This window comes from Novosphingobium sp., from assembly GCF_036820275.1.
In the GTDB taxonomy this organism is placed as follows: Bacteria; Pseudomonadota; Alphaproteobacteria; order Sphingomonadales; family Sphingomonadaceae; genus Novosphingobium.
The window spans coordinates 1-56,755 of sequence record NZ_DAISLT010000040.1; the positions used below are offsets into that span (position 1 = coordinate 1).

General features: G+C 61.5%; 56 protein-coding genes. 25 read left to right on the plus strand and 31 right to left on the minus strand.

From position 1 onward, the window contains the following. Positions 1-222 precede the first annotated feature (222 nt). Positions 223-1,035, plus strand: a complete 813-nt coding sequence (locus V7066_RS23070; protein WP_334185308.1) for a TetR/AcrR family transcriptional regulator — start codon at positions 223-225, stop codon at positions 1,033-1,035. Positions 1,036-1,078: 43 nt separating this feature from the next. After that, the gene (locus V7066_RS23075) at positions 1,079-2,125 is read left to right on the plus strand and encodes an NAD-dependent epimerase/dehydratase family protein (protein ID WP_334185309.1); all 1,047 of its coding nucleotides are present in this window, start codon (positions 1,079-1,081) and stop codon (positions 2,123-2,125) included. Here the strand turns inward: V7066_RS23075 and V7066_RS23080 are convergent. After that, the gene (locus V7066_RS23080) at positions 2,113-2,511 is read right to left on the minus strand and encodes a MerR family transcriptional regulator (protein WP_334185310.1); all 399 of its coding nucleotides are present in this window, start codon (positions 2,509-2,511) and stop codon (positions 2,113-2,115) included. The genes V7066_RS23075 and V7066_RS23080 overlap by 13 nt on opposite strands. 69 nt (positions 2,512-2,580) lie before the next feature. On the opposite strand from V7066_RS23080, the gene V7066_RS23085 reads away from it, so the two are divergent. Continuing rightward, a complete protein-coding gene (locus V7066_RS23085; protein ID WP_334185311.1) occupies positions 2,581-3,561 on the plus strand; it encodes an aldo/keto reductase in 981 nt (326 codons plus the stop codon). A gap of 118 nt (positions 3,562-3,679) precedes the next feature. On the opposite strand, the gene V7066_RS23090 is transcribed toward V7066_RS23085, so the two are convergent. Beyond that, on the minus strand, positions 3,680-4,192 hold the full coding sequence (locus V7066_RS23090) for a GNAT family N-acetyltransferase (RefSeq protein WP_334185312.1): 513 nt from the start codon (positions 4,190-4,192) through the stop codon (positions 3,680-3,682). A gap of 462 nt (positions 4,193-4,654) precedes the next feature. Here V7066_RS23090 and V7066_RS23095 point away from each other — a divergent pair, with 462 nt between their 5' ends. From V7066_RS23095 to V7066_RS23105, 3 genes are all read left to right on the plus strand, one after another. After that, positions 4,655-4,987, plus strand: coding sequence for a carboxymuconolactone decarboxylase family protein (locus tag V7066_RS23095; RefSeq protein ID WP_334185313.1), 333 nt, complete (start codon positions 4,655-4,657; stop codon positions 4,985-4,987). 58 nt (positions 4,988-5,045) lie between these two features. Further along, a complete protein-coding gene (locus V7066_RS23100; protein WP_334185314.1) occupies positions 5,046-6,626 on the plus strand; it encodes an aldehyde dehydrogenase (NADP(+)) in 1,581 nt (526 codons plus the stop codon). 83 nt (positions 6,627-6,709) lie between these two features. Then, positions 6,710-7,258, plus strand: coding sequence for a hypothetical protein (locus V7066_RS23105; RefSeq protein ID WP_334185315.1), 549 nt, complete (start codon positions 6,710-6,712; stop codon positions 7,256-7,258). Positions 7,259-7,556: 298 nt separating this feature from the next. Here V7066_RS23105 and V7066_RS23110 read toward each other — a convergent pair whose 3' ends face one another. From V7066_RS23110 to V7066_RS23125, 4 genes are all read right to left on the minus strand, one after another. Next, positions 7,557-8,462 carry an AraC family transcriptional regulator gene (locus V7066_RS23110; RefSeq protein ID WP_334185316.1) on the minus strand — a complete coding sequence of 302 codons (906 nt, stop codon included), beginning with the start codon at positions 8,460-8,462 and terminating at the stop codon, positions 7,557-7,559. Between the two features lie 44 nt (positions 8,463-8,506). After that, positions 8,507-9,685, minus strand: coding sequence for a sensor histidine kinase (locus V7066_RS23115; protein ID WP_334185317.1), 1,179 nt, complete (start codon positions 9,683-9,685; stop codon positions 8,507-8,509). A 193-nt stretch (positions 9,686-9,878) separates the two neighbouring features. Further along, the gene (locus V7066_RS23120) at positions 9,879-10,085 is read right to left on the minus strand and encodes a hypothetical protein (RefSeq protein ID WP_334185318.1); all 207 of its coding nucleotides are present in this window, start codon (positions 10,083-10,085) and stop codon (positions 9,879-9,881) included. 69 nt (positions 10,086-10,154) lie between these two features. Then, positions 10,155-10,790: a hypothetical protein gene (locus tag V7066_RS23125; protein WP_334185319.1), complete on the minus strand. Its 636-nt coding sequence runs from the start codon at positions 10,788-10,790 to the stop codon at positions 10,155-10,157. 1,281 nt (positions 10,791-12,071) lie between these two features. Between V7066_RS23125 and V7066_RS23130 the strand changes: the two genes are divergently transcribed. The 4 genes from V7066_RS23130 to V7066_RS23145 all read left to right on the plus strand — a co-directional run bounded on the left by V7066_RS23130 (position 12,072) and on the right by V7066_RS23145 (position 18,506). Continuing rightward, positions 12,072-12,644: an RNA polymerase sigma factor gene (locus tag V7066_RS23130; protein WP_334185320.1), complete on the plus strand. Its 573-nt coding sequence runs from the start codon at positions 12,072-12,074 to the stop codon at positions 12,642-12,644. After that, entirely contained in the window at positions 12,637-13,608 is a 972-nt protein-coding gene (locus tag V7066_RS23135) for a FecR family protein (RefSeq protein WP_334185321.1), read from the plus strand. The genes V7066_RS23130 and V7066_RS23135 overlap by 8 nt, the downstream gene beginning before the upstream one ends. Positions 13,609-13,716: 108 nt before the next feature. Then, positions 13,717-16,302, plus strand: coding sequence for a TonB-dependent receptor (locus tag V7066_RS23140; protein ID WP_334185322.1), 2,586 nt, complete (start codon positions 13,717-13,719; stop codon positions 16,300-16,302). Positions 16,303-16,478: 176 nt separating this feature from the next. Then, positions 16,479-18,506, plus strand: a complete 2,028-nt coding sequence (locus V7066_RS23145; protein ID WP_334185323.1) for an Atxe2 family lasso peptide isopeptidase — start codon at positions 16,479-16,481, stop codon at positions 18,504-18,506. Between the two features lie 53 nt (positions 18,507-18,559). On the opposite strand, the gene V7066_RS23150 is transcribed toward V7066_RS23145, so the two are convergent. From V7066_RS23150 to V7066_RS23185, 8 genes are all read right to left on the minus strand, one after another. Then, entirely contained in the window at positions 18,560-18,691 is a 132-nt protein-coding gene (locus V7066_RS23150; RefSeq protein ID WP_334185324.1) for a benenodin family lasso peptide, read from the minus strand. A 203-nt stretch (positions 18,692-18,894) separates the two neighbouring features. Then, the gene (locus tag V7066_RS23155) at positions 18,895-20,484 is read right to left on the minus strand and encodes an asparagine synthase-related protein (RefSeq protein WP_334185325.1); all 1,590 of its coding nucleotides are present in this window, start codon (positions 20,482-20,484) and stop codon (positions 18,895-18,897) included. A 194-nt stretch (positions 20,485-20,678) separates the two neighbouring features. Beyond that, complete coding sequence (locus tag V7066_RS23160; RefSeq protein ID WP_334185326.1) at positions 20,679-21,344, minus strand: lasso peptide biosynthesis B2 protein; 666 nt, start codon at positions 21,342-21,344, stop codon at positions 20,679-20,681. An 85-nt stretch (positions 21,345-21,429) separates the two neighbouring features. Continuing rightward, a complete protein-coding gene (locus V7066_RS23165; protein WP_334185327.1) occupies positions 21,430-21,552 on the minus strand; it encodes a benenodin family lasso peptide in 123 nt (40 codons plus the stop codon). 134 nt (positions 21,553-21,686) lie between these two features. Then, the gene (locus V7066_RS23170) at positions 21,687-22,292 is read right to left on the minus strand and encodes a GntR family transcriptional regulator (RefSeq protein WP_334185328.1); all 606 of its coding nucleotides are present in this window, start codon (positions 22,290-22,292) and stop codon (positions 21,687-21,689) included. A gap of 1 nt (position 22,293) precedes the next feature. Further along, complete coding sequence (locus tag V7066_RS23175; RefSeq protein ID WP_334185329.1) at positions 22,294-23,175, minus strand: phytanoyl-CoA dioxygenase family protein; 882 nt, start codon at positions 23,173-23,175, stop codon at positions 22,294-22,296. A 10-nt stretch (positions 23,176-23,185) separates the two neighbouring features. Next, positions 23,186-23,797 carry an acyl-homoserine-lactone synthase gene (locus V7066_RS23180; RefSeq protein ID WP_334185330.1) on the minus strand — a complete coding sequence of 204 codons (612 nt, stop codon included), beginning with the start codon at positions 23,795-23,797 and terminating at the stop codon, positions 23,186-23,188. 90 nt (positions 23,798-23,887) lie between these two features. After that, positions 23,888-24,619 carry a LuxR family transcriptional regulator gene (locus tag V7066_RS23185; RefSeq protein ID WP_334185331.1) on the minus strand — a complete coding sequence of 244 codons (732 nt, stop codon included), beginning with the start codon at positions 24,617-24,619 and terminating at the stop codon, positions 23,888-23,890. A gap of 272 nt (positions 24,620-24,891) precedes the next feature. Between V7066_RS23185 and V7066_RS28835 the strand changes: the two genes are divergently transcribed. Together V7066_RS28835 and V7066_RS28840 are read left to right on the plus strand one after the other, a co-directional pair. After that, positions 24,892-25,083, plus strand: a complete 192-nt coding sequence (locus V7066_RS28835) for a transcriptional regulator domain-containing protein (protein WP_442947364.1) — start codon at positions 24,892-24,894, stop codon at positions 25,081-25,083. Between the two features lie 346 nt (positions 25,084-25,429). Next, positions 25,430-25,663 (plus strand): DNA -binding domain-containing protein, encoded by a 234-nt coding sequence (locus V7066_RS28840; protein WP_442947365.1) that lies wholly within the window; start codon positions 25,430-25,432, stop codon positions 25,661-25,663. Here the strand turns inward: V7066_RS28840 and V7066_RS23190 are convergent. After that, the gene (locus tag V7066_RS23190; protein WP_334185332.1) at positions 25,612-25,953 is read right to left on the minus strand and encodes a hypothetical protein; all 342 of its coding nucleotides are present in this window, start codon (positions 25,951-25,953) and stop codon (positions 25,612-25,614) included. The two genes, V7066_RS28840 and V7066_RS23190, sit on opposite strands and share 52 nt — an antisense overlap. Before the next feature lie 11 nt (positions 25,954-25,964). Further along, positions 25,965-28,046, minus strand: a complete 2,082-nt coding sequence (locus V7066_RS23195) for a catalase (protein ID WP_334185333.1) — start codon at positions 28,044-28,046, stop codon at positions 25,965-25,967. A 391-nt stretch (positions 28,047-28,437) separates the two neighbouring features. Between V7066_RS23195 and V7066_RS23200 the strand changes: the two genes are divergently transcribed. Then, positions 28,438-28,680: a hypothetical protein gene (locus V7066_RS23200; RefSeq protein WP_334185334.1), complete on the plus strand. Its 243-nt coding sequence runs from the start codon at positions 28,438-28,440 to the stop codon at positions 28,678-28,680. Between the two features lie 86 nt (positions 28,681-28,766). On the opposite strand, the gene V7066_RS23205 is transcribed toward V7066_RS23200, so the two are convergent. Together V7066_RS23205 and V7066_RS23210 are read right to left on the minus strand one after the other, a co-directional pair. Beyond that, positions 28,767-31,289, minus strand: coding sequence for a PAS domain S-box protein (locus tag V7066_RS23205; RefSeq protein ID WP_442947366.1), 2,523 nt, complete (start codon positions 31,287-31,289; stop codon positions 28,767-28,769). A 108-nt stretch (positions 31,290-31,397) separates the two neighbouring features. Further along, positions 31,398-33,950 (minus strand): HWE histidine kinase domain-containing protein, encoded by a 2,553-nt coding sequence (locus V7066_RS23210; protein ID WP_334185335.1) that lies wholly within the window; start codon positions 33,948-33,950, stop codon positions 31,398-31,400. A 635-nt stretch (positions 33,951-34,585) separates the two neighbouring features. Here V7066_RS23210 and V7066_RS23215 point away from each other — a divergent pair. After that, positions 34,586-35,308, plus strand: a complete 723-nt coding sequence (locus V7066_RS23215; protein WP_334185336.1) for a Crp/Fnr family transcriptional regulator — start codon at positions 34,586-34,588, stop codon at positions 35,306-35,308. Positions 35,309-35,353: 45 nt separating this feature from the next. Here V7066_RS23215 and V7066_RS23220 read toward each other — a convergent pair whose 3' ends face one another. After that, a complete protein-coding gene (locus V7066_RS23220; RefSeq protein WP_334185337.1) occupies positions 35,354-35,605 on the minus strand; it encodes a hypothetical protein in 252 nt (83 codons plus the stop codon). 682 nt (positions 35,606-36,287) lie between these two features. Beyond that, positions 36,288-36,728, minus strand: coding sequence for a DUF6766 family protein (locus V7066_RS23225; RefSeq protein ID WP_334185338.1), 441 nt, complete (start codon positions 36,726-36,728; stop codon positions 36,288-36,290). Here V7066_RS23225 and V7066_RS23230 point away from each other — a divergent pair. Both V7066_RS23230 and V7066_RS23235 read left to right on the plus strand, forming a co-directional pair. Beyond that, complete coding sequence (locus V7066_RS23230) at positions 36,717-37,379, plus strand: exodeoxyribonuclease III (protein ID WP_334185358.1); 663 nt, start codon at positions 36,717-36,719, stop codon at positions 37,377-37,379. The two genes, V7066_RS23225 and V7066_RS23230, sit on opposite strands and share 12 nt — an antisense overlap. Beyond that, on the plus strand, positions 37,379-37,876 hold the full coding sequence (locus V7066_RS23235; protein ID WP_334185339.1) for a cupin domain-containing protein: 498 nt from the start codon (positions 37,379-37,381) through the stop codon (positions 37,874-37,876). The genes V7066_RS23230 and V7066_RS23235 overlap by 1 nt, the downstream gene beginning before the upstream one ends. Before the next feature lie 52 nt (positions 37,877-37,928). Here V7066_RS23235 and V7066_RS23240 read toward each other — a convergent pair whose 3' ends face one another. The 5 genes from V7066_RS23240 to V7066_RS23260 all read right to left on the minus strand — a co-directional run bounded on the left by V7066_RS23240 (position 37,929) and on the right by V7066_RS23260 (position 42,684). Continuing rightward, positions 37,929-39,233 (minus strand): PQQ-dependent sugar dehydrogenase, encoded by a 1,305-nt coding sequence (locus V7066_RS23240; RefSeq protein WP_334185340.1) that lies wholly within the window; start codon positions 39,231-39,233, stop codon positions 37,929-37,931. After that, positions 39,230-39,676, minus strand: a complete 447-nt coding sequence (locus tag V7066_RS23245; RefSeq protein WP_334185341.1) for a DUF2231 domain-containing protein — start codon at positions 39,674-39,676, stop codon at positions 39,230-39,232. The genes V7066_RS23240 and V7066_RS23245 overlap by 4 nt, the downstream gene beginning before the upstream one ends. A gap of 51 nt (positions 39,677-39,727) precedes the next feature. Continuing rightward, complete coding sequence (locus V7066_RS23250) at positions 39,728-41,173, minus strand: L,D-transpeptidase family protein (RefSeq protein ID WP_334185342.1); 1,446 nt, start codon at positions 41,171-41,173, stop codon at positions 39,728-39,730. Positions 41,174-41,252: 79 nt separating this feature from the next. Beyond that, a complete protein-coding gene (locus tag V7066_RS23255) occupies positions 41,253-41,918 on the minus strand; it encodes a murein L,D-transpeptidase catalytic domain family protein (RefSeq protein WP_334185359.1) in 666 nt (221 codons plus the stop codon). A gap of 340 nt (positions 41,919-42,258) precedes the next feature. Beyond that, a complete protein-coding gene (locus V7066_RS23260; protein WP_334185343.1) occupies positions 42,259-42,684 on the minus strand; it encodes an SRPBCC family protein in 426 nt (141 codons plus the stop codon). A gap of 154 nt (positions 42,685-42,838) precedes the next feature. Between V7066_RS23260 and V7066_RS23265 the strand changes: the two genes are divergently transcribed. The 8 genes from V7066_RS23265 (at position 42,839) to V7066_RS23300 (ending at position 50,255) form a co-directional block, all read left to right on the plus strand. Next, the gene (locus tag V7066_RS23265) at positions 42,839-43,537 is read left to right on the plus strand and encodes a glutathione S-transferase (protein WP_334185344.1); all 699 of its coding nucleotides are present in this window, start codon (positions 42,839-42,841) and stop codon (positions 43,535-43,537) included. Positions 43,538-43,669: 132 nt separating this feature from the next. Further along, positions 43,670-44,191, plus strand: coding sequence for a 2Fe-2S iron-sulfur cluster-binding protein (locus V7066_RS23270; RefSeq protein WP_334185345.1), 522 nt, complete (start codon positions 43,670-43,672; stop codon positions 44,189-44,191). After that, positions 44,188-45,177 carry an FAD binding domain-containing protein gene (locus V7066_RS23275; protein WP_334185346.1) on the plus strand — a complete coding sequence of 330 codons (990 nt, stop codon included), beginning with the start codon at positions 44,188-44,190 and terminating at the stop codon, positions 45,175-45,177. Before V7066_RS23270 ends, V7066_RS23275 begins: the two co-directional genes overlap by 4 nt. After that, complete coding sequence (locus V7066_RS23280) at positions 45,174-47,507, plus strand: xanthine dehydrogenase family protein molybdopterin-binding subunit (RefSeq protein WP_334185347.1); 2,334 nt, start codon at positions 45,174-45,176, stop codon at positions 47,505-47,507. Before V7066_RS23275 ends, V7066_RS23280 begins: the two co-directional genes overlap by 4 nt. Before the next feature lie 11 nt (positions 47,508-47,518). After that, positions 47,519-48,241 (plus strand): DUF899 family protein, encoded by a 723-nt coding sequence (locus tag V7066_RS23285; protein WP_334185348.1) that lies wholly within the window; start codon positions 47,519-47,521, stop codon positions 48,239-48,241. Between the two features lie 581 nt (positions 48,242-48,822). Beyond that, complete coding sequence (locus V7066_RS23290) at positions 48,823-48,990, plus strand: DUF1328 domain-containing protein (protein ID WP_147223179.1); 168 nt, start codon at positions 48,823-48,825, stop codon at positions 48,988-48,990. Between the two features lie 661 nt (positions 48,991-49,651). Next, positions 49,652-49,912 (plus strand): hypothetical protein, encoded by a 261-nt coding sequence (locus V7066_RS23295; RefSeq protein WP_334185349.1) that lies wholly within the window; start codon positions 49,652-49,654, stop codon positions 49,910-49,912. A gap of 49 nt (positions 49,913-49,961) precedes the next feature. After that, a complete protein-coding gene (locus V7066_RS23300) occupies positions 49,962-50,255 on the plus strand; it encodes a plasmid stabilization protein (RefSeq protein ID WP_334185350.1) in 294 nt (97 codons plus the stop codon). 408 nt (positions 50,256-50,663) lie between these two features. Here V7066_RS23300 and V7066_RS23305 read toward each other — a convergent pair whose 3' ends face one another. From V7066_RS23305 to V7066_RS28845, 6 genes are all read right to left on the minus strand, one after another. Beyond that, positions 50,664-51,209, minus strand: coding sequence for an RES family NAD+ phosphorylase (locus V7066_RS23305; RefSeq protein ID WP_334185351.1), 546 nt, complete (start codon positions 51,207-51,209; stop codon positions 50,664-50,666). Between the two features lie 21 nt (positions 51,210-51,230). Beyond that, positions 51,231-51,989: a hypothetical protein gene (locus tag V7066_RS23310; RefSeq protein ID WP_334185352.1), complete on the minus strand. Its 759-nt coding sequence runs from the start codon at positions 51,987-51,989 to the stop codon at positions 51,231-51,233. Between the two features lie 417 nt (positions 51,990-52,406). Beyond that, positions 52,407-52,778, minus strand: coding sequence for a pyridoxamine 5'-phosphate oxidase family protein (locus tag V7066_RS23315; protein ID WP_334185353.1), 372 nt, complete (start codon positions 52,776-52,778; stop codon positions 52,407-52,409). 189 nt (positions 52,779-52,967) lie between these two features. Beyond that, positions 52,968-53,204, minus strand: coding sequence for a cold shock domain-containing protein (locus tag V7066_RS23320; RefSeq protein WP_334185360.1), 237 nt, complete (start codon positions 53,202-53,204; stop codon positions 52,968-52,970). Positions 53,205-53,492: 288 nt separating this feature from the next. Further along, the gene (locus V7066_RS23325; RefSeq protein WP_334185354.1) at positions 53,493-53,807 is read right to left on the minus strand and encodes a DUF1488 family protein; all 315 of its coding nucleotides are present in this window, start codon (positions 53,805-53,807) and stop codon (positions 53,493-53,495) included. Positions 53,808-53,882: 75 nt separating this feature from the next. Beyond that, on the minus strand, positions 53,883-54,614 hold the full coding sequence (locus V7066_RS28845) for a hemerythrin domain-containing protein (RefSeq protein ID WP_442947367.1): 732 nt from the start codon (positions 54,612-54,614) through the stop codon (positions 53,883-53,885). A gap of 388 nt (positions 54,615-55,002) precedes the next feature. On the opposite strand from V7066_RS28845, the gene chrA reads away from it, so the two are divergent. Next, positions 55,003-56,322: a chromate efflux transporter gene (gene chrA, locus V7066_RS23335; RefSeq protein WP_334185356.1), complete on the plus strand. Its 1,320-nt coding sequence runs from the start codon at positions 55,003-55,005 to the stop codon at positions 56,320-56,322. Positions 56,323-56,755 lie beyond the last annotated feature (433 nt).

Sequence of the window (56,755 nt, forward strand, 5' to 3'; positions counted from 1 at the left end):
GCATCGACGGGCGCGCCAAATCTATTTGCGACTGACGCTGGCTCGATCCCGGCTACTCGCTACACGATTGTCGCGTCCGATCCCAAGGCCCCACTCCACCGTAGGTTGGCCGTTAGGAGAGCGTCCGGTTCAAAGTCGGGTTTTGAGGACAGCAGCCGCTCACATGGGTGTGGCTGCCGATCAATTTACGCCACTTTTCCGAAGCAGCAGGAATGTCGACCCATGCTGAAACTGGTCATCATCGGGGCGATCAGTGATCAAGCAGGTCCGCACCCGTTCCCTCCACCTGTCTCGGGTGAAAGATCTGAGCTGGGCATGCCGTACGATCGTTCTCCGTTTAAACGCTTCTGGTCATTTCGGGAACGAGAAGTTCACTGTTCGGGCCAAAGAGACAAGCTGTTCTCGCGTGCGGATCGACGGGTTGACGGCCGTCAGTCGTCCATTTATATCCATCCGGTCAGATATAAATGGACGACGCCAATGGGCCGCAAGAAGAGTATCGATCAGAACCGCATCCTTGATGCGGCCGAAGTCGTCGTTTCCAGGGTGGGGGCGGCGCGCCTGACGTTGGACGGCGTCGCTCAGGAGGCGGGGATCAGCAAGGGCAGCGTGATCTATGACTATGGCACCAAGCAGGCCCTGATAGAGGTCATGGTCGAACGCGCGGTCGTGCGTGACAATGCCTTCAACCAGGCAGCCGCAGAATCCTTCGAAGGCAGTGAAAATGCGACGCTGATGGGCAGGATATCCGCAGCGAGCCATCCTTTTCCCGACGAGTTCCGCGCGGTCGCGCTGAACATCTGCGCGGCACTGGCCCAGGACCGCTCGCTGCGCGCCGCCATCCAGAAGAACCAGACCGCCGTGATCGACCGTATTCGCGAGGAAGCGGGGCCGGCCAGAGGTCCGATGCTCGCCTATCTCGCGCTCGAAGGCCTCAAGTTGCTCGAAACCCTCGATTACCACCAATGGTCCGACGAAGAGCGCGAAGCGCTGCTCGACGATATCCGCTGGCTCGCATCCGGCCCTCCGGGCTGATCGTGCCGGGCCTTTGCCCGTAACCTACAAGGCAGAAAATCCCATGAACGACTATCAAGCCATCGGAGGCGAACGCGCCTCCGATCCAGAACTACTGTCTCCGCTCTTCCTGACCGGGGGCAGCGGCTATCTCGGGCGGAACCTGATCCGTCATTTCGTCGCCAAGGGCTTCGAGGTTGTCGCCCTCGTTCGCTCGCAGAAGTCCGCCGATGTGGTCCGCGCGCTTGGCGCAAGGCCCATTGTCGCGCAGCTTTCCAGTCCGGCCGTGGCCGAGGCCATGAAAGGGTGTCGCTCGCTGGTCCACGCTGCGGCCCATACGAGCCACGGTCCCGAGACGCCCGAGCATGTCCAGGTCAATGTCGAGGGAACCCGCGCCATATTTGCCATGGCCCGGCAGGCAGGTGTGCGGCGGGCGGCGCACGTCAGCACGGAATCGGTTCTTCTGGACGGCCGGGCTCTGGTCAACGTCGATGAGAACCGGGCGATGCCTTCGCGCTTTCCCGGCGCCTACTCGCGTACCAAGGCCGAGGCGGAGCGGATCGTACGCGCGCAGAGCGGCAATGGCTTCGAGGCTGTCATCGTACGGCCGCGCTTCGTCTGGGGGCGCGACGATACGACCGCCTTGCCGATCCTGACACAAGCCGCGCGTTCGGGGCAGATGGCATGGATCAACGGCGGTGAATACCTGACGTCAGCCACGCATGTCGCCAATGCCTGTCATGGCATCGAACTGGCGCTGCTGAAGGGCCGGGCGGGCGAGGCTTACTTCATCACCGATGGTGAACCCTCGACATTCCGCAGCTTTGTTTCCCGCTTGCTGGAAACGCAGGGGATCGTTCCCCCCGAAAAGGCGGTGCCATCCTGGCTGGTCGGCACCGTAGCCCGTGTGGGTGAGTTTGCGGCACGGCTTTCCGGGGGCCGGATCGGGCCTCCGGTCACCCGGCAGGATCTGGCGACGATGGCCGTGGAAGTGACCCTAGACATCACCAGGGCCAAACGCGATCTCGGATATGTCCCGGTAGTTTCAGTGGAAGAAGGCATGGCGGAACTGAAGCGCCTCGCTTCCGCCGGCGGAGATCAGCAGAAATAGGCGTTGGGCTGGGGGGCTGTGCCGGGCTGGCCTGCTTCCATCCATTCCAGCTTGCCCTTGAGGAACGCCAGTGCGGCATCGAGTTCGCGTTGGCGTTCCTCAAGCCTGACGATCTGCTTGCGCAGGACTTCCCCGGTCCGCTCCGGCGACCCGGCATCCCGGCGGTATTCCTCTGCGAGCGCGCCGATCTCTGCGAGCGAATAGCCGAGGGACTGTTGCAGCCGGATCATTTGCGCAGCGGTGACGTCGTCCGCGCTGAACACGTGATAGGGATTTGCTCCGCCTTTCCTTGCACTGCGCTCGGGCTTCAGGAGGCCTTTGGCGATGTAGAACCGCACTGTGTCGACCGAAAGTCCGGCCGTCTTGGCGAACTGCGAAATCAGCATGAAAGAGCCTTGACCATGGACCATACTCCACACTTATAGGTCCTGCCTGTCAATATCCGGAGTTGTTCAATGACTGGCATAAATCGTCTTCCTCAGATCGCATTCGGCAATGGCGGCCCAACCATCGGCATTCAGGGCCTGGGCTGCATGGGCATGAGTGAATTCTACGGCGATACCGATGAAACCGAATCCCGCGCCGCGCTGGAGTTCGCGCTCGAACTGGGTGTCACGATGTTCGACACTGCGGATGTCTACGGCATGGGCGAGAACGAGCGCTTCCTTGCGCCCTTCATTCAGGCGAACCGGGACCGGGCGGTGATCGCCACCAAGTTCGGCTATGCCCGGACGCCTGAGACCCCGGACGACTGGAGCCTCGACAATCGCCCCGAATTCATCCGCCAGGCAGCCGAGAACTCGCTACAGCGGCTCGGCATCGAGGTGATCGATCTCTATTACATGCATCGTCGCAGCACCGATGTGCCGCTCGCGGAATCGATCGGCGCGATGGCCGATCTCGTCGCCGAGGGCAAAGTGCGCGCTCTGGGCCTCTCTGCGGTCAGCGCAGAGGACCTGCGCGAAGCGCATGCTGTGCACCCGATCGCCGCGCTTCAGTCGGAGTGGTCGATCTTCACGCGCGATATCGAGGCCGAAATCGTGCCTGCCGCGGTGGATTTGGGCGTGACGGTCGTGCCCTATTCGCCGCTCGGGCGAGGGATGCTGACGGGCCAAGCCTTTGCCGAAAATCTCAGTGCCGGCGACGCACGATCCTATTTTCCGCGCTTCTCTGCCGAAAACCGGGAGGCAAACATGCGCCTCGTCGCCAAGATTGAAGAGATCGCTGCAGGGCAGGGCGCCACGTCGGCGCAAGTCGCGATCGCCTGGCTCTATGCCAAAGCCAGGGAGCTGGGCGCGGCGGTCTCGCCGATCCCCGGAACGCGCAATCGTTCGCGTCTTCAGCAGAATGTGGCCGCAGCCTCGATGAAGCTTGAGATCGCGGCTATGGCGGAACTGGAACCGCTCGCACGCAGTGTCGCAGGAATTGCCATCTGATCAAACGTCCGGCGAGCGTCCGGCGAGTTGGTCCTGCAGGACCGGCTCGCCGTTCGGCAATCGACGGAACTATGCAGACAGGCCCCTCTCGAGTTTGCGGTTTGAAGAGATGGTCGCCTCAGGAACCGGAACGCTCGTATTTTGCGACGTGGGCTTCCCGGTAAACGGCTGTCCCATATTGCTGGAAGCCGAGGCGGCCGGCAAGTTTTGTCGACGCTGCATTCGCAACATCGATGATGCAGACCGTACGGTTTGAGCCATGTTCATGGTCAAACCATCCGAGCAAAGCCGCCATCGCCTCCAATGCATAGCCCTTGCCATGCGACGCGCCCGCGAAGAGCCATGCGGCTTCAGGGCTGCCGTCGAAATCCGGGCCAAGCCCGCGCCGGAAATCGGCAAGGCCGACTTCACCGATGAAGGTGCCGCTTGCCCGTTCGAACACCGCAAACATGCCGTATCCGAGCAGGCTCCAGTGACCGGCGTAACGCAGGAGCCTGTGCCATGCCTCTTCGCGCGATGTCGGAAGCCCGCGAATGAATTCGTGTACTACAGGATCGCGGGCAAGCTCGAAAATGTGATCGAGGTCTTCGATCGAATGGGGGCGTAAAATCAGGCGTTCGGTCGCGAGCATCGAGAAATCCGTTGGAGTTTGTCTATCGGACGGCATGGAGCTGCCTTATTCCGTTCGGTAATTAGGCCATTATCGCGAGTGCCTACATGCACAACCGGGACGGCGAAGTTCATCTTCGCCGTCCCGATGATACATCAGATCATTCGCGCAGAAGGGAAACTTTGGCACGCCCTCTGGCCACCAGATCAAGTGGCCATTTGAATGTCCGCTTCCAGGCGCCGAAGGGCCGCTGTAGATGACTGTTATGGGCGCGTAGCTGTTGGACCAGTTCTGCTCGCTCCGTCGAGGAGCTCTGGTCGTGAAAGAACGGACAGGCAGGAGCAACCTGTGCCGAGGCGGCAAATCATTAAACCATCGTTTGCCTGTTAGACGCCGTTCCAGTGTCGATATTGGTGACGCAGCGGCGCGAACAGATACTCTCGCCAATCCGCTGCTCACCGATTGTGATGCGGAGTTACGAAAATGGCAGGCACGGAGATGAAGAGCCCTCGCGAAGCGGCCCGGGCATTCACACCCCAACTCACCGGCTATGTCGAAGACCCACTTTTCTCCAAGGTGTGGGAAGAGAAGGGGCTCAGCAAGCGCGATCGCAGTCTGGTCACGGTGGCTGCCCTTGTCGCACTGCACGCCGTCGAGGAGATGCCTGCCCATCTTCGCCGCGGAATCGAGAATGGCGTCACCAAGCAGGAATTCAGCGAACTGATCACGCACCTCGCGTTCTACGCGGGTTTTCCTGCAGCCATCTCCGCCTCGGTGCGCGCGGCCGAAACCCTCGGGCCGCTCGACGTCGCCTGAGACGAGCGATGACTTCCCTCTTTCATCATTGCGACACGCGAACCTTGTGGAGCTCAACATGCAAGTAACTGGCAAGATGCTGATCGGCCAATCGTCGGTGCGTGGCACCGCCGGGCAGATCCGTGCTTTCAACCCCGTCCTCAATGCCGAGATCGAACCGGTCTTCTACGGCGGCGGCGCTGGGGAGGTGGATCGCGCGTGCGGCCTGGCGGCTGAGGCCTTCCCCGCCTACCGCAACCTTTCGCCGGCTGCACGCGCAGCATTCATGCGCACCGCAGCGGACAATATCGAGGCGCTCGGCGATGTCCTCTACGACCGCCTGACTCTCGAGACGGGCCTGCCCAAAGCCCGGGCCGAGGGCGAGACGGCTCGCACAGTTGCGCAGTTTCGCATGTTCGCGGACCTCACGGAGGAGGGCCGCTGGCGGTGTGCGACTATCGATACCGCCGATGCGCAGCGCAAGCCCACCCCGCGTCTCGATCAGAGAATGCAGAAGATCGGGATCGGACCGGTGGCGGTCTTCGGCTCGAGCAACTTCCCGATGCTCTACTCGGTCGCTGGCGGCGACACCGCTTCTGCGCTTGCGGCCGGCTGCCCGGTCGTCGTCAAGGCTCACGGCTCGCACATGGGCGTTTCTGAGCTGGTAGGACGGGCAATCCAGAAAGCTGTCGCCCACCATGGTCTGCCCGAAGGCGTGTTCTCGCTCCTGATCGGTGCGGGCAACGAACTGGGCGAGGCTCTGGTCGACCATCATCTGATCCAGGCCGTGGGCTTCACCGGCTCGCAGGGCGGCGGCATGGCGCTGGTGCGCCGAGGCCTGGCCCGACCGCAGCCGATCCCGGTCTTTGCCGAGATGACGAGCATCAATCCGACCTTCCTGCTGCCGTCGGCCCAAGCGAGCCGTGCAGCGGAATTCGCGACGAGGTTCACTCAGCAGATGACGGCTGGCGTAGGGCAGATGTGCCTGAAGCCGGGCATGATCCTGGCTCTCGACGGCGCAAGTTACGACGTGCTGCGCAAGACGCTGAGCGCGGAAATCTCGAAGTCTCCAGCCGCGACCATGTTGAGCCCAGGCATTCTCGCCAATTACAACCGCGAGGTCGCCAACGAGATCAGCAGCGACAAGGTTAAGGTTCTGGTGGGGGGAAGTACCCCTTCGAAGCCCGGTGAGGGGCAGAGCCATATCCTCGAAATCGATGCGTCGGACCTGCTCGACGACATGGACCTCGCCTCGGAAATGTTTGGTCCCTCGGCAATGCTCGTGCGCTGCACCGATTTTCGCCAGATGCTGGAGTTTGCGGCGCGCATGAGCGGCCAGCTCACCGCAACCCTGCAGATCGACGAGCCGGACATGGATCTTGCTCGTGAGTTGATCCCGATCCTCGAGACGCGGACCAACCGGATCATTGCGAACAGCTTCTCGAACATGGTCGAGATCTCGCACGCGACCATTCATGGCGGTCCGTTCCCGGCCACCAGCGATCCCCGCTTCACTTCGGTAGGCACGACGGCGATCGACCGCTTCCTGCGCCCGATCTCGTACCAGAACCTGCCTGCAACCCTGCTCCCCGATCCCATCCAGGACGGCAACCCGCAAGGTCTGTGGCGCCTCGTGGACGGCAAACCGACCCGGGACTGATCCCTTGAGGCCGAACCCGGCCAACTCACAATTCATTACCCCCAGATCACTCCACCCAGCACCCTCTCAGAAAGGAAATACCCATGAAGGTTCTTACCGATACCATCCTGTCGAAGTCCGCATTCAGCGCCGATATCGATGTTCCGATCGAGAAGATCGATATCGCCGACTGGCTGTTCAACCTCGCCGAGGCCGAGTATCAGCGCTGCTGCCCGCCCGATCACATCGCGGCCGGATCGACCGTGACCGATGATGGTCGCCGCATGTCGATCAATGTCGAGATGATCGGCACCGGCCTTGTCGTCCAGCACTACGTCGCCGAGGAAGCAGGCCCGACGTACTGCCGCATGAACTCGATCTCCGACGTCTTCACCGCGAATGGCCGCACCCAGGTCAACGTGATCTGGGAACTGAAGGCAGAGGCGATCGAAGGTGGGCGCACCCGCTACACCAACAGCGTGACGGCCCATCCGACCGACGCCTTCATGGCCTTCATCGCCGAGCACGGCGTGAGCTACGAAGATGCAGCGGCTGCGCGGCAGTCTGCCGGCGGCGATCACAACAAACGCGAGACCCCGCTCTTCGCGGCAAGCATCGCGCGCAAGGCGCTTGGTCAGCCGAACCCGGCCTGATCTCCCCCATCGCTAGGGGGCGACGGGACTGATCGCCCGCGCCGTCGACCCTTGGCTGGGCGGCCCGGCATGTATCGAGGGACACCGCGGAGCATCGCCACCGAGGCGCATCGAACCGTGCTCGAAACATCAGGCGGACGGCCAGAGGCACTTCCCGAGAGGGCAGTGTTTCTGGCCGTTTTGTCATTCCGGTGGAGGGTACATGCATCCAGATGCCGGGCGCTTGCCCTGACCTACAGACCCTGGTCGGCGGAGGGCCAGGCAGCGCATCTCGTCAATGCACGCGACATTGAAGGTTTCAGGAGGTGTTTCTGCGTCTCCACGCGGCCGGAGGTTCACCGTTTTCCCTGGCGAACACCTTGGACAGATGACTTTGATCGGCGAAACCGCAGGCGGCCGCGATTTCAGCGATTGGGAGATCGGTCTCGAGCAACAATTTCCGTGCTCGCTCGACGCGGCGCTGCAGCAGCCATTGGTATGGCGCGACCCCCGTCGAGGCTCGGAAAGCCCGGGCGAAGTGACTGGTAGAAAGGCCGCATTCCGCAGCTAGGACGGGCAGGGCAATCCCAGTCGCCATGTTGCTTTCTATGAATTCCTTGGCCCGGTGCTCCTGCCAGGGTGCGAGACCCCCACCCGACGATGAGCGCAGCGAGATGAGATCGCCATAGTTTCGGGATAGATGGGCGGTAAGTGCCAGTCCGACGTGATCGACAAACAATTGGTTTAGCTCGGCGCCCGCACTGAGGGAGGGAAGCAGGGCCTGCACCAGGCCAACGATGACGGGGTCGCTGGTCGCCGCCCCCGGCGTATAGCGCAACCCCTGCAAGGTTGATCGCCGATCGTCCTCGATCGATGCGTTGAGAAGGGTGCGCGGAATGTGGAAGTTCACGCAATCAAATGAGGACAGCAGCTCAGCCTGCCATTCTTCCCGATAATCGTAGAGCATCATTTCGCCGACGGCCTGCCGATTGAAGGCAAGCTTGCGGCCATGAAGGTAAATGTCCCCGGTATAGTCGCGCAGCTGAACCCCAAGCTGAAACGCATCCTCCAGAAGATGCGGTGCGGTGAGCCCCGCATTTGGCTTGCCGGACTGCAGACGCGTAACGCCAAGAACCCCGCCCCCAATGCCGTTAATGGTTATCGAGCGCGACTCAAGAGATGGGATGAAGCTGTGATCTCGGTTGGAGGATGAGGATTGATCCATTCAGCTTCCCTGCCTGCACGGCTCGCGCGCGACGACAAAACACATCACTGAAGCCTGCCGCTCGCTGCGTTGTGCCGCCAGCCCTTCACGGGTTCCGTTGCCTCGATAGCACCATCGGCAGGCAGCGAGAAATTGAATGTCGTACCGGATTTCCGGGATTCAGAAACCCAGATCTCCCCTCCATGAGCCTCCACGATGGTGCGGCATACGGCCAGTCCTACTCCGATGCTGCCAGGCTTTGTCGTGAATAGCGGCTCGAAGATGCGATCGATGAATTCGGCAGCGATGCCGGCGCCGTCGTCCTCGATCGAGACCATCACCTCCGCGCTCTCTCTGACACGGGCAGAAACCCTAATCGATGACCGAACTTCCGCGTCGTCATGAGCTTCGATCGCGTTCAAAATAAGGTTGAGCAGTACCTGCTCTATCTGCACACGATCTGCGGTCACATTTGGAAGGTCGTCTGCTACGTCAACGATGACGCCCGATCCCCGTGCCGTGAGCTCTCCTTCCAACCGCGGCAAAATGGATTGAAAAACATCCTTCAGGATCAGGGTTTCAAGCTGGCTTTCCCGGCTATCGGCGTATTCCCGAGCCTGACGGATCATATCTGCGGAACGGGACGCCGCAACGACCATGCGGTTGATGTCCGCGGCCAACTCGGGGCATTCCTGCGCACTCTTGTCCAGCCAGTTAAGCGCGGCGTGCCCGCTGAAAAGGATGCTGGTCAGCGGCTGGCTGACAGCATCAGTCAGACTGCGAGCCAGATGGACCATATTCATGGCACGTGAAGCATGCTCCAGATGGCGGCGAGCCGCCTGCAGATCTGCCTCCTCACGCCGCTGTTGGGTAATATCCGTCGCGCTCATCACGACCGTGCCGGAGTTCACCCCGGCGATCGGAAAGGAGAGCGCGATATGGAAACAGCGCAATTCTCCCGCGATATCAAGCCTGATGCCATCCACGAAGCATTGCTCGCCCGCCTGAAATGCCTGGATTGCTCGCGCGACAATCGCATGATCGAGTGGGAGCGCGTATCCAGCATCATCGGCCATGCCCGCATGGGCAAATTGCTCCATCAACCTGCGCGCGCGCTCATTGCTCGACACCAGACCAGTCGACGGGAGCGGGCGGTACAAGACCGAAACTGGATCGCCTGGAGGGGTAGCCAGAAGGAAATTCTGATCGAACTCCCATATCGCGCTACCGATGCGATCAAACATGGCCCTTGCCACCACGTTGGCAGTCTATAGGTCCAACCCGCGCAGTGAGCGTCGGTGGCTGACGAAAGAGCTGGAGAACGGGCACGAGGCTTTCCCTAAGGGTTATGAGCCCTTAGCTATCTTCCGGCCAGCAACGTTTTGTCTTGAACGATCCTGCGGTTCTGGAAGGATACGATCGCGCCGCCAGTGGCACTCAATTCGCCCCGATGAAATGAAGCAGCTCATCGGGGTCCACTGGCTTGGCGAAGAACGCATCGGCGCCGGCAGACAGAGCCTTTTGGCCGTTTTTGGCCATAGCCAAAAACGGGACCCGTTGATCATCCCGCGTTTTGAGGTTGGCGGCTAACGCCCGCTTATTCCTATCAAAGTAAACTTGGTCAGGGGTTCGGATGGCGGTCATGAGAACGTATATCTGGGTCCGTTCTTTTATTCGCCGATCTCTTATTGCAAACGGTTATTACAAACTCGCTCAGGAAGGCCTGATCCCAGCCAGCATGACGCCGCCGAATGCTCCGCCCAGGCCGCCGACCGCGACGAGGTGATAGGCAGGCTCTTGCATTGCCAGCGACAGCACGATAACCGCCAGCGACAGCGCGACGATCGCCGCTCCCACCGCACGTCCACACCAACCGCCATGGAAACGCGCTTCTCCGGCCCTGGAGGCGCCGGCCGTTAGACTTGTCTGCCAAAGTCGCAGCCCGGTCCGGAATTCGTCGTGGAGCCGGCTGCGCGCGGGAGCATCCTGAGCGACGATGACCAGCGTCGGTCCTTTCCTGCGACCGAGCCTCAGATAGTCCTCCGCGCTCCATCCGGATATTGCTGCGAACGAGACCGGCCCCCGACGCGCGAACTGCAGCCCCTGCGAACCGATCGTCAAACTGTCGCGGGTCGGAAAGCCGAGGCCTGCGATCATCGGCGGGACAACGATACCCAAGAGCGCCAGGCCAATGGCGCCAAACACCAAATGGTACTGATAAACCGCGAAGATTCCCATGAAAATGCCCAATGAAAAACCCAGCGGAACGGCAAGCTGATGCCACCGCGTATAGACGCGCACCGGGTGACTTGTTTCGGAATTCCGTTTTTCTACCATACCTTGGCTCATATCTTCTCCCGACCGCCGCCAACCGTCATCGACACTGCGGGATTCAAGCTTGCAAACATTTCATGGCATTACAATCCGCAGCAGGAACCGTGGTCGTGACCGAACGTGGCGGAGCATTCTGTAGGCCGATGGGGGGCAGGCGGAGGCAATGCAAGGTCTTGATGCATGCCAACACTGAACCTGGCGCGGCTCATGTTTATCTTGCTAGTGTGACCAACTCGACCGCGAGCCCGCAATACTCAAAGAGAGCTCATCCCCCCTATTCTGATGATGGCCGCTCCCTTTGCTAGCCCCCAAAAACTGAAACGGAAATCTACCACACGGCAAAGCTTCACAGGCCTCGGAGAAAGGCTCGTTCCTTGATCAACTTCGCGCGCCGCGTACTCGCCTAAAGGAGCAGCTCTGGCGCGACCGGGTCCCTTCGGCCAGTCGCCTCCGCCAGCATGTTGAATGCCGTCCTCGAAGCGCAATACGCGGCGACGGCTACTGCCCAAGTTTCCATGCGTGCATTTAGGGCCTTTTCGAGGCGACACTGCTCATCACCGCGATCCGATCGACATCGGCCTTGCAAACCAGTGGTGCGTTGATGGCCTCAACGCGTCGGAAGCCGTTCTGAAAGTTGGCGTCCAGGATGAAACCATCAAGCTCGATGCGTACCGCGCCGAGTCTTGTGATGGCGGCCCCAGGTCGATGGTTTTGGCGATGCGAGTTCCCATTTCTCCGGCCCTCCATGGTTTGAGTATGGCAGTGGTTCGCCCGTGTTGCGACGGCGGCGACACACTGGTCCCGAATTGCAACGTCGATCGTGAGGCAGCGTCTTGCATAAATCATAAATAGCATCGACGTTTCGATGGCGCTTTCCCCTACGAAATTTTTTGCTTCAATCGATTATTTTATGGTGGTTGGCTTTATAGAACGATCTATAGCGCGAAGTTGCGACCGGAAAAGCAATCCAATTTGAGATGCAGCAATCGTTGATTGTGCTTTATGTGACAAAGATGTAATTTCATTCTTGAATTATTTGTCATTTCCAATATTCTTCACGTGCATCGTACTGGGTGCGATGCCGAGGCGTGAGAACCTTGCAAGCAGACAGAATTCGTCCCGCACAGGGATGAGACCGGGTAGCCTACGCTATGTCCAAGCCGCGTTTGCGGCCAAAGGCATTGGCGCATGCGCTTGTATGTTCTCAATACCCGGTCCTGCCGGCTCCGCCTCGCCAGTCGAGCGGAGCCGGTAGATGCTTTCAATGCAGCGAATTGCACACGCTGAGTGGCCCAAATGCGGTTGAATCTCGGCATTTCGCGCGTTCCCCTTGACGATGATGATCCGGTGCCACCTCAGCACGACCTTCTGGCTGCTTCGAGTGGAGTGCTTGAACGTATGTACCGGGAAGAGCGACCGGGATTGCTTCGGTTCGTGCTGCGAAAATCGCGGCGCGAGGACGCGGAAGATGTGGTTCAACAGATTTTCGCGCGGTTTGCGGCTCGCGGCAGGGTGGAGCCGCTTGAAAACCCCGCTGCTTATCTTCGCCAGTCGGCGATCAATCTGATGCGTGACAACGCTCGTGCGGTCAGACGCAATCCGGTGTCGGAGATCCTGGGGGAGGAGATCCTCGAGCTTCCCGGCCTCGATCAGGAGGCGAGGCTTGAAGCGCGAGATCGGCTCGCCCGGGTCGAGGCGGCGGTAAGCAAACTCAAGCCTCTGACGCGGCAGATCTTTCTCGCGCGCAGGGTTTACGGCTATAGTCTTTCGGAAATAGCGGAACAGACGGGTCTCAGCATCAAGGGGGTCGAGCGGCAGATGAGCATTGCCATCAAGAAGCTTGGACGGCACTTGCGCAGCCATGACTGATGATCGGCTTCCTCTGCAGCTCCTGAATCAAGCGCGTGGCTGGCTCGAAAGGCGCCAGGCCGGAGAGGATGGCGTTGAAGCCAGGCTTGCGGCGTGGCTGGCAGCCGATGCTCGCCACCGTCAGGCCTTCGCGCATGCGGAGCTCGTCTGGTCGGAAACCGGAATACTGCAAAAAGGTGACGCCGGCTTTGACGGCGTACTCATGCAGGCTCCGTTCTACCAACGGCGCAGCACACATGTCGGTCTGGCTGTGGCTGCGGCGATCGCCTTGGCAGGCTTTGCGTCGATATGGATTGCCGGGGAAACCGTTTTTCCCGAATGGATCGCACCGGCCCGGGCGGCGACTTATGAGACGAAGATCGGCGAAATCCGGACGTTTCGATTGGCGGATGCGAGCATGATCACGCTGGATACCGACACCCGCGTTGCGGTGACGCTGTCCGGTGGCAATCGTCAGATTGCGCTCTCGCGCGGGAGGATCCGGCTGGAGGGAGCTGTTGGCTCAGCGCCCGCGAAGGTCCTGGGCGGCGCGCAGGCGGTGACCGTCAGCGGCGGCGCCTTCGATGCTGCGCTCGCCGGGAAAGTGCTGCGGATCGGCGCGCCCGTGCGTGGAATAGAATTGAGCGGCACCGGGACGGAAACGGCTTCGCCCCGCGAGGTGCCTTCGGGCTCGCAAGTCGAGATCGGAGCCAAGCCGGGAGCGCGCCGGATAGCGCGTCAGGATGTCGAGTGGATATCCGGCATGCTCGCGCTCGACGGTACTCGCCTCGATGAGGCGGTTCACGCGATCAACCGCTACAATACCGTAAAAGTCCGATTGTCCGGAGAGGCGCTCGGCGGCTTGAAGATGGCCGGAGCGTTCCGGGCGACCGACCCGCAAGGTTTCGCGGAGGCGGCCGGCAAAACCCTGAACCTGCGGATAGCAAAGCGAAGCGCTGCGGAAATCGTGCTCTCGGCAAAATAGGCAGAAGCAGCTCTCGAAAATTCTGAAAAAAGTCGTGGGGCAGTTTCAGGCCCCGCAGTCTTCCCCTCTGAACCCGCCATCATTTCGGTTCAGGTGGAAAGACAAAAAATGAGAGAGAGTGCTTACTGCGTGACGCTGGGGCTGGCGTCCGTTTCCTTGATTGCCATTTCGAGCTGCCCGGCGGTTGCCATGGCGCAGCAAACTGCCGAGCTAACCATTGATCTTCCAGAGCAGCGCCTCGCGGACTCGCTTCGGGCTCTTGCGCTGCTTTCGGGCCGTACGATCCTTGCGGATGAGGCGAGCCTTGCGGAGAGCCGCGCTCCCGCTCTGCGCGGAACCTATACGCTTGCCGAAGCTCTCGGGATGCTGCTCGCCGGCAGCGGTCTTGCCGCCGTGCCTAGCGGAGACGGCTATTCGGTGGGGCGGTCGGAAACCGGTGCCGGGACTTCGGGCGACGATACGGTAACTCCGGAAAACGAGAACACGGCGATCACGGTTACCGGCACCCGTATCAGGGGCGCGCCGGTGACCTCGCCGGTCATTGCCGTCACCACCGACCAGATGCTGAACGAGGGCAAGGTCGATCTAGGCGATGTCGTGCGCAGCATTCCGCAATCGTTCGGAGGGGGGCAAAACCCCGGCGTGGGTTCGAACGTCCCGTCCGCCAGCGGCGTGGACGTCGGCGGGGCCTCCACGGTCAATCTGCGTGGTCTTGGCAGCGATGCCACGCTTACCCTCATCAACGGCCACCGCCTCGCCTACAACGGTTCGCGGCAGGGCGTCGACATTTCGGCCCTGCCGGCGGCGATGGTCGAGCGGATCGAGATCGTCGCCGACGGGGCCTCGGCGCTCTACGGCTCCGACGCGGTTGCGGGCGTCGCCAACATCATCCTGCGCCGCGACTATGAGGGGCTGCTGACCTCGGCGAATCTGGGCGCGGCGACGCAAGGCGGGAACTTCCGCCAGCAATACGGTCTGACTGCGGGCCGGCGTTGGGGTTCTGGCGGCTTCGTCGGCTCCTACGAGTTCGCCAGGAACACGGACATCCTGACCGGCGACCGCAGTTTCGCCGCATCACGGCCGGGTAATACGCTGATTCCGGCGCAGAAGCGCAACGCCTTTGCCGGCGCCGCGCATCAGGACGTCACCGGCTCGCTCAGCTTCGAGGTCGACGGCCTGTTCAACAACCGGGACAGCGTGCTGCTCCAGCCCAACAACATGGCCGGTAACCTCGCGATCAGCCGGACCGAAAAGGTCTCGCAGAGCAAGTCGTTTTCGATCGCGCCTTCGCTGAAGCTCAGCCTCCCGAGCGGCTGGCGCCTCGCGCTGTCGGGGGTCTACGGCACCGAAGACGTCCATCTCTGGAGCGACAGTTATCTGGGTGAGACCAAGACCGGCACGATCGCGCTTTGCTACTGCAACAAGGGAAGCTCGGCGGAACTGGCGGCCGACGGTCCGCTGTTCGCGCTTCCCGGCGGGCTTGCCCGGATCGCGATGGGACTTGGCTACCGCTACAACCAGCTGTTCATCGATCGGGGCGAGGGGGCACCCCTGACCGGCCGCTATTCGCAGGACAGCTATTACGGCTATGGCGAACTGAGCCTCCCGGTCATTTCACCCGATCAGAAAATCGCGGGGATCGATCGGCTGAACTTCAGCGGCGCGCTGCGGTTCGAGCGCTACCCGGGTGTCGGCAATGTCGTGACGCCGAAACTGGGCGTGATCTATGCCCCGATCCCGGACCTGGCGATCAAGGGAAACTGGGGCAAGTCGTTCCGGGCGCCGACGCTCTACCAGCAGTACCTGACGCAGAGCCAGCTCTACTACAACGCGACCTCGCTTGGCGGCACGAGCGGAACCGCGCTGATGCTCACGGGCGGCAACCCGAACCTGAAACCCGAGAGGGCGACGAGCTGGACGGCAACGCTGGAGTACAAGCCCCATCAGGTGCCGGGGCTCGGCATCCAGGTCGGCTATTTCTCGACGCAGTACCAGGACAGGATCGTCACGCCGATCACCTACTTCTCTCAGGCGCTGAGCAATCCGCTCTACGCGCCCTATGTCGAATGGAACCCGAGCCTGGCAACCATTGCCGCGACCGTCGCCAATGCCGCGACGTTCTACAATGCCACGGGCCTGCCTTTCGATGCCTCCAAGGTCGTGGCGATTGCCGATAACACGTCGGTGAATGCGGGCAACCAGCGGATCCGGGGCGTCGACGTCCTGGCCGATTACCAGCTCGATCTCGGACAAACGGCCGGATCGCTCGCGCTCTCGCTGAATGCCAGCTACCTGCACAGCACCCAGACGCTGATTGCGGGGGCGGCGCCGACGCGTCTCGCGGGCAGCCTGTTCAATCCGCCGCACTGGCGTGGCCGCGCAAGCGCGACCTGGAGCCTTGACGGTTTCTCGCTGAACGCGACCGTGAGCCGGACGGGCGGGGTCGAAGATGCCCGGACGGTCAACCCGGTCGCGATCGGCGGCCAGACGCTGGTCGATCTCACGATGCGCTACGCCTTCCAGCAGGGCCGCGGCCCGCTTCGGGGGCTCGTGTTGACGATGACCATGCAGAACGTGCTCAACGACAAACCCCGGACGATTGCCACGACGACGATCTACGATACCGCGTTCGACACGACGAACTATTCCGGGATCGGCCGCTATATCGGCCTTGGAATTACCAAGGCATGGTAAGCCTTCTCTTTCCGCGTGGCTTGCACGGGTCCGGACCGCTCAGGACGTTGCTTCTGGCGGGCGTTGCCCTTGTTCCTCAAGTCGCTTTCCCCTCGGCCGCTCACGCGAATTGCGAGGATCTCTTGCCTGCTTCCAGCGTGCGAGGGGCAGTCCAAGACACGACATCGCGCGCCGGCGTGCCGGCGCGGAAGGGCCTGCGGCCGGTTACCAGCGATGACCTCGTGCGGCTACGCGACCTGGGCCCCGCCGACGGTTCGGAAACGGCCAAGCCGAGCCCGCTTGCCGTCTCGCCGACCGGGAAGGAAGTAGCCTTCGTGCTCAGCCGTGCCGATCCCGCCGGCAATCGCTACTGCCGCGCGCTTGTCGTGGTTGCGCTCGCGGGAGGGGCTCCGCCCAGGATTGTCGGCAGCGGCGGCGACTACATGTTCGACGCCTTTCCGATGTACGGGCGCATGCTGCGAAATGGCTTCACCGCCGTCGTTACCCCCCAGTGGTCTCCCGATGGGCGGTCGATCGCCTACTTGCGGCGGGACGACGACCGGGAAGCCGGCAAGGTGCAGGTATGGCTTGCGCGAAGTGACGGAGGCGGTGCCCGCCCGGTCACGCACTCGCCGGTCGACGTGGAAGCTGCGGTCTGGAGCGAGGATGGAGCACGGCTCGTCTATTCCTCTCGCCCGGCTGCTGCCGAGGTGGAGCGCGCCGTCGCGCGAGAGGGCTTGGCCGGCTGGCTTTACGACGAGAGATCCGTGCCGACCGGCGGGCCGGTTCCGCAAGCGCCGGTGCAGCCGATCGAGACGATGTCGATCGCACCCGACGGCAGCGATACCAGACGGGCCGATGCCGGCGAGATGGCCCGGCTCGAAGCTGTCGATGCGTCAGACCACGCCTCGAAGGCAATCCGTTCTGACGGCTCTGTCGCTTCGGCCGCGCTCGTTGACGGCCATGTCTATGCACCGCGCCGTATAACGGTCGCCTCGGCGGGATCATATTCCTCGCAGCAGCCGTCGGTGAACTGTGAAGACCCCGTCTGTACCGGTACCTTTAACGGAGTGTGGTGGGGCACGGGCGGCAGAGAGGTGCTGTTCCTCCGGCGCGAAGGCTGGAACAAGGAAATCACCGCGCTCTATCGCTGGTCCGGGAAAACCGGCCAATCGCCGGTCTCGATCCTCAAGACGCGCGATGTTCTGCTGGGCTGCGTGCCCGCAGCGGCGGATTTGCTCTGCACGCGCGAGAACGCGACCACTCCCCGGCATATAGCGCGCGTAGATACCGGCAATGGACGGATCACCGGCATCTACGATCCCAATCCTGAGTTTCGCTGCCTGGCGCTGGGCAAAGTCGAACGCATTCGCTGGCGCAATGATCTCGGCCTCGAGACTTGGGGCGATCTTGTCCTGCCGCCTGGGTATCGACAGGGCAAGCCGCTGCCGATGGTGGTCGTCCAGTACCGCAGCCGGGGCTTTCTGCGCGGCGGTACCGGCGACGAGTATCCGATCCATGCCCTGGCAGCAAAAGGGATCGCAGTGCTGAGTATCGAGCGCCCCGCGTCGGTCGCGACCTTGCATCCCGAGATCCGTACCGGTGAGGAATTTCTCAAGGTAATGACCCGGGATTGGGCGGAGCGGCGGAGCATGCAATCGGCCATCGAGACCGGTGTGCGGATGGTCGTCGATCGCGGCATCGCCGATCCGGCGCGCCTCGGCATCACCGGGCTCAGCGACGGTGCCTCGTCGGCGCGCTGGGCGCTGCTGAATTCGGACCTGTTCAAGGTGGCCGCGATCAGCACCTGCTGCGTCGACGAAAACGCGCTCATCTACAACGGCCTGGCGGTCGAAAAGCAATTCGAGGAAATGGGTTACCCGCCGCCGGGCGGCGAGGATCGCGCGTTCTGGCAACCTTACTCGCTGGCACGCAATGCGAGGAGGGTGGATCGGCCGTTGCTGATGCAGCTTGCCGACGACGAATACCTTGGGGCGCTCAACACTTTCGCCGTATTGAGGTCGGCGAAACGCCCGGTTGAGATGTTCGTGTTTCCAGATGAGCATCACAACAAGTGGCAGCCCGTGCACCGGGCTGCGGTCTATGCGCGCAATCTCGATTGGTTCGCATTCTGGCTACAAGACAGGCGTGATCCCGTGCCGTCAAAGAAAGCACAGTACGCGCGCTGGGAGGCGATGCGCGATCACCCTCGGGCAAGTCCCTGATCCGAGGGTGAGGAACCGCGGCCGCCTTGCCGTTCGGCGGCCGCGGTTCGCATTCAGTCGTCGGTGAGGCCGGCCGGATTGCCGCCGAGAACTTCGTCGAGCGGCATGGGGCCGCCGCCCTGCGTCACAGCGCTCGCGGCACCCAGTTCGATGAGTTCTTCGAGGCTCCGGTTTTCATGGGTCATTTTCATGCTCCTCATTCGCGCTGCCAGAAGCGGCAGCACGACCGAGGTTATGGTCACGCGGCGGATATCCGAACTATATAGCGATTTGATCTCGCGAATATCAAATCCTGACGATGCCGGGTACCGGCGTGAATGTGGCCGGATCGTTGCGGCACTGCAGGCGTGGGGCGTAAGCGCGAGGGCTGGATCGGATCAGGCCTGGGTCAGCTCCAGCTCGACGCCCAGGCTTCAGCCTCGGCGAATTGCAGGACCCGGCGGAAGCGGTTGTCACGGGGCGGTCGGGGGTCGTCCAGCACTTCGAGCACTGCGGGAAGGTCGATCACGCCCTGCCGCGCCAGTTCTCCCCGGACAAGAATCTCCCTGACCTCCTTCCGCCAGGTCTCGAAGATTTCGGCGGTAAAGCTGTCCGGTGTGCCTTTCGAGCGTCGGAATATCGCGTGACGAGGCAGGTCGGGGGCAAAGGCCTGACGCGCCGGGTAGCGGTTCAGCCCTTCGCCGAACCACAGCCAGCTTGGAACGCGGAAGCAGGCTTCGACGAGGGGCTGGGACAGGAGGGGGGCGACGATCGGCGGGACACCGCAGGGATCAAGGGTCTCGATATAGCTCTGTCCCGCGGCGATAAGCCGGCAGAATGCTTCCTGTCCGGGTAGTAGTCCGCATGCTTGCGGCGGCAAGGCGAGGAGCGCCTCGGCTTCATGATCTTCGAAATCGCCGGTCAACAGGCTCCTGTCGCAGGTGCGGCGCGGCGAACGCTTGCCGAGCCAGGCACGCGCCAGGCCGTCTTTCGTGATCGTGCCGACCGGAACCTGGGTGATGGCGCTCATCGTTTTCGCCATGTGCCAGGCGGTCCTGCCGGGGCCGAACGTCCGAAGCGCGTCGGCAACCGGATTCGAGGAGTGCAGCGAGCAGAAAACCTGGTCGCCGCCGCCGCCGTTGAAGATGGCTTCAGCGCCCGTCGCATCGGCCAGTTCCGAGCAGTGCCGCATCGATTCCTGCCACATGAAGCGGCCGGCGGGGCGCGGTAGGCCGGTCGCGGTGCTGCGCGCGATCTCTATCCGCTTCACGTCGCGGTCACGCTCATGGAGGACAAGACCGAGATGGCTGCTGACGGAGCGCGCATAGTCACGCTCGTCGCCGAGAGCGTCGCGCGTGGTAAGCGTAAGGGCATCGATCTTGATTCCCGCCTCGACAAGCGCTGCGGCGACGATCGAGGAATCGACCCCTCCTGAAAGGAGCAGGACCACCCGATCAAACCGGCGAGCCCGGGCAGTGATGCATGCGCGCGCGGCTCGGGACACGATCTCGGAGGCCTCTTCGGCCGTTTCAGCGAACGGGCGTAACGGCAGACCTGCGGGGGACCACTTCGTGACCGTGCGTGTCTGCGTCGCGGTGAGGATGCGCATTGACCCCCCGCGAACTTCGGCGAGATCATGGAGACAGGTCGCTGTCCCGACATGATCCGGATGGAGCAGCTGGAGCGCTACCCGGTTCCAGTCCACTGATGGCGCGTAGAGCCCGTGCGCCCGCAGGATTCCGATGTCGCTGGCAATCGCCAGCGCTTCGCCGACCGGCACCACCAGGCAGGGGAGCGCCCCGAGCGGCGCGCGCAGGACACACGTATTGCCGAGCTCTGGATCGTGGACGATGGCGACGTATGGTCCCCAATAATGCTTCATCAATTCGCCGAGGTCGCTGGCCAGGATCGCCGCTGTTTCTTCGGGCGTCAGCGCCGTTACCCGGGATCCATCGTCTTTGCGGAACATCTCGCCCAAGATCGTGCCGCGGCCGCCCAACCGGATCGCCGGGTGGTTCAGTGCCGCGACTGTGAGCCTGTCGCTATCAAGAGCAAGTTCGCAGGCTGCGGAGGCAAGCACATCGGTCCTGAATTTGCCCGCGAGATCATCGAGCACTTCGCGGGAGGGCCGCAGCAGTGCGAGGAAGCGCGGGCCGGCCTCACGTCTACCGACCGAGACCGTTTCGGTAAGGCTCATACGACGAGGATCGGCGTGAACGGGCGGACGGTGTCGATGCGGTCGTTCAGGAGGTGTGCTCCGGCCTGTACCCAACAGTGTGCGGCAAAGGGCCGGAGCTGCACCGCCAGGACGAGGTCGACGGGCCAGCCGCGGCGTACCGCGTAGCTGGCGAGCGCAAGCGAGCGGGGCAGGCATCTGTCGTGCACCTGGGTTATCTCGCCGGTGCGTTCGAACTGCGCGGCGAGGTCGCGCATCGCGTCATCCGGGGGGGCGTGCCTGTTGCCTATCGCCGCCTTGCGTTCGGCAAGCCGCGCGATGGCCTGGTGGAAACGTCCGATCCGCAGCGCCAGGCGCGACAGCGCAATACCAGCTGCAAGCACCCCGACCGCAATCGGCCGAGCCGGGGCGGGCCTCTCGTCGAGAAAGCTGGCACGGGGAGGTTGGGGGAGGATGCAGGGTGTGGGTAGCTCCGGCCCGCGTGTCGGCATGAGCAGTCCGGCGTTTAGCAGGGGGGCGATCTCGATCGCCGGGGCCACGTCGGGAATGCCTGCAACCGCGGCGCGAAACCCCGCCTCGAGCCGGGGCGACAGGCAGAAGTAGCGATCAGAGGGCAGATCGAGGAAGACCAGGCGATCGCTCACCTCGCAGTAGCTGAGATCGCCGCGTAGCTTGAAGCCCATGTTTTCCGACCTCCTGAAGAACTGTCAGACACGCGCCGGAGGCGGACCGCGACCGATACGAGATCGGCCGCGGCCCGCTCTTCGGTCAATCGTCGGAAAGGCCGGCGACCTGGCCGAGGATTTCATCGCTGGGCTGCGGGCCCGTGCCATGGGTTTCCTCGCTCGCGGCGCCGAGATCGATCAGTTCTTCGTTGAGTTCGCGTGCCATCGTCTTGCTCCTTTCTTGCACTGCCGGAAGTGGCAGCAAGAACAAGGCTAGGTGGGAGAGGCCGAGATCCGAAATTTATACGAATCTGATCTCGCGAATATCAAATCCGATTGGAATCTATAGGTACGTTCAGATCACTCCCCTCGGTAGCGAAGGCGCACCAGTTCGGCCGCGAGGCGTTGCCGCCGCCGATGATAGGCCTGGAGGAGTTTTCTGACTTCGGTGAGGTTTTCCGCGCGCATCGCATCGATGATTGCCGTGAATTCGGCTTCCAGGTCATCGAAGATCTCGGGCTCGCCGTGTCTTACCGGATGCAGTCTGGCATTCGCCTGAAGCAAGGCGGCGATGTATTCCGGATGACCGGATGCTCGGACAAGTTCGTGGAACATTGCACCTATCCTGTCAGGATAGGCTGACGCGTCGGCAAGACCCATGCCGTCTGCGGCGGGCAGGGCGGTGACCCGCCTCAGCGCCAGCGTGAGTATGTCGGCGGACCATCCGATCAGATCCTTTAGCGACGGTTCGTCGATCAACGGCACGTGATATCCCGTGCTGGTGCGGGTTTCGACCAGTCGTTCGCCGACAAGGCGGTTGAGAGCCTCGCGCACCGGTGTCGTGCTCGCGTTCAACTGCCGTGCAATCACTGCGGGATCGAGCCTGATGCCCGGCCGCGTTTCCCGGCTGGTTACGAGATCGCGGGTGTCGTCGTAGATCCGCTCGGAAGTGGGACCCGCGTTCATGTTACGGTGCATGCCGGCGGTTTGGTCGTTCGCTCAGCCGTGTGACGAGTTCGGTCTGATCGGGTCGCAGGGCATCGACAGCACCCAGCGGGGTGTTGGCATCGTGCCCCGCGTCCAGCAGAACCGAGGGGCATCGCCCTTCGTAGTTTCCTAGGTTCGGCCGGTGCTGTCGGTACCCGACGAGGGCGGCAAGCTCGGGATCGAAATTTCGCGCGATGTCCGGCGGGTAGGCGAGCCACTGGTTTTCGTAGGGCTTGAGCCAGCCGAGCGCGTAGCCGATGACGACGCCCCGGCGAATGTCCTGAGTGCGGTTGCGTCCGGCACCGTGCAGTGTGGAACCGAGGAAAAGCAGCGCGGCACCCGGGGGAATTTCTATCGGTATCGATGTCCCGGCGTGCTCAGGATCGAGGGCGGCGGTGCCATGGCTGCCGGGCCATACCAGCGTAGCGCCGTTCTCGGCCGTGAAGTGTGTAAGCGGCCACATGACATTGACAAGGAATTCGAATGTCCCTTTGGGTGCGGCCCACATGTCCTGGTCGCGGTGCGGGAACTGCGCTGGCGCGCCGCCGTGAACGGCAATTGCCTGCGTCGTGTTGAGCTGGAGGCAGTCGCACCATGGCAGCAGAGTCTGTTCGGCGATCGAGAGCACGAGCGGGTGGCGTACGAGCGCCTCGGCGCGGGGCGAGCGCACGAGCAGACGTCCGAAGCGCTTGGTAGTCTCTCCGTAGAAACCGCCCTCGCAGAAGGGCGTGCAGCGAAACCGCGCGGCCAGATCGTCATCGAGTGCGCCGATGAATTCGTAAGGCATCGCATTCTCGATAATGCAGTAGCCGTCTCGTTCAAGGTCAGCGGCGTGGACCGCGACCTGGCTCGACAGGTCCATCGCGCGTTCCTCAGTTCGGCCAGCGGTCTGGACCGCGGAGGTGGTTGGTGATGCCGGCGGCCGCCAGTTTCTCGGGGGTGGTGGAATCGATGTCGATGCGGATGGCTGCAAGCATTTCCCTGCCATCCCACCGCGGCGGGCCGAGGGGCTTGCAGTCCCAGCCGAACCGGAGCACCTGCCGGAACCAGCTTTCCGAGGCGACCGCGGTATAGGCGGCGATGCTGTTCACCAGGGCGTGATCGACCAGGGCGCAGATCAGCGCGTCCCGCGCCTCGCGGCGTTCGGCAGCGCGGAGGTCCCGGTCGAGGCAGAAGCGCGTGATTTCGCGGATCGCAGCGCTGCGCGGCGGATTGCCCTCGCAGAACTCCGGATAGAAGCTGTCGAGGATATGCGGCCGGGTCGTCGGGAGCAGGCGCGCCGAGGCATAGTGTTCGCAGTTAGGTCCTGTGAGAATCAAGTAGCGGGCGTGAGGGTCGTCGAACTGGTCGATCTCGTACCGGCCCGCAAGCACGGGAAGATCCCATTTCAGAAGATCGACGAAGACGGACTTGCGGGCAGCCCACATGGCGCGCAGCGCTTCATCGGGCGGCTGCCGGTTTCCATAGTTTTGCACTTTCAGCATCAGGCTTCTCCCTTCGCGGTGACGTTTGGTCATCACCCCTGGAAGGTCGCGCCGAATGCCGTTCCGGCGCCATACCCGGAAAGGGGTATGTCATCGCCGGTGGACATCGGTGAATGTCAGATTCCCATCGAATAGCGCCTGGATAACCAGCGATGTCCGCTTGTTCACGCGATACAGCCGAAACAGATTCTTGACGTGCAGGGTGATCGTCTCTTCGCTGCGGTCCAGATATGCCGCGATCTGGCGGTCGCCCATCCCACGCGCTACGAGGACGAGGATCTCGCGCTGCCGGTCGGTGATCCTGACCGGCTCTGCTCGTTCAATCATCCCGCGTTCCATCCGGAGGCTTCTCGCGGCATCGAATGCGAAGAGAGCGATCGATTGCGCAATCGGAAGAATCGGTGCGTCGATCATCGCCGGCGCGGAACCGACGAAAGACATCGAGCCGTGCGATTCTCCCGGGACATAGCTGGGCACGGTGTACCCGTGCGCGATGCCCTCCGCCCGTGCCATCTCGAGGATGAGATGATCGCGCTCGGTCAAGGAGATCATCCCGGGGATTTCCTCCCAGGCAAATCCACAGGCAGTCACGCAGCTTGCCCGATGCACGGGATCGTTGAGGCCAAGCCCGTACCGATCATAGAAGTCCGCCCACTGGTCAGGGTAGTTGTGCAGGCGGAACGACTTGGCATCGCGATCGAAGAAGCCACCGTGATGGGAGAGCGCATATCGCTGGAATCCCATCTCCCTCGTCGCCTCGTTCAAGGCTTCATGCAATTCATCGCAGCTTGTGACGGTCTTGAAGATGCGTACGAGCCGCATCATCCGTTCTATTGTCATGTCCACGATTTGAGATCGCGATCGTCGGCGGCGCCGCTTGTCGCCGTTATCCCAACTATCGCCCTTCCTCTCGTCAGAAGTCGGATCCGCAGTTTCTCAGGTTGCCGGTCCGCTTATTTTGCAATGAAAGTGTCATATCACCCCCTGCAGGGATTGGGGTATGCCCAACTTCAGACAGATTGTCCGAACCACGGTGAAAGTTTGTTAATCGCAAACCGGATCTTGGCCATATTGCAGCAATATCAATCAGTAGAATGAAACGGGGGTTCCTGCCTTGCTGGAAGGACGACTCCGCTTACGCCTATCTTCTTGGTGCGGACCGCGCTGGCCTCATGTGGGAATGGCTTCGCCGGGATGCAGGATATCTCGACTGGCATGCCAGAGCGTCTGCAGTAACAGGAGGAAAATGCCCGGATCCAGCGGCCTGGGGGCTTCACTTTCGCTGAACAACCGGACCGGGATTGCCTCTCGGCCCGGCTCATCTGGCGTGCCGAACGAGATCCTTCAACGCTGAGCGCCGAGTCGCTGCCGGCCAGGGTTGAGGATCCCGGCTGTCTCGTGGTCGATCGCCTCAGGCAATGGCTGACAATTGTCTGCAGTCCTTCCGGCGCAGAGCACGCGGTGTTCTCCGATGGGATGCATCACTTGCGGCTCGACATCCTTTCGGGAACGCTGCGGGGCGAGGCCGCGGTGCGGCTGCGCTTCTGCCTGGATGGAATGGAGACGGTCGGAGCCGGTACCCTATCTCTGCAGCGGCTGGTGCTGCTCCATCGGCACCAAAGATTCGGCAGGATGCTATACCCGCGTGATCCGGCCATTGCTCGCGGCGCGTTGCTGCTTCGCGTCCACGACGCACTCGCCGACGGAGCTACGCACCGGGATCTTGCATCCTGTCTTGCAGGCCGCGAGACGGCGGAGCGCGACTGGAGCGCCTCTTCCGATTCCCTGCGCTCAAGGGTGCGGAGACTGGTCCGTCAGGCCCGCGCGATGGCTGCCGGTGGGTACAAGGAACTGCTGCGCCGCTGAATCATTCCCACACGCTGCATCTGCCCGATCCAGACCGAATGCATCTCCATAGTATCGCGGGCGATGACCTCCGCGCTGCGACTGAACGCTGCGACCTTTTCCGGCACCATCCGAGACAGCTCGGCGTGGTTGCCGGTGAGCGGCGCGGCGGTCGCCGCCCGCATCACTTCGGTCTGCGCGTCGATGACGTCGCCGGAGGCCCGGAGGGTTTCCGCGCTTCGCAGCCATGTCGATTGCATGTCGAGCGCCGCCGACACGATGCGCGACCAGGCGCTGAACGGATCGAACATTCCGCCCCCACTCATGCCAGCATCCTCAGCGACGGCTCGCGCGCGTAGAAGCGCTGCGCGGCGGCTTTCACGAACGCGCCGTCCAGGCCGGTCACACCCTCGCCGGGCTCCACCCCGGCCTTGGCGAGCAACGGCTGTGCCCCGTCGCTGGCGCCGATTGCTTTCAGATGCCCGAACGCATTCATCACGAAATCGACCGCAGCCGCCTCCTTGACCATCGCCGCGCAGCCTTCCTCCGATAGGATGATGGCCACCGCGTCGAATATTTGGCTCGGAGACCCCGCGAGTTGACCATCCGCCTTCTGCACCGTCCCGTCGGACAGCCTGGCACCACCGACCTTGGGAGCGACCACCACCGCCTTGCCCTTCGCTTTCTTGACCGCCTTCATGACGGTGGAAAGCTTAACGGCGTCGGTTCCGTCGGCGATCAGGATGCCAACCGCACGGCCCTCGAGCGTCGCCTTCATGTTCTTGTGGATCGAGAGCGCATCGGATAGCGGCATGTCGATCGGCGACTTTGCAGCGGAAGCCTTCTTGGGCAGCGCGATGCCGAGGCCGCCGGCTACCCGCTTCGCAAGATCCTCGTCGACGTTAAGAAGGTTTGCGACCATGCGGCCCGGCACCTGGTCGAGCAGGCCGACCTTCGAGAGCTCGAACACGAATGATGACGCGATGTGCGCCTGCTCGCTCTCGGTCTGCGAGCGGTAGAACAGCCTTGCCTGGCTATAGTGATCGGCGAATGTCTCGGAGCGGACCCGCAGCTTCTCCCCGCTCTCGTCCGGCCCCGTCGCGGCATCCACCGTCGCAAAGCCGGCCATCGGACTTTCACGCGGTCCTCCATCCTCGCCATGCGCGGAAAGGCTGTTCGGCTCGTAGTTGGCACGGCCCTTGGGCACCATAGTCTGCATCTTGCCGTCCCGCTGGAAGTTGCCAAACGGGCAGCGTGGCGCGTTGATCGGAATCTGATGGAAATTGGTCGTGCCGAGGCGGGAGTTCTGGGTATCGAGATAGGAAAAAAGCCGCCCCTGCAGCAGCGGGTCGTTCGAGAAATCGATACCCGGCGGGATGTTCGATGGCAGGAACGCCACCTGCTCCGTTTCGGCGAAGAAGTTGTCGACGTTGCGGTTGAGCGTCAGCGTTCCGATCAGCCGAACCGGCACATCCTCCTCGGGAATGAGCTTCGTTGCGTCGAGCACGTCATAGGGCTGGGCGTCAGCGAATGCCTGATCGAAAACCTGGATGCCAAGATCCCACTGCGGAAAATCACCGGTGTCGATCGCTTCGAACAGGTCGCGGCGCTGATAATCGTTGTCGGCGGCCTGGAGCTTCAGTGCCTCGTCCCAGATCGTCGACTGGATCCCGAGCCTTGGCTTCCAATGGAATTTGACAAAGCTCACTTTGCCGGCAGCATTGACCAGCTTGAAGGTGTGGACCCCGAACCCCTCCATCGTGCGGAACGAACGCGGCAGGGTGCGGTCGGACATTGCCCACATCAGCATGTGGGTCGTCTCGGGCATCAGCGACGCCCAGTCCCAGAAGGTGTCGTGAGCGCTACCGGCCTGCGGATAGCCCCGGTCGGCCTCCATTTTTACGGCGTGGACGAGATCGGGAAACTTTAGCGCGTCCTGGATGAAGAACACCGGAATGTTGTTGCCGACCAGGTCCCAGTTGCCCTCGCGGGTGTAGAACTTGACCGCGAAGCCGCGGACGTCACGGGGCGTGTCGACCGATCCTGCGCCGCCCGCGACGGTGGAGAAGCGGACGAAGACCTCCGTCTTCTCGCCCTTGGTGAACACCGCGGCCTTCGACAGGTCCGAGATGTCGTCGGTCGCCTCGAACACACCATGCGCACCCGAGCCGCGCGCATGGACAATCCGCTCGGGAATGCGCTCATGATCGAAGTGGAAGATCTTCTCGCGAAGGACGAAATCCTCAAGCAGCGTCGGTCCGCGCGAACCGCTCTTCAGCGAGTTCTGATTGTCGCCTACGGGAACGCCGTGATTGGTGGTGAGGACGGCGGTGTCCAGATCCTCGGCTGTTTGGTGGGTCTCGCCGCCGGTGAGCTTGTTGCTGGACTTGGGTGACTTGGCCATGCCGGGCTGTCCTCTCTACGCGCGCACCTTCGATCTCACCCGCGCCAGTCCGCCATCATGATGCCAGTCTAGCTGCTCATCCGGCGATCCACCGTTGGTGTTCGAAGCACGGACCGAGACATTCAGCCCGTCCAAGCCCAAACGCGCGAAATGCGCTTTGGTCACCGTCGGACACGAACGCGGAGAACTTTTCCCAAGACCCTTAACCTGCGTTACAACGGTGGATGACCGATGATAGGCTTCATCTTGGCAGATCAAATGGATCGGGTTTGCATGGAAACGTCTGCAGGTCTGACCGGGCGCGACTGCTGCGCTGAAATCCAGAGCACGGCAGGTAATGCGTGGCAGGATTAAGCCTGCCCAAACCGAGGCCCTATCCAAGCGTGAAGCCATGCTCGGCGACGGCACCGACGTGTTGATCGGCTATTGCAGCTCGCGCAGCACAACACCCGATACCAGCGTCGATAAAGTCGAGCTCTTACGCGCGCTGGCGAACCACGCCGACTGTGGAACGACGCTCGTGAAAACCGCTAATGCTTTTCAACGAGAGGCATCAGCGGGCGCGCTGGCCATGTTTCTGCTGTCTCCGGAGAAACTGGCGTTGCTGGCGGACTACACATTCAGCGCGAAATAGGCAAAGCGGACCCAGTTTCACCATCCCCCCGCGCAAACGGTGGGATCCCCTCCGCGCGGGAAGGCCACGTCTCGGCCGCAGTCGACTTAGATGGCTGCTCGGACCGGTGACAGCGCCAAAATGCTCTCCGTCAATTCCGAGTTGCGGAACGGCTTGCTGAGACGAGGAATGTCGGAATCGATTCCCTCTTCGTCTGCGAACCCGGAGACGATGAGAACCGGCAATTCGGGCCGAAGGCGCTTGAGGTTTCGGCAGAGTTGAGTGCCTGTGATCCCGGGCATGAGGTGATCTGTAACCAGCAAGGCCGGCTCAACCCCATCTTGAATTTTCTGCAATGCCTCTTCCGATGACCCGACCTCGACGACAACATAACCGAGGTCGGTCAGCATGTCCGCCGTGCTCATGCGGACGATGGCGTCATCATCGACCAGAAGCGCAATTCCCCGGTGCTTGGAATGAACAGGGAGCCCCACCGTAGTTCGCGCCAGTTGGATGGCATCCGAACTTACCGGGAGCCAGAGTTCAACGGTGGTGCCGTTCCCCCGCGTGCTCTCAATCGTAAGGCCGCCACCGAGCTGGGCAGCTAGGCCATGGGCCATAGACAGTCCCAAACCGGTTCCCTTTCCAACACCCTTAGTCGAAAAGAATGGTTCGGTCGCACGCTTCAAGGTCTCAGGATCCATGCCAGACCCGGTATCGCTCACCCCCAAGCGGATGTACACGCCGCCTGCCAACCCTCGGTCGCCGGCTTCCACGGCTTCGAGCTTCGCGACGATGGTCAACTTGCCGCCATCCGGCATGGCGTCACGCGCGTTCACCGCGAGGTTGAGAAGAGCCATCTCCAGCTGGTTTGGGTCCGCCTTGGCAGGTGGCAGATCCTGGCCCAGATCAACCTGAACATCGATGGACGGCCCGATGGTCGACCCGATCAACTCCACCATCCCGCTAGCAAGCTGTGCTACATCCACTGCTACGGCCTGCAAAGGCTGACGCCTTGCGAAAGCGAGAAGGCGTTGAACGAGCGTTTTCGCGCGGTCTGCGGATTGCAGAGCGCCGCCGATCAGCCTCTGCTCACGTTCTGTCCCCACGCCTTTGCGCACGAGGAGATCGAGCGAACCGATGATCGGGGTGAGCAGATTGTTGAAATCATGGGCGACCCCGCCGGTCAGGCTACCCATCGCTTCCATCTTCTGGCTCTGACGAAGAGCCTCCCGGGCAATTTCGAGTTCAGCTTCGCGAACTTTCGCATCACTCAGATCACGCCCAACGGCGACGAAGTTGATACCGTCGGTTTCCGGCGCGACCGTCCATTCGATGTGCTTCCAGTTGCCCGCCCGCGTCGCGATACGATTTTCGAACCTTGTAGGTGACCGCGTCTCTGCCATTCTGGCGATCTGCGCCAGTGTCGGCGCCATGTCGTCGGGATGCATGAAACTTGCGTAGCCGCGAGTGAGAAGTTCGCTCTCCGTCCAGCCCAGGACTTGGGTCCACGCAGGACTGACGGCGGACATCATGCCGCTATAGTCGGCCCGCGCCAGCATGTCCTGCGATAGATCCCACAGCCGATCACGCTCCGCTCGCGCCCGTTCGATCGCAGCCTTGACCCGTTCGCCGACCTCCTGGACCAGCGTTTGTTCGGCTTCAGTCCATGTCCGCGAAGTGGCGCTCTGCACGGCGAGGAGGCCGACCCACTGCGCTTCCTCGAACAGGATGACGTCGATGAAGGCGCCGACCTGGCGAGATATCAAACCGGCCCGAGCCTCCGGGTTCAGACGTCTGTCCAGCCCGACATCCCTCACGACAACAGGCGTTCCATACTTATAGGCCGCCAAGAGGTCGGGACCGAAAGCTTCGAGGGAGTGCTCTCCGACGATCGATCCTACGCCGCAGACATAATCCCGCTTCACCGTCATCAAGCCGTTGGCGATCTCGGCGTAAAAGACCCGGCTCGCCCCCATAAGCTGGCCAAGCCGCTCTGCGGTGAGGTTCATAATTTCCGCAGGCGTACTTAGCGCGCGCAGGTCGTCAGACAGGGCTGTAAGGAAAGCGGTTCGCTGCTCGGTGGCCACGCGTTCTGTCGTCTCGGCAAGGAAGCAGATCACGCCCGCAGGCTCACCATTGGCATCGAGCACCGGCGAGTAGTCGAGATCCATCCATATCTGTTCAGGTGCGCCGTTCCGGTGAAGGGTCAGTTTCTGGTCTCGATAATGTAAGTTGCCGCCAGACAGTCCGACCTTCATCACATTGTCATTGAACTCGGCAACCTCGGTCCAGCCCTCCCGCACGTCCGAACCGAGCAGGCCCGGGTGGCGGCCACCTGCGAATCCCGAATAGGCGTCGTTGTAAAGCATAATCCCTCCCTCGCCCCATAGCATGACTATGGGGACGCGGGAGCGCAGGAGAATGGAAAGCGCCGTCTTTAGATGCGCGGGCCAATCTTCAATCGGCCCCAGCTTGGTGGCGGACCAGTCCTTCTTCGCGATCAAGTCCGCACAGTCCCCGCCGCCGGCCAGAAAGGCGAGGTCGGGGGTGAGGATGTCATTGTGCGCCCGTGCGATTGCCATCTTTTTAACACTCAGAAATTGGGTTTCCGAGCTGCCAGCTGCCAATCTCGCAGGCTCATCAGGATCATCGTTAGCGCACAGGCGCGTGCGAGCATACAACTCATCGCGGTCCCCGCGGCGTCGGTAGGATTTGAACGCCCATATTGCCGCAGATCAGCCGAAAAGATCGTCGATGGCTTTGGCGATATTGTGGGTCGTGTAGGGCTTCTGCACGACGGTGGCTGCCCTGTGTTCCATGGGGAGGCTCGCCTGCTCCCCATAGCCAGAAGCAAAGAAGTACGGGATACCGAGTTCCCGTAACCGATCCGCGACGCCGAAGCTGGTCTGGTCACCCAGATTGATGTCCAGGATCGCGAAATCAACTGTGCCCTTGTCGAGGATGTCATGCGCGGCTTCCGGGGTAGAAGCGGTCGCGACCACCGCGCCGAAGCGATCCAGAATGTCTTCTGCGTCTAGTGCGATGATGAGGCTGTCTTCGACAAGCAGGACAGCGCGCTTCCCAAGGAGATCCGGCGTAATGACCTGCTGGCTTGATACAGTCGGCCGGGCAACACGGATATTCGGGCCCCGGTGGGCCTTTGACTCAGAAAGGTGTCTGGAAGGGATACAGAATTCCGCTCGTACACCTTCGGTCGCATAGCTGATGCTTGCCTGCCCACCCAGGTCATAGGGGACAGAGCGGTTGACGATTGTCGTTCCGAAACCCTTTCGCGTCGGCGCCACCACCGGAGGGCCGCCTGTCTCCTGCCAGATGAGGATGAGGTCGTCCTTGTGGTCGCGCGACCAGTTGATATGGACTTCGCCACTTCCAGACAGACTGCCGTACTTGGTCGAGTTGGTCACAAGCTCGTGGATCACGAGCGCCATGGTGGAATAGGCCTGCGGATTAAGCAAAACCGGCGTCCCCGTCGCTATGATCGCGCTCTGGCGCGTTGCCGCGAAGGCCGCAGCCTCCGCATCAATCAGCGCTTCTAGCGGGGCCGGCCCCCAATGGTCGTCGGTGATCTGGTTGTGGGCACGAGCCAGCGCATGGATCCGGCCGTCGACCAGCTTCACGAAATCCTTCACCTCGTCGCTGTCGGGCTGCGACTGGCGGATCAGGCCGCGGATGACTCCCAGGATATTTCGGACACGGTGGTTCAGCTCCGCGATCAGCATTTCCTGGCGCGCCGTGGATTGACGTCTGTCCGCAGCAGCCTCGTCAGCCAGGCGAAGCACAACTTCGATCAAGGTCGCGCGCAGCGTCTCGGCGACCCTCAACTCGGACTGGGTAAAAGGTTCGGCGTGACCATCCACTTTCTCCAGCCACTCGGCAAAGCTTTCCCGGGGCGTTAGGCGCGGCCCGTTAGGCCCGTATTCCACTGGTTTGTGGGGATCGCCTGCCCATCGAACAGATTGCTTAAGTTCCGAGCGGAACAGAACGACATAATCTCGCGGTGACCGGGATATCGGAATTGCCAAGAGTCCTGCCGCGCTCGCCGCGAATGCTCCAGCTTCCTCGATAAGGCCGCCGATATGATCAATCGTGTAAACGCGTCCTGCGGCCAGGCCGTTCAGCGCCCGAATTATGCGGCGAAACTCTTCAGTGGGCGGCGTGGAACCTGAGAACGCATAGTTTCCGTTGATCCAAACGCCGACCCCGTCAGCCGGAATGGCGCGCGTCAGTATGTCGCCAAGCCAGTCCGGGTCGTTCAAGAGAGTCTCGTCGGATGCCACCGCCCCGAGAAGCTGGTCGGAGATATCTCTTGCCTGCCGCTCGTAATCGGCGATCTGCCGCCGTTCGCGAGACTCCAGACGCATCGAAAACATCTCGGCGAACAGCTCGCACAAGGACCGGCGCTCGAACGTGGGCGAGCGGGGCGAGTAGTTATGACAGGCGAACAGGCCCCAGAGCTCGTCGTTCACGATGATCGAAATCGACAGGGAGGCGGCAACGCCCATGTTCTTGAGATATTCTATATGGATCGGCGAGACAGACCGCAGGATGGAAAGCGAGAGGTCCAGCCGCTGCCCCAGCGCATCGACCTCCGGCGTGATGCCGACCGGAGTTGAATTTACGTCATGGATTACCCGGACAAGGTTGCGCTTGTAGAGGGCGCGCGCTTGCCGCGGAATGTCACTTGCGGGGTAGTGGAGCCCGAGGAAACTGCCGATACCGGGCTTGCACGCCTCCGCGACGACCTCCCCCGCGCCGCTCGAGGCGAACTTGTAGACCATCACGCGGTCATATCCAAGGAGCGAGCGGACCTGCCGTGCACCTTCACGATAGAAGGCCTTCAGGTCCTGGGTGCGGTCCAGGCGCGACATCATTGCGCGGACGGCGTTGGTCGAATCGCTGGTTGCCGCAGTTCCCGGTTCGGCTTCGATCACGATCTGGCCGGCGGAGAAGTGGACGGCGACATCGAAGGGTTGGCCCGATGTGCCAATTTGGCAACCGAACATCCGTTCCACCATGTCGTGCTCAGACAGGTAGGAAATCTTGTTGCGGAGATCATGGACAAATTTAGCCGGAACATAATCGGCGAGCGGGTTGCCGATTATGTCTTCAGGGTCAAAGCCAAGCAGGTCCCGGATATTTCGCGACACGCGCCCAATGATCCAGTCCGCGCTGACGGCAATCAGAAAGCCCGGGGCCTGAATGGCGCCGAGAAAGTGGATCGGTTCACGATCGCAATTTGTTAAGTCGACCTTATTGAAATCTGTCACACGTTTCCCTGCAGTTTGAAGGCCCGTCCCCGCCCTTGGAAGCAGAGAATATGGTGCTGAACGCTGCTGGCCCCGACGAGTTGCGCGGTGCGATCCCAATTGGGTCCTGCGGGATGATATGAACTGCACGTCGACGGTGCATTTTGGTGGTGAAACTAGCCCGGCGTCCGCACCCTTGTCATCGCTATCCCACATTGAGATGCGTTAACGCCTAACCCACTGGCGCGCTGCGCGAGACTGGAAGTTTTGCCGTCTGAAGCTTCGCGTGAGCCGCTGCAGAAGTCGTTCGGCCCCGCTCAGCGGAACGGGTACGTGCGCGCAGGCGTTAACCGCAGCGACCTGGATTTCGAAATGCAATAAAATGACCATCGAAACTGGAGTTATCAGAGTGAGGTCAGAGATCGGAACGCCCGTAAACGACTTGGCCCACGATCTGTCAGGCCCGTTTTCTACTCGGCGCGAAGGGGCACTCCCTGCGAGATGTGTCGAACCGTATCGGGAACCACGAAGGAGATTCGGACGCAACACGTCACTGCGAGAGATTTCAGCTAATTAACGCATGTGAATGTGACGCTCCGAATGACCCAGCAATGAGGACGGATTGGTTACTCATGGGGCACGGGAATTCTTTGACGTTGCATTTTTCTGCCTTTGCCAGGCTGTCCGACGCTGATCGGGAAGTACTCGCAAAGGCGCTTAAAAAGCGGGTTCGGGTGTTGCCGCCCAAGCACGACATTATCAGGGAAGGGGACCGCCCTCGCTACGTGAACGTGATTCTCGATGGCTGGGCCCAGCGCTACAAGCAACTGGCGGATGGACGGCGTCAGATTCTGTCGTTCTTCATCGCTGGAGATTTGTGCGACACGAATGTCTTCATTCTGAAGGCTATGGACCACTCGCTCTCGACGGTGACCGAGGTTAATCTGGCAGAGATATCCCAGTTCGAATTCCAGGAAATCATCGAGAATTCGCCGAGGATCTCGCAGGCGCTCTGGTGGAGCGAACTGGTGACCGTGGCCATCCAGCGTGAATGGACTACCAACATTGGGCAGCGCACCGCCTACGAGCGGATCGCTCACCTCTTTTGCGAGTTGTTCGTGCGGTTACGCACTGTCGGACGGACCGAAGGCAATTCCTGCGAGTTTCCCCTGATCCAATCGGAGATTGCCGATGCGACCGGACTGACCCAGGTGCACGTCAACCGCACGATCCAGGAGATGCGCCGCGACCAGCTCATCGAACTGCGGAACAAGCGCTTGCTGGTTTTCGATCTCGAACGTCTCAAATCGGTGTCCCTGTTCAACCCGAACTATCTCCACCTCGATCACGAGGGAGCGTTTATCGACGCTAACGACTGAGCGCGTCCGGCCATCATTGCGGACGGGGTCGCAACCGAACACAATTTAGCCGATCCACTCGATCGGATAAATTTCGGAGGAGGCTAGCGAGAATTCCGCAAATCTTTGGCGATGATCGCCGTCATCTTCCGTCGTGAGCTGAGTCGTTTGCATATCTGCCTCGGTCACCCGCACTTCAGACCCGGCTTTGCCTCGAGACATCGGTTTGAACGGTGCGATTGCCGCCGCCATCATCTGGTTCGAGAAAGCGGCAGCCCCGGAAAACCTATGAGAAAGAAGGGCGGCCTGTTTTTTCACAAACGGCCCCGTTTTCGAGCTGTTCTAAACAGACATCCATCGCAAGTAAATATAATATACGATGCTTAATTTATTGATAATCTGATGCCTTATGTAGCCCCCTGTTGAGGCTGGACGATGGTATTTGTTTAATGTTTAACCTTGTTTGTATGGGCGTAGGAAAGCATTACCTACTTCACAAAATCCGGTCTTCTCTGATTTTCCGTAACGTTGCATTCGCGTAATTCGGTGCGTAGCATTTGCAATTCGTCGATATATCCTTTCAGTCTTTCGGGGCCGAGTTGGTCGGAACAAGTAATTGCACGATCAGCTAGACGTTGGATCATCGTGTCTGCTTCTGCTGACGGCAGCTGAATTAGAATCCGTGCAAGCACATCGCGGATACAAAAATGGCGCCTTCGAACTGGAGGAAAGCTTTTTCAAGTTGGTGGGTACGCGCGGGCATTATTTTACTTCTTTGACCTTTCGTGGGGCGAATTTCAGAAAATGCTGTTGCGCGTCTATCTTTGATCGCGGCTGGCCATCATCACATAGATCAAGTTGTCAGGAAAAAATGACGCTGATCCGCTGCGGCATCGCTACGTCTTGAAAACCGGAATGCGAACTGACCGCCACAAGGGCCTGCCGTTAATTCCGCATGCATGGGCGACGCAGTTTGGTCGCCGCGATTACCTGATCCGCTTTAGCTGCCGGTCTGCTGATGGGGCGCGGCGACGGCCTTCGATTCAGGTGATTCGCGCTGCCGAAGAAATATCGAGAGCACGACGGTCGAGAGAAATTCGCTTTGCCAATTCTGGAACGATTCGAACCACAATTGCGGATCGAAGAGATATTGGATGGTTGTGGAAGGGATTGCGCCGTGACCGAGCGCATCCTCGGCCACCGCTCGCGCGCTTTGGGTCCAGTGGATCACGAAGGAAACCAGGAAAAGAAGTCCAAGGGCAATCCCGAGAGATCGGGCATAGAGCGCGCGCCATAGGCCGCCCCACTTCAGAATTGCAGGCGCGCCGGGTTTGTCGGCCTGAGCCGCCAGATCTGAGTCGCGCTGAGGCGCTTTCGGGTCCTTGGATTCCGAGGACCCCTTTTGAATCAGGATGGCTGTAAGGATTCCATAGGCCGACATCTGCAGGAACTCGCTCTCCCAGTTTGGAATGGAGTTGCCCTTTTAAGCCGGGTCGGCGAAATCCACGAAACGCGGCGCGGACTGCCCGGCGCCCCCGATCCAAACCAGAGCCGTTATATCGAGGCAGCCGTCAACGGAATCCTGATCGGCGGCCTTTACCTTCCAAACGGGAACCCTCGGCCTGGTCCCAAGTTCGAGTACAAGCTCGCATGGTTCGAGCGGCTCATCGATCATGCGGCGGGGCTGATCGAGACCGGGCTGCCGGTCATGCTCGCTGGGGATTTCAATGTCATGCCGACTGATCTTGACGTCTATAGACCGGAGCGCTGGATCGATGACGCGTTGTTCGCGCCCGAAGTGAGAGACGCCTACTTCCGGTTGCTTCGCCAAGGATGGGCCGACGCTTTACGCCGGCGTCATCCCGGTGAGGTCATCTACACTTTCTGGGACTATTTCCGGAACGCCTATGCTCGGAATGCCGGGCTGCGGATCGATCATCTTTTATTGAGCCCGGCGCTAGCGGATCGTCTCAGTGACGCGCAGGTCGACACCCATGTGCGCGGCTGGGAAAAGACCAGCGACCACGCCCCGGTGTGGATTGAGCTTGCCGGCAAGCCCAGGAGCAGACGTAGGAAGAAGGAGAGCGCCTGATGGAGATCACCAGTTTCCTGCTTTCCGAAAATGCCTGGCTACCAAACAATGATCGGCTGCCGGTGGTCATCTACCGCGCAGCGCTCGAGAGCGAGGGCAAGGACGATGATCTGGCCGCACGGTTCGAGGCCCTGTTTGCCGCCAATGGCTGGGTGCCGGACTGGCGCGACGGCATTTTTGATTATCATCATTATCACTCGACCGCGCATGAGGCGCTCGGAATATTTGCCGGGACGGCGACACTCGAACTCGGCGGACCAGGCGCCAGGCGGGTCGAAGTCGCTGCGGGCGATGCCTTGATGATACCGACCGGAACCGGGCATCGTTGCACCTCGGCCAGTGATGACTTCAAGGTTGTGGGCGCCTACCCGCAAGGTCAGAACTGGGATATCTGCAGGGAAGCCCCCGACGATGCGACCCGCGCGCGCATGGCGGCGCTGGCCGATCCTCGCCGGGATCCGGTCACGGGCGACAATGGCGCGAGGACAGGCCTGTGACCACGGGCTGGAAGCTCGATGCCGTCGAACGTATCGCTTTTGCTTCGTCAGCTTAGCGCGCTGCAGAAGGCGTGATGCGCCAGACCGTGTTGGACAAGTCATCGGCGACCAGCAACGCACGGCTGACTGGATCGTACGTCACGCCGACCGGACGGCCCCGGGCCTTGCCGTCCGGACCGATGAAACCGGTCACGAAATCGCGCGGTTTACCGGAGGGACGGCCGTCGGTGAAAGGAATCCACACGACCTTGTACCCCGCGAGTTGGCGGCGGTTCCAGCTGCCATGCTGGCCGACGAAGGCACCGTCGGCGTAATCTCCGCCGAAACCGCCGCCTGTCAGGAACGTCAGGCCGAGCGCAGCGACGTGCGAGCCTAGCGCATAGTCAGGGACGATGGCTTTGCGCGCCATCTCGGGCTTCTGCGGGTGGACGCGAGGGTCGAGATGATTGCCGTAGTAGCTGTAGGGCCAGCCGTAGAAGGCGCCAGGCTTCACCGAAGTCATGTAATCCGGCACGAGATCGGCGCCGAGTTCGTCGCGCTCGTTGACGACGGCCCAGAGCGCTTGTGTTGCCGGATTGATGGCGAGCGCGGTCGGATTGCGGATGCCCGAGGCATAAGTCCGGTGAGCGCCGCTCTCCCGATCGATTTCCCAGACGACCGCGCGTTCTTCTTCCAGAGCCATGCCGCGTTCGCCGATGTTGCTGTTCGACCCGATCCCGACATAGAGGCGCATACCATCGGCGCTGGCGCTCAGCGACTTGGTCCAGTGGTGATTTGGATTGGCCGGCAGCTTCGTTACCACCTCGCCGGGGTTGGCTATGCGGGTCGCGCCGTCAGGGTACGGGAACCGCAGCAGCGCGTCCTGATCCGCAACGTAGAGATTGCCATCGACCAGCGCCAGTCCGTAAGGCGCATTAAGACCGCCGATCAGCACGGTCTGTAGTTCGTACTTGCCGTCACCGTCGCGGTCCCGCAGCAGCGTCACGCGGTCGCCCCCCTTGGTGCCACTCTTGCCGAGGCTCTTGATGTAGCCTGCGATCACGTCTTTCGGGCGCAGCTTGGGTGCGCTGCCCCCGAGCCCCTCGGAAACGAGTATGTCGCCGTTGGGCAGGACCAGCGTCTGGCGCGGCACCTTGAGTCCGGTCGCGATCGGGGTGATCGTGAAACCCTGGGGAACGCTCGGCATGGCGCCGTTCCAGCCTGCAGGCCGCGCGATCTTCATCGGCGGCAGCAGCGTTTCCTTCATGCCCGGCAGCTCTGGACTGGCGCCGGTCTGGTCGAGTTCGGGAGCCTTGTCGCAGGCGGTGAGGGCGAGCGGGGCGGTCAGTGTCAGCAGGGCATGGCGCAGCATGGTCATGCGCGCAGCTCCCTCGGCACGGTATAGCCGATCCAGCCTGCAGCGAGCGCCAACACGGTGGAGATGAGGGAAAGGACAAGTCCGGTGGTGCCGACTGAACTCCACCCGTCGTGGCTGTGCTGGAAGGCGTTGATGAGGCCGATCACGAACAACGCGCCCAGCACGCCGGCAAGCCGGATACTCCCCGCGCGGTACGCTCGAACGAGCGCCCATGCCAGCGACAGCCCGGTGAAGACCAACGCGCCCGCAATCAGCCAGGCGGCGAAGTTCGACCACTGCATTTCGGAGCTGTTGAGGTAGGTCACGTCCGCCGCCAGCGCGCCGGGAAACAGCCCGACTGGAAAGGCAAGCAGTATGCCGTTGAGAGGATGGAGCACCCTGGGTACGCTGCGTGAACGGGCTGCTGGCAAGTCGAGGTCCTCAGGCGCCTTGGGCGGGGTCATCACCTTTAAATGCGCCGGATTGCGATGGGTTGCCGACAATCTTTATACCTCTCATGGCCCGACATCGCCGCCATTTGCGCGCAGCTGGTGACTGGCGCTGGCAGCAAAGCCCAGTGCGGTCGCCACCCGATCATTCCAGCCATAGGGATCGGAACGGATTACCGGTTCACCGTCATCGCCGAACAGGACGGTGTGGTAGAGCAGGCGCACTGGAATTTCATGCGGCAGCGGCACGAAAGTCTCCTTGCCGGTAGCGCGGGCGCGGTGCCAGTCGTCGAGGACGCCTTCGTCCTTCGCCAGCATCTCGGCAAAGCCCAGTGCGTCCTCCACACGGACGCAGCCGTGGCTGCGTTGGCGCTGGACTTCCTGGAACAGTTGCTTCGCCGGAGTGTCGTGCAGGTAGATCTGGTGCTCATTCTTCATGTCGAACTTGACAAGGCCCAGCGAATTCTTCGGGCCTGGCTGCTGCACGATCCAGCCATCCTTCCAGGCCATGTTGTTACGGCTCAGATATGCACTGCCCTTGCCCGCAATTTCCTTGCTCTGGATCGAGCGGGGCACCGTCCAGGTCGGATTGGCGACCAGGCGATAGATCGGCGAACCCAGTTGCGGGGTCTCGTTCTCGGGTTCGCCGACGACGACCTTGCGGGTATCGATCATTTTGCCATTACGCCAGTACGCCAGACGACCGGCGGCGATGTTGACGTCGATGCGCGTTTCCGGCGGATTACGCTCCAACCAGCGAAGGCGCTCCATGGCGACTGCGATCTCGCGCGCCTTGTCGGCATCGGACAGGTTGAGGATCTCCAATGCATCCTTGCCGATGACGCCGTCGGGTTTGATGCCGTAGTCGGCCTGCATACGCTTCACTGCCATGACCATCGCCGGTGAATAGCGCTCACCCTGCATCTGGCCGGCATCGAGGTAATCCGATGCGACAAGCTGGCGTGCGATCCGTTCAATGCGCGGATCGGTATCGCCCGGCTTGAGCGGCTTGCTGTCCTGAGGGATGGCAGGCGTCGGAGCATCCTTACTCCCGCGCAGGGTCAGGTACGCCTTCGACAGGCCCCGGTAGCCGTCGTCCTGCGGTGCAAGGCCCTCCAGCCAGGCCTTGAGATCCCCATCCTTCAGGGCCTTGGCGAGCCCAGGCAGCAGATCGGATCCGGGCCGCGCAACCGTGTAGATTTCGTAAAGCTTCTTCGGATCGGTGGCGCCGCGGGCAAGCGCGGCAGCATAGCGCAGGGCGCCTTGCGTCAGGGCACGGTCGCCCTCGGCATTGCCGGGACGGCCTTCGACAGGGAATGGCACGTGATCGAGCCCATGGGCGGCGCGTCCGTCTATCGCGGCCCGAAGATCGCGTAGGTCCGCGTCAGTCCAGTGAACCTGGTCGATGCTGACAGCCGGAGCTGGGGCGTCTGGGGTTTTGGAGGAGGGACCACATGCCGCCAACGCACATGTCACGGCCAGCAGGGGAAGAACGATCGACCGGTTACGCACACGGATCTCCTTGAAAGACCCGTATAACAACTGGTTGGTGCGCCGGATGTTGCCTGCCGCGCGAAACGATGCGCCGCACTCAGGTTCTCGCGGCGAAGATCATCCTGTCCTTGCCCAGGAACGAGAACACATCGTCGAGCTTGTTCTCACCCACTGCAAAGCATCCTTGGCTGCGGCCAAGCTTGCCATGCGCGCGGATCATGTCCTCGTTGGCGTACCAGGCGCTATGGACGACCACTGCGCGGCTTAGCGCGTTGCTGTTCGTGGGATCGAGGCCAATCAACTGCTGCGAGCGCCCGTGCTTGCCGACGTAGTAATCCCCTGTGAGAAATGCGCCTTCGCTCGATGCGTTGGAATTGAAGGCATTGGAGAACCGCTCGACGAATCCGGTGTGGTGCGGGTCGGAACCGGAGCCGTGCGCCACCAGGAAGCGCAAAGCCTTTCCATCGACGACATCAAGGAAATGCATCCTCATGTCCGATGAAGATGCAGAGAAATCGACGATTGCGATACGGTCGCGCGCCTTGATCCGATCAGAATGCCTGTCGAGAGAGGCCAGCGCCTTGCGCAGAAGGCCGGGCTCCACTGTCGAGAATGTTCTTGGCGGGCTGTTGCCGCGAACGGTCGCGGGGGCGCTCGGCGTCTTTCCGGGCGGTAGCGCAGGCGCGGCGAACGGCGAGGGCTTCATGAGCGAAGAGGACCGTGAACAGGCGCCGACTACCACGGCCGCGCCCGCCATCATCATCGCCCGGCGATGCATTGCTATTTCATGCTGGGCCATAGGAGGTGATATGGGAGGTGACCGCGCGAATGGAAGACATTTTCCTGTATAATCAGATCAGGCGAGCGGCTGCGGAGGATATTCTCAGCAGCAGCGACAGGACTACCGCCAGCCGGGCCGCGGTACCCTACACGGTCAGCGCAAGCGCAGGCCGCTGCAACGCTTTCTTGCCCTGCTGCCGCACGAGTTCGCGGACTATCTTTGGAGAACGGGCGCCGCTGCTTGGCGTTTTGCGCCTCGTCCACATTTATCTACTCATAAGGTTCGGCATTCGCTTCGGGGGCCTTGTTTTGCGAGCCGCCGGTCATGATCCGGCGTTTCCGGCAGGTTTTTGTTGCTCCAGCAGACGCTTCAGCGCGGACAGGTCCTTCCTAACCATCGCGGCATCCTGATCGAAGTTCATATCATCCATACCGGGCTGCCGGAACAACGTGAACATCACCTGCGTCCCATTGCCGTTCTCGATCATCCGCAGAGGAATGTAGATCATTGGTTTCCCGGGCAACATGACCCAATGGTCGAGCACCCCGAAAGCGTTCGGGGGGCTGAACCGGACCGTGGCTTGCCCGAGCGGAGTCTCCGCCAGCCAGCGGTCTCCTTCGCGGTGGAGCGACGAGGACATGCCCGCAGCCCACTCCGGAAAGTTCTCAGGCCTACTGGCGAACGCATAGGCTTCGTCCATGCGGCGATCGACAAAAATATCGATTATGCGGGTTTCGAGAACGGTCATGGGTCAACCCCTTCACCGGTCGATAACCCGTGAGCAGGTGAGGAGTTCTCGCGTTGGTTTCCGGCAGGTTGAGCGAGCGCCGGGTCGAGGTGGGAAACGAGGCGGTGTGCGATGCATTGAATCCGACAACGTTTTGCACGGGAGCCTCCATTCGATGGCCGACTTCGATCTTTATTATTGGCCTGTTCCGTTTCGGGGACAGTTTGTCCGTGGCATCCTCGCCTATGCCGGGAAGAGCTGGAAAGAACACGACAGCGACGAAATCGGCGAACTCATGGCCCGCCCGCCCGCAAGCCAACCGGTGCCCTTTATGGGGCCACCTGTCCTTATCGAGAAAGCGGCAAAGTTTGCCATTGCCGAGATGCCCGCTATCTCGCTCTACCTTGGCGAGAAGCTGGAGCTCCTGCCGTCGTCTTCCGAAGATCGGGCGCGTTCGATGAAGGTCGTTAACGACGCAAACGACGTTCTGGACGAGCTGACCCTCGACGGCGGGCGCGAAATGTGGACCACGGACAAATGGCGTGAATTCGTGCCGCGCCTGGGCCGATGGATGGAAATCTGGGAGGCTACCGGATCGGCGAACGGGCTCCGAGAGGCAAGCGGCACCCTGCTCGGAAGCGAGAAGCCTGAGCTTGCGGATATCGTCACCGCCGTTCTCTGGTCGACGATGGCAGATCGCTTCGGCGTCATCGCGGCCCTTCTGGCACAAAACGCTCCTCGGGTAGCCGCCCTCACACGGCGGATGCAGGCAACGCCCGAACTCGCTCGGCTGGCCGAAGAAAGCCGCCGGAAGTTTGGCGACACGTATTGCGGGGGTGAGATCGAGAAATCCCTGCGCGCCGTCGCTGCCTGAGGGGGCGCCTTTCAACGCACTGTCGCACACATTGGTCCGATCAGCGACGACCGGGCACCAAACGCTCTCCGGCGGGTTGTGCGGATGCGAGGCAGGTCCACGTCAGGCGTGCCTGCTGCGAAAGGTGCGCGCATGGCCATGACCGTCAACGGCGAGGTCGCCGAAATTCCCCTTGATCCGCGAGTTTCGCTCCTCGATTTCCTGCGCGAGCATCTGCATCTATCCGGCACGAAGAAAGGCTGCGACCAGGGCGCTTGCGGCGCCTGCACCGTTCTTCTCGATGGTGACCGTATCCTGTCTTGCCTGTCACTTGCCGTACAGTGCGAGGGACGCTCGATCACGACCATTGAGGGGGTCGGGGCCCCAGGCCACCTGCATCCCCTGCAGCAGGCCTTCGTCGAGCATGACGGCTTTCAGTGCGGCTACTGCACCCCCGGTCAGATATGTTCCGCCATCGGCATGGCGGCGGAAATTTCGCGGGGGGTGCCAAGCCATGTGACCGCCGATCTCTCCGACGATCGAATAGAACTGAGCCATGACGAGTTGCGCGAGAGGATGAGCGGCAACCTGTGCCGCTGCGGGGCCTACAACGGCATCGTAGCGGCCATCGCCGAAAAAATTGCCGAAGAGCCGCTCGTGGAGGCGGCCGAATGAACCCGTTCACTTATGCGCGTGCCGCCGGCGCATCCGATGCCGTCCAGCAGGGTGGTAGTGACGGCGCGAAGTATCTCGGCGGCGGCACCAATCTCGTCGACCTTATGCGCGAGACAATCGAGCGACCGGCGAGTCTGGTGGATGTCACGGGATTTTCGCGTGAGATCGAGGAACTGCCCGGCGGCGGCCTGCTGATCGGCGCTGGAGTGCGCAATACCGTGCTCGCTGGGCACAGCCGGGTGCGCCGAGGCTACCCCGTGCTCACCCGGGCGATCGTTTCGGGTGCCAGCCCGCAGATCCGCAACATGGCAACGGTCGGCGGGAATATTCTTCAGCGGACCCGTTGCGCCTATTTCTACGATGAAGCAGGATCGCGCTGCAACAAGCGCAAACCGGGCGCGGGCTGCGATGCGATCGGCGGGTTCACCCGCAATCATGCGATCTTCGGTGCCTCGTCTTCATGCGTCGCGGTCCACCCTTCCGACATGTGCGTGGCGCTCGCGGCCCTGGACGCAGTGGTCCATCTACGCGGCCTCGGCGGCGAGCGGCGCATCGCGCTGGCGGACTTCCATCTCCTGCCCGGCGACCGGCCGGACATCGAGACCAGGCTGGAGGCGGGCGAACTCATCACCGGCATCGAACTGCCGCCGCTGCCAGGCAAGGTGCGCTCGACCTATCGCAAGGTGCGTGATCGTTCGAGCTACGCCTTCGCGCTGGTCTCCGTAGCGGCGGTGCTGGAAATCGAGGACGGACATGTCCGCGACGTGCGCATCGCATTCGGCGGGGTTGCGCACAAACCGTGGCGCGCGGCGCGGGCCGAGGCGGTGCTGCGCGGTAGCCCGGCGGAATCGTCAGCCTTTGCCATGGCGGCCGATGCGGAACTTGCCGCGGCGAGGACTCTAGCGGGCAATGCCTTCAAGATCGAGCTGGCCCGTCGCACGATGGTCGCCGTGCTTGAAGATCTCGCCGGAGGAGAAATCGCATGAGCATCGTCGGCGACGCCAAGCAAGCCATACAGGGTGCAGTGCAGGGCGCGATGGCGAAGGCTGTCGCACTCGCGCCTGACAGCTGGATTCCTGGAGGCGATCCCGATCCCCTGATCCGCGAGCGCTACGGTCACGTCGGCAAGCCGCTGTCGCGCATCGACGGCCCGCTCAAGGTATCGGGGCAGGCGCGCTTCGCGGCGGAATTCCCGATGGAAAGCATGGTCTATGCCGCGCTGGTCTTCAGCACCATTGCAAAGGGCCGCATCACGACGATCGATACAGCGCCGGCCAGCATCGCTCCGGGCGTTGTCGCGGTTATGGATCATCGCAACGCCCCGCGCCTTGCACGGCCGCCAGTGTTCATGTCGGCGCCCAAGGCGGCCGGCGGGGACGAGCTGCCGATCATGCAGGGTAATGAGATCCGCTGGAATGGCGAGCCGGTAGCGGTCGTGGTCGCCGAAACGCAGGAGGCGGCGGACCACGCCGCTTCGCTCATCCGTGTGACTTACGAGGAAGCGGGTTCACTGACCTCCTTTGCCGAGGCGCGGGCAGGGGGCACGCGGCCCGCGATTTTCATGGGCCAGCCTCTCCATGACGAGCGAGGCGATGCCAGGGCGGCGCTGGAAGAGGCCGAGGTGCGCATCGATGCCACGTACGCGACGCCGCGCCACAACCACAATGCCATCGAACTTCACGGCGTTACCGCCGCATGGCAGGGCGACGTGCTGCGCATCCACGATGCCTCGCAACTGGTCGCCCATACCGCCTGGTCGATTGGCCAGATGTTCGGCATGGCCGAAGACAAGGTGGTCGTCACTTCGCCCTATGTGGGCGGGGGTTTCGGCGGCAAGTGCCTATGGCAGCATCAGGTTCTCGCGGCCATGGCTGCGAAAGTAACCGGCCGCCCTGTGCGTCTCGTCCTCTCGCGCGAAGGGGTTTACCGCGTCGTCGGTGGCCGCTCGCCGACCGAGCAGCGCGTCGCACTCGGCGCCGACCGCGACGGAAGGCTCAAGGCGCTGATCCACACGGGCGTCACCGTCAAGACCGCGACCAACGCGATGCCCGAGCCGTTCATTCTGCCAGCGCGCAGCGCCTACGCCTCGGACACATTGAAGCTCGACGTGCAGACGGTGGAACTCGACATGCTGGCCAACACCTTCATGCGCGCACCGGGGGAAGCGGTCGGCACTTTCGCCCTGGAGAGCGCGATGGACGAATTGGCCGAGGCGCTCGGCATCGATCCGGTGGAACTGCGCATCCGCAACGAGCCGGAAAAAGACCCGACCACCGGCCTGCCATTCTCGTCCCGCCACATAATCGAGGCATGGCGCAGCGGCGCGCAGCGCTTCGATTGGGCGCGGCGCGACCCTCGCCCGGGCATGCGCCGGCAAGGTGAATGGCTTGTCGGCATGGGCTGCGCCTTGGGGACTTATCCCTATTACCGAATGCCCGGGGGTGCAGCGCGGATCACGCTCACGCGGGACGGCCGCGCCATCGTCGACATCGCGGCGCACGAGATGGGCATGGGCACTGCAACCGCGCAAACGCAGGTCACCGCCGAGCGCCTCGGGCTGCCGCTCGACCGAGTGACATTCAACTATGGCGATTCCACTTTGCCCGGCGTCGTTCTCGCAGGCGGATCGCAGCAGACTGCAGCGATCGGAGCGGCGGTGGGAGCTGCACATCGCGATCTGGTGAAGACGCTCCTCAAGCTGGCCGGCAACGATTCCCCGCTTGCCGGGCTCGGGCCGGGCGATGTCGTCAGCCGCGAGGAAGGGCTGTGCAAGGCCGACGATCCGACGAGGCATGAGAGTTACGCCGCCATACTCGCTCGCGCCGGACAGGATATGGTCAGCGTCGAGGCCGATGGCCCGCCGCCGCTGGAGACGATGCACTGGTCCATGCACAGCCATGCCGCAATGTTCTGTGAGGTGCGCGTCAACGCCGTAACTGGTGAACCACGTGTCAGCCGCTTCCTCGGCTCCTTCGATTGCGGGCGCATCCTCAATCCGAAGACCGCGATGAGCCAGTTCCGCGGCGGCATCATCATGGGGCTTGGTCTTGCGCTGATGGAAGACGCGCAGTTCGACGAGCGCAAGGGCCGGATCATGAACCCGAGTCTGTCGGAGTACCATGTTCCGGTGCATATGGACGTCCCCGAAATCGACGTGATCTGGACCGGCATCCCGGATCCGCACGCCCCGATGGGCGCCCGCGGCATCGGTGAGATTGGCATCACCGGCACCGGCGCCGCTGTCGCCAACGCCGTATACAACGCGACCGGCAAGCGCGTCCGCGACCTACCGATCACGCTCGATAAGCTCCTTTGAGGCTGAAGATCATGGCGCATCTTTCCTTTCCCAATGAAAGCGCGGCCTACCGAGAAGCCCGCAATGCGCTTCTCGACGCAGAGATCGAACTGCGTGCGCACAGCGAAAAGGTCGCGGCCATGCGCCGTGCATTGCCGCCCGGCGGCGCTGTGCCGGAGGACTACGTCTTCGAGCGGATCGGCGAGCACGGGATGCCCGAGCACGTTCGACTGAGCGAACTGTTCCATCCGCACGATACGCTAATCCTCTACAGTTTTATGTACGGCCCCGAAAAGACACTGCCGTGCCCGGGGTGCACGCACTTGCTCGATGGAATGAATGGGGCAGGCCGGCACGTCGAACAGCGCGCCTCGCTTTATATCGCCGCGAAGTCGCCGCTTGCCCGGCTGGTCGAGTGGGCACGCGTTCGCGGTTGGGATCATCTCAGGATGCTGAGCACTGCTGGCAACAACTACACTGCGGACTATTTCGGAGAGACAAGCAGGTTGTCACCCGAAATGCGCAGCGCCCACGGCATTGCCGAGGGCGAAGACTGGGACGAGACGATCTACAACGTCTTTCGCCGGGAAGACGGCAACACGATCCGTCACTTCTGGGGCAGCGAGTTGACCTATGCGCCCTCGGAGCCTGGACAGCACCACCGCTCGGGCGACGCCGCAAATCCGCTATGGGGCCTCCTCGACATGACACCCGAGGGGCGAGGCAGCTTCTTTCCAAAGGTGTGGTACGACTGAAGGCATGGGCGGTCGGCTGCGGGGCGGAGCAGTAAGGCGCGGCCTTTCAAATCCTCGTACCCGAATGCCAGCCCGCGCCCATGGGATCTTTTTGCACTGCCCGCTTCTTTTCGCACTGGCGACCGTTCCGGGCATCCTGGCCTTCGTCCGATACGCGAACAGCGGGTCTTGGCGACCGCGGCCGCTGGCCTCGCCATCGGTAAACGGCGTAGTCTGGGGCGCCAGCTGTCGGAAAAAGTGGATCGTCGGTACCTGGCGGCAAAAATCGGACGCTGAGGGTATGCGACGGGTCGGTGCCGTCTAACGCTCGTGCGACACGGCCCGCAACGCGGTTATGGGATACGCCCGTCAGCACGAAGCCGTCCAAACAGCGCGGAGATCCCATCCGCGGTGGGTTGGAATCTGGCGAAACCAGGATCCAGACACTCCTGCCGGCTCGTGACGGTTTGTCTGGCAATGATCAGCCATGTTCTTGCCGGTGCCTCCTTCGCAAGATTTGCGGAACATAGGGACAGAACAGATGTTCTAGAAACGAGCTGCTCGAAAAGGTCGACGCAGCGCTTGCATCAAGGGAGAGCCCCATGTTTCGCTGGGCCATCATTTTCGCTGTTGTTGCACTTATCGCGGCGCTGCTGGGCTTTGGCGGCGTTGCTGGCCTTTCGGCCAGTCTTGCAAAGGTCTTCCTGCTCGTTGCGGTCGTGATCCTGGTTCTTGGTTTCTTCTTCGGTCGGGGCAAGAGAGTTCCTTGACCCCCGGCTCGGGGCATTCTGTGTAGGCAGAAATTTTCTGCGGTGCCTTGAGCTGGAAATCGAGCCTCAGGATCATGCCTTGACGGCATGATCCTGAGGCAGTTTGCGTTCAATCATCCCTAAAACTGTATGGATCAACGCAGCAAGCGGCCGGTCGTGGCTCCGCCAAATAGAGTAGCTGCGATCATCGCCCCTCTCACCACCCGCATTACGATAGCGGCAACGTTGTCGTTCCCCCTCGGCTTGCCCGCCCCGTGCTCTGACCAAATCCTCCAAACCCTTGAAATGGCGGAACGAGTTTGATGGCGGGCAGGCCACGGCGAACGCCGCAAAATCCGAAGACGAGAAGACGAAGGCATGTATGCACCTGATCGCCGAATATGGGGCCATTAAGATCAATAAATTGGATCAGTTCTGCGCACTATTCGAAACAACGCCATCTTTCTTGGCGCCAGTCAATTCCTCGCGCGTCGAATGGCTGTCTGGAAGTTTTTACAGGCCATGGAGCTCGCTCGCTCCAACGTCAGTTCAAGAGCTAAAGGGGCCGCACTTCGACTAACTTCGGCGTGCCGTTGTAAACTGTCCATCTCGCTTCGGCCGTGAAACCATTTGCCCACGCGCTGTGTTGAATCCAACGAAACCGCGATTAAGGAACCCGATCATGCCGTCGACACCCAAAACGACTGAAGGCCCGGATGAGACCGGCGCTGGCAAGCGCACCAATCGGAAGGCCGAGGAAAAAGTCTCGCCCGGAGATAACAGCGCAACGATAGCAGGCCAGGGTCATGGCAGCCCGGCCATCGTCACTACGGAAATCGACGAGCCCGGCGCCCCCGAACCGACCGCGGATCGCCCGGGCCGCGGTCCGAGCGGCGCGGCGACAGCTGGCAAGTTCCCGGATGGGTTACCGGACAAGCCCTGAAACTATCTCAGGGCGGGGACTACCGGGGAAGGAATGAAGGACAGCAGAGATGCCTAGAGGTGACAAGAGCAGCTACACAGACAAGCAGAAGCGCCGCGCCGAGCATATCGAGGAGAGCTACGAAAAGCGTGGTACCCCCAAAAAGGAGGCCGAAAGCCGCGCCTGGGCAACCGTCAACAAGGAAAGCGGCGGCGGCAAGAAATCCGGATCGGGTCGAGGAAAGACCGAAAACCGGAGCGCGTCATCCCGGGGCGGCAAGGCGCATAAGTCCGGGTCGGCGGAACAACGATCGGCTGCTGCACGAAAGGGATGGGAAACCCGGCGGAGAAACGGCAACGCGTGACCGGTCGCATTGAAAACCGGGATGGTGCCAGGCTAGCATGATGGCGTTAGAGCTTGACCTACGGGTAAATCGGGCGCGCGCCTCCGTTGAACCCAGCCCGGTTTTGCTGAAGACAACTTGAGTGCCCGTCGAAGTTTGCGCTCCCCCGCAGAATTACAGTGCGCATCCTCGAACTCCTCGAACAGGATCTGGACTTTCCGGTTCAGGTCGCGCTGTTTCTTCGAAGGAGGAGATCAAGAGTACTCTTCATGACCTTATCGAATAGATCGCTGAGGGAGGGAAGGGCGCCTTGGACGGCAGTGTGGATGAAATACCTGGTTTTAGACAGGAAGTTTCACGATACTTTGACTTGATCTCGGGACCTCAAACGGAGCGGCATGCGCTCGCAACAAGCTTTGCCTTTGAGATTTACGGGGCCACATAGTCTTTCCCGAAATGCGCCGCCAACCGCTCGGCTTCCGATGGCGAAATGGGGACTGCGCTAAGAGCTGATAGCCTGATCGCATCGGATGCACGTTCGAACAAGGCGACGCACCGCTGATTGTCGAAACGCGAGGTGTAGAGGATGCCGTCGGCACTCGTCGTTTCGTGAATATGGCCGCTGATCTCCCAGGTACGGGCGTAAGCGTCGCCATGAACATCGGTGAAGGAAAGTCCATGTGCGGAAACCCCGGCATCCACCAGCGGATAGAGCCTGAGCGCCCGCGTGGTCACGAGCTCGCTTCGGACCCGCCCATCGATCGTGGTCGAAAGAATATAAGGGATCGCGGGCGTGCGCACGAAGGTTTCCCCAAACGCCGTCTCGATGGACCGCGCAGCGTAGAGGATCTTGTAGCTCCCGTCCGGGGAATCGAACCTGTTGACGGGATCGGGGCCGACCGGACCAAAGAAGACCGGGCTATGAACGGCGCGATGATAGCGGTGCAGATGTGCGCCCGCGCCGATACGGCGCATCAAAGTTACGGCCATGACGCGTCAGGCAGTCCAGCCCGTGACGAGCGCGACAAGTTGCTTTAGCGCCAGCGCGCCGGGCTTGCGAACCAAGATCTGCAAGGGTGTTTCCGGCTTCGGGCCATAACCCGTAACGGGTGTCGTGAGCAGCATGAGCTGCTCCCAAGGGTCGGTATCGCCGAAAGCTTCCAGCAGCTGCTTGAGGTTCGGCGCTGTGGCGCCATCGACGAATTGGCCCGCAGGATAGCGGATCTCGTTCCCGTACTGAACGCCAAGGATCTGACGGCGCTGTCGCTGCTTTTCGATCGCAGCGACACTTACTCCCAGCATCTCGGCGACGTCCGCGCGTTCCAGCATTCCGCCTGCTCGGTCCGCCATCTCGTCACGGAAACGCGCTGTCTTCTCGCGTGCAGCCTTGATCGCGGCAATATCCGCAGCCGATTCAGGCGCGATGTCCCGAGGGGCGATCGCGAGGGCATGGCGCAGATCCGCAGAACCTACGATATCCGCCAGCGTATCGTCGCTTGCGGACTCCACTGCCTTGGCGATAGCAAGTGTCAGCTTCTCCAGAGCCTTGCGCCGCAAGGTGTCGCCGGGCGCAATGTTTGCTGGAAGAGCGGCCTTCCCACCGGTCGATGATGCGTGCGTAGCCATGATCGTCCTTTCTGTCTCCAATATATGATATTTGACAAAAAGGACAAGATGTCCCGTCTTTTTCGACGTGACAAAATCGGCTTTCGATGGTCGCCGGGAGAAGGATTTGGAAGGCCTGCGTCCCGCCACCTTCAGGCCAGCGGCCGTTCCGACGGGCGACACACCGTGACCGGGAGGAGCCCGCCATGAGCAGTAGCTGGAAAAGACCTTCGCGACACGCAAGCAGGTCGAAGCGCCGTGGAGCACCTCATTCAGGAGTTGGGTGAGGAACGTGCGGACATCTTCACAACTCCGCAAGGTTCGCAGAACAGTTCGGAGGAGACGTTGAGCGGCTGCGATGCGCCCCGCAGTGCTGAAGCCTGGTCGGGAGGATACCGCGCTCGGGACGTTACGGGAATCGTCGGGTTCATATTCTGCCGCGATCCGGCTCTTACGGTCCTTGGATATTGGCGAGAGACCCTGTTTGCGGACTGACCAGTACGACTGCGCCGGTCGACGGCAATTGGCTCTCGCTGGTAGGTAACCGTCAAAGTCTCGCTTTCGGCGTCAGCTCGATTTTACCTTCATCATCTCCATCCCGATAATGCCGGCGATGGCCAGCAATCCTGAGTAGAACCAATCGTGGCGTCTCTGTTCGTTCAGGCCATCACCCCCCTCCTCCACGGCGAGGAAAAACGGGCGCTGGCCCAGACCTCCCGAGGATCCCTGGTAATTGAGCGTAACCGACGGGTTCGCAGCGAGGTCGGAGACCGTTACCGCGCTGTCGGCGGTAAAGAACCAGGAATCCCCATCGTAATCGACCTCGCGATTATTGCTCATGGGCCGCACACCAATCGCACCATCCTCGGTGTGGGGAACTAGCATCGTGAAATCGATATCCCTCATCTTCTTCGAGAGATCTTCGATGGTGTTCGTCATGCCTGATCCTTCTTCGCTGCTCTTCTCGCTTAACGCGGCGGCAGAAGGCGTGTCCCGCGGTCCGCGTCAACTCATCCAAAATCCTGCAAATTGCGTCGCGGCGGAATTGCTTAGATCATCACCGGGGGCTCTTGCGGCCAGCGTCGTTGCATTGGAGCGGCGGGGCGCGACAGGCAGTCGTGCAGCAGACTATAGCTTCTGCTCGGTTCTGCCTATTGCAACGGCCGAAATCTTCCCGTTTCGCGCTACAAGGATGTCATAGGTGAAATTCTCGCCAGGGTTCAGGTGCGTCGAGCCCGCCTTTCGCAGCGTATCTAAATGAATGAACACATCGCTGCTCCCATCATCCGGCTTGATGAATCCGTAGCCATGGCGGACACTGAAAAAGATTACCTGCCCAGTTTTCACCGAGTGCGCCCTGTTCACAAACCGGCCGGAAATCCGACTTTGCAAAAAAACTAGGGCAGAATTCAACGCAGCGCCAACAACCTGTGTTAAATCGCGCGCTCATCCCTCGAAGCCGAGGAGGAATCCTTGGCTCTCGCTTCGCTTTCATCGCACCTGACGTGCAGGCGCTCGAGACCAGTTGCTCTGAAAACTGGATGTTCGTTCGTGCAGACACCAATGCCATCCAGACGAGCAATCGCTATATCCGACTGCGCTCCGTCCACGACTTGAAGGAATTTACGGATCGTTCCAGCAAAACGGATTGCCTCAGCCTTCGAAAAGGCCGGGTTGCTCATCACGAAGGGCCTTTATCTCTTCAGTGGTTATGACAAACTCTTCTTGAGCCTTGTTGCTCGCGAGCCAGAGCCTGTGTGCAGCGGGAAGCAAAATACCCTGGTTCTCGTCGAAAACTTTTTCCGCACTGCTATCGTTGACAGGAAAAGAGAGGGCTTCGATCTGTTCCAGCGCATCGCGGGTGACATAGAACCGGTAGCGCGTTGCCTCCCATTGGCCGGTGAATTCCACAGCCTCGCGGTCGGCAACCCAACGTCGGACCGCAGGAGTGAACGTCAGATCGAGCATGCCGGTCTCCTCACGTGTTGTCTCAGCCCTGTCGGTCTTGGCCTTTCATCAAACCGAACAAATACCACCCATTCGTCACGCTGCGACGCGCAGTGTAACTTGGACAGGTCCTACCTTCGTAAGGATGCCTGGTTCGGAATGGCGAAGAGATTTTTCCTTATGTGCCACAATCCGGTCTCGCAGCGCGACAAGGTCGACACCGGATTTCCGGCTAACTGCGAACTGGCCCCCCGACAAGCTTTCCTGCTCATGAACGTGCTGCGCGAATTTTTCGGACAGCATCGCGACCATGACCGCGAATGGGACATCTTGCTCCAAAGCGGACTCGATATCGCCTATCAGAATTCTGGCATGCTGGCGGTGGGTATCGACCTGGAAAGTCGAGGGAAAGATATCCTCCTCCACTGCCAGGTGAATTCGTGTCTCGCTACAGATTTCTCGGGCAAGCACTTTTCTGCGCGATGCCGACTTTGCGTGATCGAACTGGCGAAAGAGGTCTCTGACTTTGCGGTGATCTGCCTTCAATAGCGCGATGGCATCGGTGAACACGGGTGGCATAGCGTCCTTCTTGTCCGGATATCTATCCATAAGTGCATTTCGGACGAACTCGTTCCCGGATGCCGTAAAGCCCCTGATCGTGCCCGAAAAATCTACGACGGAAACGCTAGGCACTTGGGACAGAGCATGAGCCCATTCGGATAGGGGCACGACGACCTGATACGTCAAATTCCTGCTGGAGTTTCGAGCAGTCGCGGCACCGATCCTTGGCTGCGGTGCGACCCCGAGACAATGTGATATTGTGTTCATCGGCAAGTGGTCGCGAATGACTTACCGGTGAATTGATAATGAGGCATGAGTTAAATCAATGGCCTGATTTGCATCGTGCAGAGCTTTCGGTTTTCTCTAATGTCCGTGCGATGAAGTGGCGGGATTGCGTCTTGCCTAAATGCCGGACTGACCCAGGGAGGGTCGATAATGGAGGTGCGATAGGATGAGACGATCGGGAGGAGTCGACCAAATCGCGTCGTTCGGCGCCCCAAACAGAAAGGCCGCAGTCGGCAGTTTCGGACATTGCATGGGCCGCTAGCGCCGGTTACTATACGTGAACCGGGATAGAGCAACCTCCCGGTCAGGCGTTTCGCCCAAGCGTTGCCTTCTGACCCCGCTGCGGCGAGGCATGGAGGTATTGGACAGAATGGCTGACAGCAGTTTGCATCACCCTTCATTTTCCGAGCTAACGCGCGTTTCGGCGCGGATCGGTTGTCTCAGTTTCGGAGGGCCCGCCGGGCAAATCGCTCTGATGCACCGCGAGCTGGTCGATGAGCGGCGCTGGGTCGATGAGGATGACTACCTCCAGGCTCTGAACTTGTGCCACTTGCTGCCGGGGCCGGAAGCGCAGCAACTCGCCACCTGGATTGGCTGGAAGCTCCATGGCTGGAAGGGCGGTGTTGTCGCCGGAGCACTGTTCGTTGTCCCTGGCGCGCTGGTTATGCTGGGTCTGTCGGTCCTCTACGCATTTGCGGCCAACCTTGCTTGGTTCACGGCGCTGTTCCTGGGGATCAAGGCGGCGGTACTGGCGATCATTATCCAGGCCCTGATGCGGATCGCGGGAAGGGCCCTCAAAACGGCGTTCCAGCGAGTGCTGGCGATCGCAGCCTTCACCGCGCTGTTCCTGTTTAATGCTCCATTTCCGCTGGTCGTGCTGATGGCCTTGGCACTTGGTGCGTGGGTCGGGGCAAAGCGGCCGGACTGGCTTGCGCTTAAGAAGAGCAGCACTCGAGACAGCAATCCGAGCCCGTGGGCGGCGAGCTTTAAGGCGGTGCTGATCTGGGCTGCGATCTGGACTGCGCCAATGGCGGCAATTTTCGTGTTCCTCGGGCGCGATCACGTATTGTGGCACATTGGCGTGTTCTTCTCGCAGCTCGCTGTGGTCACTTTTGGCGGCGCCTACGCAGTACTGGCCTACATGGCGCAAGAGGCTGTGAACGGCTTCGGCTGGCTTGCCGCAGGCGAAATGGCCGATGGCCTTGGCTTGGCAGAGACTACTCCAGGGCCGCTGATCATGGTGACGCAGTTTGTGGGTTACCTTGCTGCATTCCGTGCGCCTGAGCCGTTCAGCCCGGTTGTTGCCGGCGTCATGGGTGCCGTGCTTACCACATGGGTCACGTTTGCGCCGTGCTTCCTGTGGATCTTTGCTTTCGCACCATGGATGGATCGTTTGCAGCGTTCATCGGCACTCAAGGGAGGATTGGCGGCGGTGACGGCGGCGGTCGTAGGGGTGATTGCGAACCTCGCACTATGGTTTGCGCTGCATGTGCTGTTTGCAGTCGTCGATGAGGTCGCCATTGGGCCAATGCGGCTGCAGGTGCCAGAGTGGACCACCTTCGATTGGCGAGCAGCATTGATCGCAGCAGTCGCGGCAGCATTAATCTTCCGGCTGAAGATGGGAATAGTCCCCACCTTGGCTGTGGCAGCCACCTTGGGACTGATCATCGGAAAGCTTGCTTCAGGTTAGAATGATTGCCCGCACGACGGAATCATGCGGGCTGGCACCGGTAGGCTGTCCCACGCTATGAATATTCGAATGCTGGTGAAAGTAGCGATTGTTTGATGGGCCACCTTCGTCGATGACCGCTTCCATGCCAATTGCGGCCGTTTAGACTTGGTCTCTGATCGGCTGCAAAGTCCCGCGACGCGGCATTCGCCGTCAGCGAAACCGACCCTTTGTTGCCGTTACGCCGCCCAATTTTACTCCCTAGGAGCGGAACTGCCGCTTTTCCCTCCCGTGCTGTCAGGAAGCCGTGACTACCTAAGGGCAACAATCCTATGGCTTTGCCAAACAGCCCTCAGGTGACATCATTCGGTGCCGAAAGAGAGCTTCGGCTTACAGATCACATCAGTGAAGGCTCTGCCTCGCTGCCTCCCGCAAGGCAGAGGAGAGGTCTGAA

Coding starts and splice junctions, on each gene's coding strand:
- V7066_RS23070 (WP_334185308.1), top strand. CDS start 223: ATGCTGAAACTGGTCATCATCGGGGCGATCAGTGATCAAGCAGGTCCG.
- V7066_RS23075 (WP_334185309.1), top strand. CDS start 1,079: ATGAACGACTATCAAGCCATCGGAGGCGAACGCGCCTCCGATCCAGAA.
- V7066_RS23080 (WP_334185310.1), bottom strand. CDS start 2,511: ATGCTGATTTCGCAGTTCGCCAAGACGGCCGGACTTTCGGTCGACACA.
- V7066_RS23085 (WP_334185311.1), top strand. CDS start 2,581: ATGACTGGCATAAATCGTCTTCCTCAGATCGCATTCGGCAATGGCGGC.
- V7066_RS23090 (WP_334185312.1), bottom strand. CDS start 4,192: ATGCTCGCGACCGAACGCCTGATTTTACGCCCCCATTCGATCGAAGAC.
- V7066_RS23095 (WP_334185313.1), top strand. CDS start 4,655: ATGGCAGGCACGGAGATGAAGAGCCCTCGCGAAGCGGCCCGGGCATTC.
- V7066_RS23100 (WP_334185314.1), top strand. CDS start 5,046: ATGCAAGTAACTGGCAAGATGCTGATCGGCCAATCGTCGGTGCGTGGC.
- V7066_RS23105 (WP_334185315.1), top strand. CDS start 6,710: ATGAAGGTTCTTACCGATACCATCCTGTCGAAGTCCGCATTCAGCGCC.
- V7066_RS23110 (WP_334185316.1), bottom strand. CDS start 8,462: ATGGATCAATCCTCATCCTCCAACCGAGATCACAGCTTCATCCCATCT.
- V7066_RS23115 (WP_334185317.1), bottom strand. CDS start 9,685: ATGTTTGATCGCATCGGTAGCGCGATATGGGAGTTCGATCAGAATTTC.
- V7066_RS23120 (WP_334185318.1), bottom strand. CDS start 10,085: ATGACCGCCATCCGAACCCCTGACCAAGTTTACTTTGATAGGAATAAG.
- V7066_RS23125 (WP_334185319.1), bottom strand. CDS start 10,790: ATGAGCCAAGGTATGGTAGAAAAACGGAATTCCGAAACAAGTCACCCG.
- V7066_RS23130 (WP_334185320.1), top strand. CDS start 12,072: ATGCGGTTGAATCTCGGCATTTCGCGCGTTCCCCTTGACGATGATGAT.
- V7066_RS23135 (WP_334185321.1), top strand. CDS start 12,637: ATGACTGATGATCGGCTTCCTCTGCAGCTCCTGAATCAAGCGCGTGGC.
- V7066_RS23140 (WP_334185322.1), top strand. CDS start 13,717: ATGAGAGAGAGTGCTTACTGCGTGACGCTGGGGCTGGCGTCCGTTTCC.
- V7066_RS23150 (WP_334185324.1), bottom strand. CDS start 18,691: ATGACCCATGAAAACCGGAGCCTCGAAGAACTCATCGAACTGGGTGCC.
- V7066_RS23160 (WP_334185326.1), bottom strand. CDS start 21,344: ATGGGCTTCAAGCTACGCGGCGATCTCAGCTACTGCGAGGTGAGCGAT.
- V7066_RS23165 (WP_334185327.1), bottom strand. CDS start 21,552: ATGGCACGCGAACTCAACGAAGAACTGATCGATCTCGGCGCCGCGAGC.
- V7066_RS23170 (WP_334185328.1), bottom strand. CDS start 22,292: ATGAACGCGGGTCCCACTTCCGAGCGGATCTACGACGACACCCGCGAT.
- V7066_RS23175 (WP_334185329.1), bottom strand. CDS start 23,175: ATGGACCTGTCGAGCCAGGTCGCGGTCCACGCCGCTGACCTTGAACGA.
- V7066_RS23180 (WP_334185330.1), bottom strand. CDS start 23,797: ATGCTGAAAGTGCAAAACTATGGAAACCGGCAGCCGCCCGATGAAGCG.
- V7066_RS23185 (WP_334185331.1), bottom strand. CDS start 24,619: ATGCGGCTCGTACGCATCTTCAAGACCGTCACAAGCTGCGATGAATTG.
- V7066_RS28835 (WP_442947364.1), top strand. CDS start 24,892: ATGAAACGGGGGTTCCTGCCTTGCTGGAAGGACGACTCCGCTTACGCC.
- V7066_RS28840 (WP_442947365.1), top strand. CDS start 25,430: ATGCTATACCCGCGTGATCCGGCCATTGCTCGCGGCGCGTTGCTGCTT.
- V7066_RS23190 (WP_334185332.1), bottom strand. CDS start 25,953: ATGTTCGATCCGTTCAGCGCCTGGTCGCGCATCGTGTCGGCGGCGCTC.
- V7066_RS23195 (WP_334185333.1), bottom strand. CDS start 28,046: ATGGCCAAGTCACCCAAGTCCAGCAACAAGCTCACCGGCGGCGAGACC.
- V7066_RS23200 (WP_334185334.1), top strand. CDS start 28,438: ATGCTCGGCGACGGCACCGACGTGTTGATCGGCTATTGCAGCTCGCGC.
- V7066_RS23225 (WP_334185338.1), bottom strand. CDS start 36,728: ATGTCGGCCTATGGAATCCTTACAGCCATCCTGATTCAAAAGGGGTCC.
- V7066_RS23235 (WP_334185339.1), top strand. CDS start 37,379: ATGGAGATCACCAGTTTCCTGCTTTCCGAAAATGCCTGGCTACCAAAC.
- V7066_RS23240 (WP_334185340.1), bottom strand. CDS start 39,233: ATGACCATGCTGCGCCATGCCCTGCTGACACTGACCGCCCCGCTCGCC.
- V7066_RS23245 (WP_334185341.1), bottom strand. CDS start 39,676: ATGACCCCGCCCAAGGCGCCTGAGGACCTCGACTTGCCAGCAGCCCGT.
- V7066_RS23255 (WP_334185359.1), bottom strand. CDS start 41,918: ATGATGATGGCGGGCGCGGCCGTGGTAGTCGGCGCCTGTTCACGGTCC.
- V7066_RS23260 (WP_334185343.1), bottom strand. CDS start 42,684: ATGACCGTTCTCGAAACCCGCATAATCGATATTTTTGTCGATCGCCGC.
- V7066_RS23265 (WP_334185344.1), top strand. CDS start 42,839: ATGGCCGACTTCGATCTTTATTATTGGCCTGTTCCGTTTCGGGGACAG.
- V7066_RS23270 (WP_334185345.1), top strand. CDS start 43,670: ATGGCCATGACCGTCAACGGCGAGGTCGCCGAAATTCCCCTTGATCCG.
- V7066_RS23275 (WP_334185346.1), top strand. CDS start 44,188: ATGAACCCGTTCACTTATGCGCGTGCCGCCGGCGCATCCGATGCCGTC.
- V7066_RS23280 (WP_334185347.1), top strand. CDS start 45,174: ATGAGCATCGTCGGCGACGCCAAGCAAGCCATACAGGGTGCAGTGCAG.
- V7066_RS23285 (WP_334185348.1), top strand. CDS start 47,519: ATGGCGCATCTTTCCTTTCCCAATGAAAGCGCGGCCTACCGAGAAGCC.
- V7066_RS23290 (WP_147223179.1), top strand. CDS start 48,823: ATGTTTCGCTGGGCCATCATTTTCGCTGTTGTTGCACTTATCGCGGCG.
- V7066_RS23295 (WP_334185349.1), top strand. CDS start 49,652: ATGCCGTCGACACCCAAAACGACTGAAGGCCCGGATGAGACCGGCGCT.
- V7066_RS23300 (WP_334185350.1), top strand. CDS start 49,962: ATGCCTAGAGGTGACAAGAGCAGCTACACAGACAAGCAGAAGCGCCGC.
- V7066_RS23305 (WP_334185351.1), bottom strand. CDS start 51,209: ATGCGCCGTATCGGCGCGGGCGCACATCTGCACCGCTATCATCGCGCC.
- V7066_RS23315 (WP_334185353.1), bottom strand. CDS start 52,778: ATGACGAACACCATCGAAGATCTCTCGAAGAAGATGAGGGATATCGAT.
- V7066_RS23325 (WP_334185354.1), bottom strand. CDS start 53,807: ATGCTCGATCTGACGTTCACTCCTGCGGTCCGACGTTGGGTTGCCGAC.
- V7066_RS28845 (WP_442947367.1), bottom strand. CDS start 54,614: ATGAACACAATATCACATTGTCTCGGGGTCGCACCGCAGCCAAGGATC.
- chrA (WP_334185356.1), top strand. CDS start 55,003: ATGGCTGACAGCAGTTTGCATCACCCTTCATTTTCCGAGCTAACGCGC.